This is a genomic window from Roseateles sp. GW821-FHT02E12 (genome assembly GCF_059421665.1).
Genome location: NZ_JBWKVK010000001.1, coordinates 334387 through 389867, shown reverse-complemented (window position 1 = coordinate 389867; position 55481 = coordinate 334387). Strand labels below are relative to the sequence as shown.

Annotated in this window: 50 protein-coding genes and 4 tRNA genes (1 of these 54 running past the window's edge); 23 read left to right on the top strand and 31 right to left on the bottom strand. The window is 69.3% G+C overall.

Translation table 11 applies throughout. The features are described 5' to 3' along the window. Positions 1-34: 34 nt before the first annotated feature. Genes AC07V5_RS01790 through AC07V5_RS01775 form a run of 4 tightly spaced genes read left to right on the top strand, consistent with a single transcriptional unit; the run spans position 35 to position 3871 of the window. A complete protein-coding gene (locus AC07V5_RS01790) occupies positions 35-610 on the top strand; it encodes a hypothetical protein (RefSeq protein WP_495113758.1) in 576 nt (191 codons plus the stop codon). Between the two features lie 7 nt (positions 611-617). Next, positions 618-1166: a tRNA-uridine aminocarboxypropyltransferase gene (locus AC07V5_RS01785; protein ID WP_495113757.1), complete on the top strand. Its 549-nt coding sequence runs from the start codon at positions 618-620 to the stop codon at positions 1164-1166. 9 nt (positions 1167-1175) lie between these two features. After that, the gene (locus tag AC07V5_RS01780; RefSeq protein ID WP_495113756.1) at positions 1176-3263 is read left to right on the top strand and encodes a protein-disulfide reductase DsbD family protein; all 2088 of its coding nucleotides are present in this window, start codon (positions 1176-1178) and stop codon (positions 3261-3263) included. After that, the gene (locus AC07V5_RS01775) at positions 3260-3871 is read left to right on the top strand and encodes a redoxin domain-containing protein (RefSeq protein ID WP_495113755.1); all 612 of its coding nucleotides are present in this window, start codon (positions 3260-3262) and stop codon (positions 3869-3871) included. The genes AC07V5_RS01780 and AC07V5_RS01775 overlap by 4 nt, the downstream gene beginning before the upstream one ends. On the opposite strand, the gene AC07V5_RS01770 is transcribed toward AC07V5_RS01775, so the two are convergent. Further along, positions 3868-4779, bottom strand: coding sequence for a glutaminase (locus tag AC07V5_RS01770; RefSeq protein ID WP_495113754.1), 912 nt, complete (start codon positions 4777-4779; stop codon positions 3868-3870). The two genes, AC07V5_RS01775 and AC07V5_RS01770, sit on opposite strands and share 4 nt — an antisense overlap. Positions 4780-4811: 32 nt before the next feature. Between AC07V5_RS01770 and AC07V5_RS01765 the strand changes: the two genes are divergently transcribed. Together AC07V5_RS01765 and AC07V5_RS01760 are read left to right on the top strand one after the other, a co-directional pair. After that, positions 4812-5717, top strand: coding sequence for a class I SAM-dependent methyltransferase (locus tag AC07V5_RS01765; protein ID WP_495113753.1), 906 nt, complete (start codon positions 4812-4814; stop codon positions 5715-5717). A 77-nt stretch (positions 5718-5794) separates the two neighbouring features. Next, positions 5795-6103 carry an EthD family reductase gene (locus AC07V5_RS01760; protein ID WP_495113752.1) on the top strand — a complete coding sequence of 103 codons (309 nt, stop codon included), beginning with the start codon at positions 5795-5797 and terminating at the stop codon, positions 6101-6103. 49 nt (positions 6104-6152) lie between these two features. On the opposite strand, the gene AC07V5_RS01755 is transcribed toward AC07V5_RS01760, so the two are convergent. The 9 genes from AC07V5_RS01755 to AC07V5_RS01715 form a co-directional block, all read right to left on the bottom strand. Next, a complete protein-coding gene (locus tag AC07V5_RS01755) occupies positions 6153-7643 on the bottom strand; it encodes a serine/threonine-protein kinase (protein WP_495113751.1) in 1491 nt (496 codons plus the stop codon). Further along, positions 7636-8508 carry a Tll0287-like domain-containing protein gene (locus AC07V5_RS01750; RefSeq protein WP_495113750.1) on the bottom strand — a complete coding sequence of 291 codons (873 nt, stop codon included), beginning with the start codon at positions 8506-8508 and terminating at the stop codon, positions 7636-7638. Before AC07V5_RS01750 ends, AC07V5_RS01755 begins: the two co-directional genes overlap by 8 nt. Positions 8509-8663: 155 nt before the next feature. Beyond that, positions 8664-9800: a slipin family protein gene (locus AC07V5_RS01745; protein WP_495113749.1), complete on the bottom strand. Its 1137-nt coding sequence runs from the start codon at positions 9798-9800 to the stop codon at positions 8664-8666. A gap of 265 nt (positions 9801-10065) precedes the next feature. Next, a tRNA-Lys gene (locus tag AC07V5_RS01740) sits at positions 10066-10131 on the bottom strand. 191 nt (positions 10132-10322) lie between these two features. Continuing rightward, positions 10323-10883, bottom strand: a complete 561-nt coding sequence (locus AC07V5_RS01735; RefSeq protein WP_495113748.1) for an HNH endonuclease — start codon at positions 10881-10883, stop codon at positions 10323-10325. A 161-nt stretch (positions 10884-11044) separates the two neighbouring features. Next, positions 11045-11120: transfer RNA gene (locus tag AC07V5_RS01730), tRNA-Asp, on the bottom strand. A 106-nt stretch (positions 11121-11226) separates the two neighbouring features. Further along, positions 11227-11301: transfer RNA gene (locus AC07V5_RS01725), tRNA-Glu, on the bottom strand. 10 nt (positions 11302-11311) lie between these two features. Beyond that, a tRNA-Arg gene (locus AC07V5_RS01720) sits at positions 11312-11389 on the bottom strand. Positions 11390-11750: 361 nt separating this feature from the next. Continuing rightward, the gene (locus AC07V5_RS01715) at positions 11751-11930 is read right to left on the bottom strand and encodes a hypothetical protein (protein WP_495113747.1); all 180 of its coding nucleotides are present in this window, start codon (positions 11928-11930) and stop codon (positions 11751-11753) included. 169 nt (positions 11931-12099) lie between these two features. On the opposite strand from AC07V5_RS01715, the gene AC07V5_RS01710 reads away from it, so the two are divergent. The 3 genes from AC07V5_RS01710 to AC07V5_RS01700 all read left to right on the top strand — a co-directional run bounded on the left by AC07V5_RS01710 (position 12100) and on the right by AC07V5_RS01700 (position 14679). Then, positions 12100-12471 (top strand): hypothetical protein, encoded by a 372-nt coding sequence (locus AC07V5_RS01710; RefSeq protein WP_495113746.1) that lies wholly within the window; start codon positions 12100-12102, stop codon positions 12469-12471. A gap of 146 nt (positions 12472-12617) precedes the next feature. After that, positions 12618-13286 (top strand): response regulator, encoded by a 669-nt coding sequence (locus tag AC07V5_RS01705; RefSeq protein WP_495113745.1) that lies wholly within the window; start codon positions 12618-12620, stop codon positions 13284-13286. Further along, the gene (locus AC07V5_RS01700; RefSeq protein ID WP_495113744.1) at positions 13279-14679 is read left to right on the top strand and encodes a sensor histidine kinase; all 1401 of its coding nucleotides are present in this window, start codon (positions 13279-13281) and stop codon (positions 14677-14679) included. Before AC07V5_RS01705 ends, AC07V5_RS01700 begins: the two co-directional genes overlap by 8 nt. On the opposite strand, the gene AC07V5_RS01695 is transcribed toward AC07V5_RS01700, so the two are convergent. Genes AC07V5_RS01695 through AC07V5_RS01680 form a run of 4 tightly spaced genes read right to left on the bottom strand, consistent with a single transcriptional unit; the run spans position 14633 to position 18342 of the window. After that, positions 14633-15226, bottom strand: coding sequence for a 2OG-Fe(II) oxygenase family protein (locus AC07V5_RS01695; RefSeq protein WP_495113743.1), 594 nt, complete (start codon positions 15224-15226; stop codon positions 14633-14635). The genes AC07V5_RS01700 and AC07V5_RS01695 overlap by 47 nt on opposite strands. A gap of 60 nt (positions 15227-15286) precedes the next feature. Beyond that, positions 15287-16051, bottom strand: a complete 765-nt coding sequence (locus AC07V5_RS01690; protein ID WP_495113742.1) for a ParA family protein — start codon at positions 16049-16051, stop codon at positions 15287-15289. 45 nt (positions 16052-16096) lie between these two features. Continuing rightward, complete coding sequence (locus tag AC07V5_RS01685; RefSeq protein ID WP_495113741.1) at positions 16097-16432, bottom strand: antibiotic biosynthesis monooxygenase family protein; 336 nt, start codon at positions 16430-16432, stop codon at positions 16097-16099. Then, entirely contained in the window at positions 16432-18342 is a 1911-nt protein-coding gene (locus AC07V5_RS01680) for a B12-binding domain-containing radical SAM protein (protein ID WP_495113740.1), read from the bottom strand. The genes AC07V5_RS01685 and AC07V5_RS01680 overlap by 1 nt, the downstream gene beginning before the upstream one ends. Positions 18343-18650: 308 nt before the next feature. Between AC07V5_RS01680 and AC07V5_RS01675 the strand changes: the two genes are divergently transcribed. Beyond that, positions 18651-21281 carry an FG-GAP repeat domain-containing protein gene (locus tag AC07V5_RS01675; RefSeq protein ID WP_495113739.1) on the top strand — a complete coding sequence of 877 codons (2631 nt, stop codon included), beginning with the start codon at positions 18651-18653 and terminating at the stop codon, positions 21279-21281. A gap of 36 nt (positions 21282-21317) precedes the next feature. Here AC07V5_RS01675 and AC07V5_RS01670 read toward each other — a convergent pair whose 3' ends face one another. The 5 genes from AC07V5_RS01670 to AC07V5_RS01650 all read right to left on the bottom strand — a co-directional run bounded on the left by AC07V5_RS01670 (position 21318) and on the right by AC07V5_RS01650 (position 27289). Beyond that, a complete protein-coding gene (locus AC07V5_RS01670; RefSeq protein WP_495113738.1) occupies positions 21318-22967 on the bottom strand; it encodes a GMC family oxidoreductase in 1650 nt (549 codons plus the stop codon). A 48-nt stretch (positions 22968-23015) separates the two neighbouring features. Further along, the gene (gene creD / locus AC07V5_RS01665) at positions 23016-24398 is read right to left on the bottom strand and encodes a cell envelope integrity protein CreD (protein WP_495113737.1); all 1383 of its coding nucleotides are present in this window, start codon (positions 24396-24398) and stop codon (positions 23016-23018) included. A gap of 59 nt (positions 24399-24457) precedes the next feature. Beyond that, a complete protein-coding gene (creC, locus tag AC07V5_RS01660; protein WP_495113736.1) occupies positions 24458-25882 on the bottom strand; it encodes a two-component system sensor histidine kinase CreC in 1425 nt (474 codons plus the stop codon). Between the two features lie 3 nt (positions 25883-25885). Then, complete coding sequence (gene creB, locus AC07V5_RS01655; protein WP_495115648.1) at positions 25886-26560, bottom strand: two-component system response regulator CreB; 675 nt, start codon at positions 26558-26560, stop codon at positions 25886-25888. Between the two features lie 87 nt (positions 26561-26647). Further along, entirely contained in the window at positions 26648-27289 is a 642-nt protein-coding gene (locus tag AC07V5_RS01650; RefSeq protein WP_495113735.1) for a MarC family protein, read from the bottom strand. Positions 27290-27502: 213 nt separating this feature from the next. Between AC07V5_RS01650 and AC07V5_RS01645 the strand changes: the two genes are divergently transcribed. Next, positions 27503-28819: a reverse transcriptase family protein gene (locus AC07V5_RS01645; protein WP_495113734.1), complete on the top strand. Its 1317-nt coding sequence runs from the start codon at positions 27503-27505 to the stop codon at positions 28817-28819. On the opposite strand, the gene AC07V5_RS01640 is transcribed toward AC07V5_RS01645, so the two are convergent. Together AC07V5_RS01640 and AC07V5_RS01635 are read right to left on the bottom strand one after the other, a co-directional pair. After that, entirely contained in the window at positions 28782-29573 is a 792-nt protein-coding gene (locus AC07V5_RS01640) for a helical backbone metal receptor (protein WP_495113733.1), read from the bottom strand. The genes AC07V5_RS01645 and AC07V5_RS01640 overlap by 38 nt on opposite strands. Next, the gene (locus AC07V5_RS01635; RefSeq protein WP_495113732.1) at positions 29570-30466 is read right to left on the bottom strand and encodes a hypothetical protein; all 897 of its coding nucleotides are present in this window, start codon (positions 30464-30466) and stop codon (positions 29570-29572) included. Before AC07V5_RS01635 ends, AC07V5_RS01640 begins: the two co-directional genes overlap by 4 nt. Before the next feature lie 236 nt (positions 30467-30702). Here AC07V5_RS01635 and rbp point away from each other — a divergent pair, with 236 nt between their 5' ends. Continuing rightward, positions 30703-31251 (top strand): RNA-binding regulator, encoded by a 549-nt coding sequence (gene rbp, locus AC07V5_RS01630; RefSeq protein ID WP_495113731.1) that lies wholly within the window; start codon positions 30703-30705, stop codon positions 31249-31251. 76 nt (positions 31252-31327) lie between these two features. On the opposite strand, the gene AC07V5_RS01625 is transcribed toward rbp, so the two are convergent. Continuing rightward, positions 31328-33634 carry a carbohydrate binding family 9 domain-containing protein gene (locus AC07V5_RS01625; protein ID WP_495113730.1) on the bottom strand — a complete coding sequence of 769 codons (2307 nt, stop codon included), beginning with the start codon at positions 33632-33634 and terminating at the stop codon, positions 31328-31330. 200 nt (positions 33635-33834) lie between these two features. Next, positions 33835-34362, bottom strand: a complete 528-nt coding sequence (locus AC07V5_RS01620) for an ECF-type sigma factor (RefSeq protein WP_495113729.1) — start codon at positions 34360-34362, stop codon at positions 33835-33837. Between the two features lie 23 nt (positions 34363-34385). Between AC07V5_RS01620 and AC07V5_RS01615 the strand changes: the two genes are divergently transcribed. After that, complete coding sequence (locus AC07V5_RS01615) at positions 34386-36632, top strand: serine/threonine-protein kinase (RefSeq protein WP_495113728.1); 2247 nt, start codon at positions 34386-34388, stop codon at positions 36630-36632. A 108-nt stretch (positions 36633-36740) separates the two neighbouring features. Then, entirely contained in the window at positions 36741-37457 is a 717-nt protein-coding gene (locus AC07V5_RS01610; RefSeq protein ID WP_495113727.1) for a hypothetical protein, read from the top strand. Here AC07V5_RS01610 and AC07V5_RS01605 read toward each other — a convergent pair. From AC07V5_RS01605 to AC07V5_RS01590, 4 genes are read right to left on the bottom strand one after another with little or no spacing between them, the layout of a single operon-like run. Then, a complete protein-coding gene (locus AC07V5_RS01605) occupies positions 37406-38179 on the bottom strand; it encodes an SDR family oxidoreductase (RefSeq protein ID WP_495113726.1) in 774 nt (257 codons plus the stop codon). The genes AC07V5_RS01610 and AC07V5_RS01605 overlap by 52 nt on opposite strands. Further along, positions 38176-38823, bottom strand: coding sequence for an LPS export ABC transporter periplasmic protein LptC (gene lptC, locus AC07V5_RS01600; protein ID WP_495115647.1), 648 nt, complete (start codon positions 38821-38823; stop codon positions 38176-38178). The genes AC07V5_RS01605 and lptC overlap by 4 nt, the downstream gene beginning before the upstream one ends. A gap of 5 nt (positions 38824-38828) precedes the next feature. Further along, a complete protein-coding gene (locus AC07V5_RS01595; RefSeq protein ID WP_495113725.1) occupies positions 38829-39404 on the bottom strand; it encodes a KdsC family phosphatase in 576 nt (191 codons plus the stop codon). Then, on the bottom strand, positions 39404-40390 hold the full coding sequence (locus AC07V5_RS01590; protein WP_495113724.1) for a KpsF/GutQ family sugar-phosphate isomerase: 987 nt from the start codon (positions 40388-40390) through the stop codon (positions 39404-39406). The genes AC07V5_RS01595 and AC07V5_RS01590 overlap by 1 nt, the downstream gene beginning before the upstream one ends. Before the next feature lie 25 nt (positions 40391-40415). Here AC07V5_RS01590 and AC07V5_RS01585 point away from each other — a divergent pair, with 25 nt between their 5' ends. After that, positions 40416-41084, top strand: coding sequence for a phosphatase PAP2 family protein (locus AC07V5_RS01585; RefSeq protein ID WP_495113723.1), 669 nt, complete (start codon positions 40416-40418; stop codon positions 41082-41084). Here AC07V5_RS01585 and AC07V5_RS01580 read toward each other — a convergent pair. Next, positions 41062-41775, bottom strand: coding sequence for an Hcp family type VI secretion system effector (locus AC07V5_RS01580; protein ID WP_495113722.1), 714 nt, complete (start codon positions 41773-41775; stop codon positions 41062-41064). The two genes, AC07V5_RS01585 and AC07V5_RS01580, sit on opposite strands and share 23 nt — an antisense overlap. 161 nt (positions 41776-41936) lie before the next feature. Here AC07V5_RS01580 and AC07V5_RS01575 point away from each other — a divergent pair, with 161 nt between their 5' ends. From AC07V5_RS01575 to AC07V5_RS01560, 4 genes are all read left to right on the top strand, one after another. Further along, entirely contained in the window at positions 41937-43715 is a 1779-nt protein-coding gene (locus AC07V5_RS01575) for an FAD-dependent oxidoreductase (RefSeq protein WP_495113721.1), read from the top strand. A gap of 79 nt (positions 43716-43794) precedes the next feature. Next, positions 43795-45630 (top strand): 2-oxoacid:acceptor oxidoreductase subunit alpha, encoded by a 1836-nt coding sequence (locus AC07V5_RS01570; protein WP_495113720.1) that lies wholly within the window; start codon positions 43795-43797, stop codon positions 45628-45630. Continuing rightward, on the top strand, positions 45627-46679 hold the full coding sequence (locus AC07V5_RS01565) for a 2-oxoacid:ferredoxin oxidoreductase subunit beta (RefSeq protein WP_495113719.1): 1053 nt from the start codon (positions 45627-45629) through the stop codon (positions 46677-46679). Before AC07V5_RS01570 ends, AC07V5_RS01565 begins: the two co-directional genes overlap by 4 nt. Before the next feature lie 87 nt (positions 46680-46766). Then, complete coding sequence (locus AC07V5_RS01560) at positions 46767-47252, top strand: hypothetical protein (protein WP_495113718.1); 486 nt, start codon at positions 46767-46769, stop codon at positions 47250-47252. Positions 47253-47254: 2 nt separating this feature from the next. Here the strand turns inward: AC07V5_RS01560 and AC07V5_RS01555 are convergent, their stop codons facing one another. Beyond that, positions 47255-47869 carry a hemerythrin domain-containing protein gene (locus tag AC07V5_RS01555; protein ID WP_495113717.1) on the bottom strand — a complete coding sequence of 205 codons (615 nt, stop codon included), beginning with the start codon at positions 47867-47869 and terminating at the stop codon, positions 47255-47257. Positions 47870-47993: 124 nt separating this feature from the next. Here AC07V5_RS01555 and tkt point away from each other — a divergent pair, with 124 nt between their 5' ends. The 4 genes from tkt (at position 47994) to AC07V5_RS01535 (ending at position 54309) form a co-directional block, all read left to right on the top strand. After that, positions 47994-50021, top strand: coding sequence for a transketolase (gene tkt / locus AC07V5_RS01550; RefSeq protein WP_495113716.1), 2028 nt, complete (start codon positions 47994-47996; stop codon positions 50019-50021). Further along, a complete protein-coding gene (locus AC07V5_RS01545) occupies positions 50018-51052 on the top strand; it encodes a hypothetical protein (protein ID WP_495113715.1) in 1035 nt (344 codons plus the stop codon). The genes tkt and AC07V5_RS01545 overlap by 4 nt, the downstream gene beginning before the upstream one ends. Before the next feature lie 81 nt (positions 51053-51133). Continuing rightward, complete coding sequence (gap, locus tag AC07V5_RS01540; protein WP_495113714.1) at positions 51134-52132, top strand: type I glyceraldehyde-3-phosphate dehydrogenase; 999 nt, start codon at positions 51134-51136, stop codon at positions 52130-52132. Positions 52133-52263: 131 nt separating this feature from the next. After that, on the top strand, positions 52264-54309 hold the full coding sequence (locus AC07V5_RS01535) for a S8 family serine peptidase (RefSeq protein WP_495113713.1): 2046 nt from the start codon (positions 52264-52266) through the stop codon (positions 54307-54309). On the opposite strand, the gene AC07V5_RS01530 is transcribed toward AC07V5_RS01535, so the two are convergent. Both AC07V5_RS01530 and AC07V5_RS01525 read right to left on the bottom strand, forming a co-directional pair. Then, a complete protein-coding gene (locus AC07V5_RS01530; protein ID WP_495113712.1) occupies positions 54292-54972 on the bottom strand; it encodes a hypothetical protein in 681 nt (226 codons plus the stop codon). The genes AC07V5_RS01535 and AC07V5_RS01530 overlap by 18 nt on opposite strands. Beyond that, positions 54969-55481 carry the 3' portion of a biotin--[acetyl-CoA-carboxylase] ligase gene (locus tag AC07V5_RS01525; protein WP_495113711.1) on the bottom strand. The gene runs 207 nt beyond the window's last position, so 513 of the gene's 720 nt are visible here — the last part of the coding sequence; the start codon falls outside the window, past its right edge; its stop codon occupies positions 54969-54971. The genes AC07V5_RS01530 and AC07V5_RS01525 overlap by 4 nt, the downstream gene beginning before the upstream one ends.

The following is a 55481-nucleotide window of genomic DNA, read 5'->3' as shown; positions in this document are numbered from 1 at the left end:
TCCGGAGCACCGGCTGCACCGAGAATGCGCCCCCATGAAAGCCGCCCGCCGTTCCATCGCCTTTTTTTCAGGGCTCCTGCTCTATTGCTTCGGCGCCGGTGCCGCCATGAAGTACGCCAGTACCGGCCTGCCGCGCCAGGTCTATGTGACGCTGGGGGGGCGCAATAGTCTGCAGGTGATGCTGGGCGAGGCGGTCGCCATCGCGGTGCTGCTCTTCATCGTCGCCGCCATCTGGGGCTATCTGACGCTGCGCCCGCAGCGCCGCCGCCACCGGCCGTACATCGCCTGGATGATGTCGGGCGTCGGCGCGGCCTGGGCGGGCTGGCTGATCTTCGGCGCCTTCAGCTTCGCGCTGAAGCCGCGGGCCTACTCGGCTCCCTTGCAGAGCATGCTGCTGTCGTCCAACGCGGCGCCGCTGTTCGGGGCGCTGAACATCTTCGCCGTCGTCGGCGGTGTCTGGCTGGCCGGCCGTTGGGCCAAGAAGCGCCAGGTGGGCCTGCCCAGCACGCGCTCGCGCCGCCGGTCTGAAGAGGACTCCGTGCAGGATGCCGGTACCGACACCACCGTGTCGACCGTCGGCCCCCACACCGTCTCCCCGCCCGGGCACTGAGCCTGTCATGCCGCGCGCGGTCTGCCCGCGCTGCGAGCGCCCGGCGCTTACCTGCCTGTGCGCCACGCTGCCAGCCCCGCTGGCCCACCGCACGGAGCTGCTGATCCTGCAGCACCCGGCCGAGGCCGGCCATGCGAAGAACACCGCGGCGTTTCTGACACTGGGCCTGCAGTCCGCGCGGCTGCTGCGCGGCGAAGTCTTCGACGCCACGCTGGCGGTCTCCGGCACCGCGCTGCTCTACCCCGGCGATGGCGAATCAGCTGCGCCGGCTGACGTGAAGCGCCTGATCCTGCTCGACGGCAACTGGCGCCAGAGCCGCCGCCTGCTGGCCGCCAACCCCTGGCTGGCCGCGCTGCCGCAGCTGGCCCTGCCCGAGCAGCCATCGCGCTACGCCATCCGCCGGGCCCACCGGCCCGGCCAGCTGTCGACGCTGGAGGCCGGCCTGCACTCGCTGGCGCTGCTGGAAGGCGGGCCGGAGCGTTTCGAGCCGCTGTGGGCCGCCTTTGAAGCCTTCATCCAGGCCGGCCTTTACAGAAGGGCAATGGGTTTGACCTAGGATTTCGGGATGCCTTCGTTCCTGCGCCCTGTTTTCCTGGCCCTGCTGGCCGCCCCTGTGCTTGTATTGGCCGCCCCGCCCGAGGCTGCCACCGAGCATGTGCAGGCCCGCCTGGTGTCCAGCCAGGCGACGGTCGCACCGGGCCAACGCTTCACGGTGGCGCTGGAACAGAACATCAAGTCGCACTGGCACACCTACTGGCTCAACCCGGGCGATTCCGGCCAAGCCACCACCATTGCCTGGGCCGGTGCCGAAGCCGGCGCCATCCAGTGGCCGACACCTTCCGTGCAGGCCATCGGCCCCATCGTCAACTACGGCTACGAGGGCCGCCCGGCCCTGCTCGTTGACCTGACGGTGCCGGCCGATGCCAAGCCCGGCGGCCGCTTCAAGCCGACGGCCGAGGTGCGCTGGCTGGTCTGCAAGGACGTCTGCATCCCCGAGCAGGTGAGCCTGGGCCTGGACCTGCCCGTGGCGTCGGCAGCCCAGGCCGGCGCCGATGCGGCCCAGATCGAGGAATGGCGCGGCGCCATTCCCAAGCCGGCGCCCTTTGCCGTGCAGCTGAAGGCCGCGCCCCAGGGGGTGAGGCTCAGTGGCCCGGCCACTGGCGTCACCAAGGCCTATTTCTTTGCCGACACCTGGGGCGCCGTGGCCCACAGCGCGCCGCAGGCCCTGAAGGCCGAAGGCAGCGGCTGGGCGCTCGACATCCCCGCCGGCGACGAACCCGTGCCAGCGGCCAAGCCGCTGTCCGGCGTCATCGTGCTGACGACGGCAGCGGGCGAGCAGGCCTGGACCGTGTCGGTGCCCATGCCCGAAGGCGCCGGCAAAGGCCCCGGCCCGGCGGATCTGAGCGCGCCGGCCACCGAAGCCGCCGCGCCCACACCCGCACCCGAGAGCGACCTCGGCTTGCTGCCGGCCCTGGCCCTGGCGCTGGTGGGCGGCCTGATCCTGAACCTGATGCCCTGCGTCTTCCCGGTGCTGTCCATCAAGGCGCTGGCGTTGGTGAACAAGGGCAACCACAAGGCCGAGGGGCTGGCCTACACGGCCGGCGTGCTGGCCAGCTTCGCGGCGCTGGCGGCCGTGCTGATCGCGTTGCGCGCCGGTGGCCAGCAGGTGGGCTGGGGCTTCCAGTTCCATTCGCCAGTGTTCGTGCTGGTGGTGGCCTATGTGCTGTTCCTCGTGGGCTTGAGCCTGTCGGGGCTGTTCGAGATCGGCGGCAGCTTCACCGGCATCGGCTCGGGCCTGGCGGCGCGCCAGGGGCTGGCCGGCAGCTTCTTCACCGGCGTGCTGGCGGCTGTCGTCGCCACGCCCTGCACGGCGCCCTTCATGGGTGCGGCGCTGGCCTTCGCGCTGGCGCAGCCCGCGGCCGTGCTGCTGGCCGTCTTCCTGGCGCTGGGGCTGGGTCTGTCGCTGCCCTTCCTGATCCTCGCCTTCTGGCCGGCGGCGCAGCGCTGGCTGCCGCGCCCGGGCATGTGGATGGACACCTTCAAGCAGGCGCTGGCCTTCCCCATGTACGCCGCCGTCGTGTGGCTGCTGTGGGTGCTGGCGCAGCAGGCCGGCGCCGACGGTGTGGCCCTGGCCCTGGGGGGCCTGGTGCTGATGGCTTTCGGCCTGTGGTGGCGGCGCGTCAGCGGCGCCAGCCTGGTGGGCACGGGTGCGGCGCTGGCCGGCGTGGTGCTGGCCCTCGGCCTGGGCACGGCGATCAAGCCCGTGGCGAGCGAGGTGCGGGCTGGTGAGTCTGCGGTCGAGGCCTACAGCGCCGAGCGCGTGGCCGAACTGCGCGGGCAGAACAAGCCGGTGTTCGTGAACCTGACGGCGTCGTGGTGCATCTCCTGCCTCGTCAACGAACGCGTGGCCTTGTCGCGCGCCGACGTGAAGGCCGCGTTTGCCCAGTCCGGCGTCGTGTACCTGAAGGGCGACTGGACCCGCGAGGACCCCAAGATCACCGCCGTCCTCAAGGCCCATGGCCGCTCGGGCGTGCCGCTCTACCTCTTCTACGCACCCGGCGCCGCCGAGGCCCAGGTGCTGCCGCAGATCCTCACCCCTGGCCTCGTCATCGAGGCGGTTTCCTCCCCTGCAACCTCCCGGAGTTCGACATGATGAATCTGCTTCGCCGCTCTCTCATCGCCGCAGCCGTCGCCGCCCCCGTGCTGGCGCTGGCCACCACCGTGGTGGACGCGCCCGCGCCGGCTTTCACGGCCACCGCGGCCGATGGCAAGACGGTCAACCTGGCCGACTACAAGGGCAAGACCGTCGTGCTGGAGTGGACCAACCACGACTGCCCCTACGTCAAGAAGCATTACGGCAGCAGCAACATGCAGAGCCAGCAGAAGGCCGCCGCCGCCCAGGGTGTCGTCTGGCTGCAGGTCATCTCCTCGGCACCCGGCCAGCAAGGTTTTGTGGATGGTGCGACGGCGCAAAAGCTCAACGCTGACCGTGGCGCCGCGCCCGCCGCGACGCTGCTGGACCCCAAGGGCGAACTGGGCAAGCTCTACGGCGCGCAGACGACGCCGCACATGTACGTCATCAAGGGCGACGGCACGCTGGCCTACAAAGGCGGCATCGACAGCCTCGCAACGCCCGACAAGGCCGACATCGCCAAGGCCGAGCCCTACGTGACCGAGGCCCTGGCCGCCGTGGCTGCGGGCCGCAAGGTCGAGAAGGCGTCGACGCGGCCCTATGGGTGCAGCGTCAAGTACGCGAGCTAGAACACCGACAGCCCGGTCTTCGCCACAAACAGCTCCAGCGCCTGGCGCCCCAGCCAGGAGTTGCCCGTGCCGTCCAGCGCGGGCGACCAGACGCACAGGCTGAGCCGGTCCGGCACCACGGCGACGATGCCGCCGCCCACGCCGCTCTTGCAGGGCAGCCCGATGCGGAAGGCGAACTCGCCGGCCGCGTCGTAGGTGCCGCAGGTCAGCATCAGCGCGTTGACGCGCCGGGCCTGGGGCTCGCTGATCACCGTCGTGCCGTCCAGCGGATGCCGCCCGTCGCGGCACAGATAGCCGGCCGCGCGCGCCACCTGCTCGCAGTTCATCGCGATGGCGCACTGGTTGAAGTAGACGTCCAGCACGGTGGCCGTGTCGTTGTCCAGCGTGCCGAAGCCCTTCATGAAGTTGGCCAGCGCCGTGTTGCGAAAGCCCGTGTCTGCTTCGGAATGCGCCACCTCGGCGTCGATGTGGACGGGTTCGCCGGACAGGCTGCTCAGCAAGGCCAGCATCTCGGCCTTGGCGTTGCCGCGGCTCACCAGCCGGTCTGCCACCGCGATGGCGCCGGCATTGATGAAGGGGTTGCGCGGGATGCCGCGTTCCGTCTCCAGTTGCACCAGCGAATTGAACGGGCTGCCCGAGGGCTCGCGGCCGATGCGCTCCCACAGCGCTTCGTCCAGCGCGCGGATGGCCAGCGTCAGCGAGAACACCTTGGACATGCTCTGGATGGAGAACAGCGTCGCGCTGTCGCCGGCCGCGGCCGTCTCGCCCGCGCAGGTGCGCAGCGCGATGCCGAACTGCAGCGGCGACACGCGGGCCAGCGCCGGGATGTAGCTGGCCACCTTGCCGCCGCCACCCAGGCGTGGGCGCAACTCGGTGTTGATCTCGTCGAGGATGAGCTGGAAATTCATGAACGGGATTCTGGACTTCAGAATGCCGCCCCATGCAAGCCCTGCTCGACGCCATCGCCACGCTGGCCTTTCCCACCGATGCCCAGCGCCTCTTCCACGGCCGTGGCGGCCTCTTCCCTGGCTGCGAGCACCTGACGCTGGACGCCTACCCGCCCGCCTTGCTGCTGACCAGCTTCGAGCCGCTGGCCGACGATGCGCTTGCCGCCATCGGCGCGGCGATCACGGCGCGCTGGCCCGAGGCGCCCTGGGTCTTCCAATGCCGCCAAGAGGGCGGCCGTGTCGAGACGCGCCTGATGGCTGGCTCCCTGCCCGAGCCGCACGTCGTCACCGAGGCGGGCGCGCGCTACCTCGTCCACCTGCTGCGCGGCCAGAACCACGGCCTCTTTCTGGACATGGCGGAAGGCCGGCGCTGGGTGCGCGAGCACGTCACGCCGGGTGCCAAGGTGCTGAATCTGTTCGCCTACACCTGCGCCTTCTCGGTCGTGGCGCTGCAGGCCGGCGCGGCCGAGGTCGTCAACGTGGACATGGCTTCGGGGGCGCTGGCCACGGGCCGGGCCAACCATGAACTCAACTGTGTGAAAACGGGCGCCAAATTCCTAGCCCACGACATCTTCAACTCCTGGGGCAAGCTGACCCGTGGCGGGCCCTACGACCTCGTCATCTGCGACCCGCCGAGCTTCCAGAAGGGCAGTTTTGTCGCGACCAAGGACTACGCGCGGGTGGCGCGGCGGCTGCCGGATTTGCTGGAGCCCGGTGGGCTGGCGCTGCTGTGCCTGAACACGCCCAAGCTGGGCCTGGATTTCCTGCGCGGCGTGATGGCGGAGCAGGCCCCCGAGCTCGAGTACGTCGAGCAGGTGGCCAACCCGGCGGCGTTTGCCGATGCCGATGCAGACAGGGCGCTGAAGGTGCTGGTGTACCGGGCCGCATCGGCACGTTGACAGCACATCCCTGCGTCACTACCTTCGTCGCCTTGCACGCGAGCAGCCGCTTGGCGTGAACCACCCGGAGACACGCCATGGCCAAGCTGTTCGCGATCTACCAGCAACCGGCCGACCCGGCCGCGTTTGACCGCTACTACTTCGGCACCCATGTGCCGCTCGCCAAGACCATCCCGGGCCTGTTGAGCTACGAGGTCACGCGCGGCGATGTGATGGGCATGGCGGGCAAGCATGGCGTCTACCTGGTGGCCATCCTGGGCTTCGAGTCCATGGCCGCCATCGGTGCGGCGATGGCTTCGCCGCAGGGCCAGGCCACCGCGGCCGACCTCGCCAACTTTGCGTCGGCTGGGGTGGACGTGATGATGGCCGAGACGGCCATGGTCTGAGCTTCGCGCAGCGCCTCAGACGCCGGCCACGGGGCGTGGCCCGCCCTCGTCAGTGCAGGCGCCCGAGTTCCGCCAGCAACTTCGCCCGCGCCGCCGGGTCGTTGACCGACTCCGCCAGCCGGTTGAAGAACACCGCCCGGCTGTCCGTGCCGGTGGCGGCGCGCTTGACCAGCACCTTGGCGATGGGCCCGACATGCTGGGCCAGCAGCGCCTGGGCCTTGTCGATGACCGCCTCGTTCAGCGGGCCGCCGATGAGGGTGCCGCCGGCCGAGCCGGCCGTCGCGCCCTTGGAGCCGCCGGCAGACGGCGAGCCGGCCGTGCCACCCGCCGTTCGGTGGTGGTGGCCGCCCGTCACGAGGCTGGCCTGGCCCAGGAAGGCGTCGCGGGCGCGGGGGTCGCTGACCTGCTCGGCCAGCTTGTTGTAGAGCTCGTTGATGTCCTGGCACTCGCGCGCGGCGCGGCGCACCAGCACGCTGGCGAGCGGGCCGACATGCTTGGCCAGCGTCAGCTCGGCCTGGGTGAGCTGGGCCTTGTCCCAGTGCGAGGGCGTCGGGGCGCTGGCGGTGCCGGCCGTGGAGCCGGGCACCGGTGTGCCGGACAGCGACTGCGGTGCATGGGTGGGCGTGGCCAGCGGCGGCTGGGCGGGGCGGGCGCGCGCCGGGGCCAGCATCACGGTCTTTTCCCAGCCGGTGTCGTCGATGCTCTGGCCGATGCCGTCGGTCAGGGCCTGCTTGAATTCCTCGGCCGTCGCGTAGCGGTCCTCGGGCCGTTTGGCCAGCGCGCGGGCAATGATGGCGTCGAACCAGCCCGGGCGCTCGGCACCCTCGATCATCGACGGCGGCTGGGGCATCTCGTTGACGACCTTGTACATCAGCGCTTCGGTCGTGCCGGCGAAGGGCGCGCGGCCGGTGAGCAGCTGATAGAGCACGACGCCGGCGCCGTAGATGTCCACGCGCCGGTCCATGGGCTTGCCGAGGAACTGCTCGGGCGCCATGTGGCTGGGCGTGCCCACCATGTAGTGGGTCTGTGTGAGGTTGGTGCTCTCGATGCGCGCGATGCCGAAGTCGGCCACCTTCAGGCGGCCCACCGTCGTCATGATGATGTTGGCGGGCTTGATGTCGCGGTGCCAGACACCCTTCTCGTGCGCGTGGCCCAGGGCATCGAGCAGCTGGCTCATGATGCCGGGGATGTCGGTGTCGGTGAAGCGCACCTTGGCGCCCAGGTAGCTGGCGAGCGAGCGGCCCTCGACGAACTCCATCGCGATGTAGGCCACGTTCTCGTCGCGGCCGAAGTCGTAGACGGCGACGATGCCGGGGTGCGTGAGCCGGCCGGCGGCCTGGGCCTCGTTGCGGAAACGCGAGGCCGGCGCGCCGGGGCTGTCGTCGTCCGCGTCGAGCTGGGTACGGATGGTCTTCAGCGCGACGGTGCGCTGGATGTCGGGGTCGAAGCCCTTGTAGACGACGCCCATCGCGCCTTCACCGAGGACCTCGGTGATGCGGTACTTGCCGAGCTTTTGCGGATGTTTGGCCGGATCAGGCATCGAGGAGCTTCATGGCCTGCACGACGCTGGCGCGCATGCGAGAGAAGGAGTCGGACAGCGTGGCGATCTCGTCCTTGCCGCTGGACTGGAACTCGGGGGCGTCCAGCTCGCCCTGGCTGACGCGGTCGGCCAGCGCCGACAGGCGGGTGACGGGGCGCACGACCAGCATCCACACCATCAGGTTCAGCACGACACCGACGGCGACGAAGACGCCGATCAGCGAGGTGATGAAGACCTTGAAGGTCTGGTCGGCACGCTGCAGCGGCACGCCCAGCGGCACGGACACGACCTGCGCGCCGATGACTTCGTTGAGGTTCCAGCCGAAGCCGTTGGCCGGGCCGTACTTGGCGACCATGGTGGCCGGCGCGGCCTCGACGCTGCTGTGGCAGGCCAGGCAGGCGGGGTCGGTGATGCGCAGCGGGCGGGCGATGTAGAGCGACGGGCCGGCGGGGGTGTCGCGCGTGCCGACGGTTTCCTTCAGGTCGGCCGAGGAGCGGAACTGGCCGACGATGTCGACCTCCCAGCTTGTCGCGCGGTCACGCGGGTTGGTGGGGTTCAGCGTCGCTTCCTTGTAGGCGAACTCGGGGTGCTTGGACAGCAGCGTGTTCAGCACCTCGGTGGCGGCATAGCTGGGCACCGTCTGCGGCAGGAACTCGTTGGCCATCTGCGAAACCAGCAGCGGCTTGACCTGGGTGTTGGTGTAGGCGCGCACGGCCAGGGCCTTCTCCATCAGCATGCGCGCACTCTCGACAACCTCCTGCTGGGCGTTGTTCTGCAGCAGGTTGCGGGCGATGTAGCCGCTGAGCGCGATGCCCAGGCTCATCACGAGCAGGTAGACGAGATTGAATTTGGCGAGCAGTTTCATGGTGAATTTTCCCCCGAGGGCAGCAATGGTAGTGCGCTGATATGGCTGAGTGACCGCGTGCTTGCTCGCGGTTCCCGGTGAATTCCGCACAAAAAAAGGGCGCCCGACCGAAGTCGGGCGCCCTGAAGCGGCTTTTGCGGTGGCGGGCCCTGCACTCAACGCAGCTTCACCAGCCCGTTGAGCACCTGGTCCAGACCTCCGAACACGGAGATCTTGTCGATGCGCTCGGCCACGCGTTCCAGCGTTTCCAGCTCCTTCAGGCGCAGGGCGACGGGGTTGTCCTCCATCACCTTGGCCGTGTTGAGCAGGGAGCGCGTTGCCGCGGTTTCCTCGCGGCGGCGGATCACGTTGGCCTCGGCAGCCTTGCCGGCCTCCACCACCTGGGCGAGGATGGTCTTCATCTCGCCCGGCAGCACGATGTCCTTCACGCCCACACCGTCCAGCTGCAGGCCGTAGCCTGCGAGCTTCGCGGTGACCTGGGCGGTCACGACTTCATCGATGACCGACTTGTTCTCCAGCAGCTCATCCAGCGTGCGCGTGCCGACGGCGGCGCGCAGGCCGAACTGCAGCTCGCGGTAGAGGTGGTCGGCCGGCTTGGCCAATTGCTCGAACGCGCGCAGCACATCGACATAGCGCCAGTTGGCGGAGAGGTTGAGCCGCAGCGAGACCTTGTCGCGGGTCAGGATTTCCTGGCCCGTCACCTCCAGGGCCTGCAGGCGCAGGTCCACCAGCTCCACCGACACGTTGCGGTTGAACTTCCAGAAGGCGTAGACGCCCGCCGTCAGCAGCCGCTCTACCTTGCCGTCCACGCGCAGCAGGCCAGCGCCGGTTTCCGGCACCTCGACCTGCAGCACGCCGGCGAGTCCGGTCACCGCGCGCGGGCGCAGTTGCGGCTGCGCCAGGCGCGCAGCCACGGCCGCGGGCAGCTCGGCGGACGCACGCAGGTCGATCACCTCGACCTGCACGTCCACCAGGCCGCGCCAGTACAGGCGCCGCGTGGCGGGCGGCAGCACTTCGACCAACACGCCGTTCTCGGTGCGCAGGCCCGCCTCGTGCTCGCCGAGTTCGACGCGCAGGAACTCCGCCGCGACGACCGCAGGCTCCTTGGCCAGCAGGTAGTCGGTCAGCGGGTGGACGAAGGCCGGCTGGCTGATCGCGAAGATCTCGACCTTCAGCTCGTCCAGGCCGGCGAACAGCCAGTGCGTGCCCGGCTGCAGCACGCGCTCGAAATCGCCGTTGCGCAGCAGGATGCCGCGCTCGTTCTTCTTCACAGTCACGCGCTTGATCGTCATGGTGTTCTCCTTGTGGTGACGCGTGTTGATGGGATGGGGGTGCCGTTACAGCAACCCGTGCGGACGCCGGATGCCAGGGCCTGGCGCCACGGTGCGCGTTGAACGTCTCCTCCCTGAAGGCGTTTGCAGCTAGCCGTGGTTGCAGGACCCCGCTTGCCCGGTGCACGAGCGCGGGCCGCTGATGCGCGGTCCGGCCAAGGCCGGGGCGCACGTTCGGCGGGGTGGTCTTGCGACCGATGGTTCCTGGATGGGAAATCCAAGGTTTTGGAGCGGGATTCGAACCCGCGTCAGACGAATTAAGAATTCGTTGCTCTACCCGACTGAGCTATCCAGTGGTGGTGAAGCCGGGAATCGAACCCAGCCCTTGCGGGACACCTTGTCCTCACCCGTATCAACCGATTCCGGCATGGCGGCATACGCCGTGGCAACGGGCGAACCCGGCCACGGCGCACCGGCGGGGTATCAGAACCCCGACCTGTGAGCCTTTGCCTTCTTCGGCAGATTCATGAGCGCCTGGGCTTGTCAGCTCAGGCGCGATCCCTTCGGCAGGCGCGCGGCCAGCCAGTCGTGCACGTCGGCGCGGATGTGGCGGCCCTTGAGGATGAAGTCCTCGAAGCGGCTGGGCACAAACGGCGCAAACAGCAGCGGCATGCGGGCCTCGTCTGGCGTGCGGTCGGCCTTCAGCATGTTGCAGCTTCGGCAGGCGGCGACCGCGTTCATCCAGCTCAAGGCGCCACCGCGGCTTTCGGGCTTGATGTGGTCCACGGTCAGCACACGCGCGTCGAACACCTCGCCGCAATAGGCGCAGGTGCAGCGGTCGCGCTTGACCACCTTGAGCTTGCTGAACGTGGGCGTCAGATCAAAGAGGTTGATCCTCGACGCGCCGCGCAGCGCCAGGATGGGCGGCACTTCCAGCATCGACTGACGGCCGGTGACGGTGTTGAAACCGCCGCGCAGCACGGCGAGCGGCGCTTCGCCCGCGGACCAGACCACCGAGTCGGTGGCCACATAGCCGGCGGCTTCCTCGATCGAGATCCAGGCCTGGGGGAGGCCGGTGATGTCCAACTGCAAAACGTCGTGCATGGTGACCTCCTTTCAGTCTGGGCACGGTGGATGAAACGTGGCGCGCGGTTGCCGAAGTACGTGCGACACGCTGTGGTGAATGGCGTAGTGTGGTGCCAAGGGGCAGAAATCGTGCCTGACCTGCCGGTTTCAGTCGGCATACGGCATGGATGCAACAGACATGGCGCCGCCAGCGGGCTTCGATCCCGCGACCTCCGGTTCGACAGACCGGCGCTCTCCCAACTGAGCTATGGCAGCACTAGACAAGCAATGGTTGTCGGTAACGGGTTCCGACGCCGCCCAATCGTTGCGGCCGGTTTGCGCCTTCGAAGCGTGAGCTCGACGAAGGCTTCAGGTTGAACGGTGGTGCCCCGTGCGGGAGTTGAACCCGCCTCTTCGGCTTGAAGGGCCGAGGACCTCACCGGAAGTCCAACGGGGCATCAGTTGATTGGCGCCTCGTGAACGATTCGAACGTCCGACCGCCGGCTTCGTAGGCCGGTGCTCTCACTCCGCTGAGCTAACGAGGCATGAAAAAGACCATCTCGGCTGTGTCCACACGCGACGCGGCTGGTTTGCGCAAACCAGGATTGCGTCGCTGCACGCGACAGGCGGCCGCCCGAGCGCACATGCACACCGGGCCGGCCGATGCTTGTGCGTGGGCACACCCGAGATGGGGCAGGGCAGCCGAGAGCGAGTCTCGGCGCCTGCCGGTTTTGAGTGCAGCGCCAAACCAAGCCGGCGCGGCACTCGATGCGAGTTGTTAAAGAGCTTGCCGCTGCGCGAACGCCGCGGCGATCCGAAGATCGTTTGCTGCCGAGGCAGCGGAAAAACAAAAGGCCCGGTTCCTTGGCAGGAGACCGGGCCTCAAATGAGCGTGGAAGGGTGGCGCTAGCCGAGTCCTTCTCCCGATGTGTTGGTGTCATCACTCTCACGACCAGAGTCGTGTGCATGGGCGACCGATGCGGACATGCCTGCGCGCTTCAAACCCTGCGCCGGCATCGGCAGCACGGCATCGCACCGGCTCAGGGAGCCGGCGAAGTCGATGATGGTGACGAGATGGCGGTTCATGGCAGTGCGCGAAAGCGGTTCGGTCGTCGGTTGGGGTTGATCGGAAAAGGCCAGATGCCTTGAGCGAATCCGTGTATTGTGAAAACTGTTCACGTCGCGGTCAAGCGCGGCGCAGCACCTAGAATGCATGTGAAGTGTTTTAACAACACTCCACCCAGCCCCTGCCACTGTGTCCAGCCCCGCCACCATCCGCCGGCTCAACGCCCTCGCGCTCTTCCAGACCTTCGCCGAGGAGCGCATCAACGCGGGCGATCCGCCCAAGGGCCTGGAGGCTGCCTGGGCTGCGCGCATCGGCGTCAGCGGTGCGACCTGGTCCATGGCCAAGAGCGGCGCCCGGCCCCTCGGCGACAAGCTGGCGCGCCAGATCGAGCACCACTGCGACAAGCCCGCCGGCTGGATCGACGAGGAACGCGAGCCCACGGGCCTGACGCCTGCCGAACAACAGTTCCTGGCGCTGGCGCTGAAGGTCCATCGCGGCACGAACAGTGACGGGCGCAAGAAGCTCAGGCAGTGGCTGAAGGAGTTTGGCGGCCGCGCTTGACGCCTTGGTTCGGCGCGCGCGCTTCGTGACAGGCCTGTCGGCCCCGTGACTAATGCCCCTGTCGCCGCCACCCTTGCCGCGGCCTGTCGGGTTGTGACAGCCATGCGTCAGCACACCCGGCGCTCTCGGGCCATACTGCCGACACCATGCGTATCCTGCTCGTCGAAGACGACGAACACCTCGTCGAAACCACCGCCCGCGCGCTGCGCTCCCAAGGCTGGGTCGTGGACTGCACCGCCCGTGGCGAGCCCGTGCCGCGCTCGCTGCGCGAGGACGCCTACGACCTGCTCATCCTCGATATCGGCCTGGCCGGTATCGACGGCTTCGAGACGCTGCGCCGCGTGCGCAGTGAAGGGATCGCCGTGCCGGTGCTGATCCTGACCGCCCGCGACGCCGTCGAAGACCGCGTGCGTGGCCTGGAGGGCGGCGCCGACGACTACCTCGTCAAGCCCTTTGCGCTGACCGAACTCGTCGCCCGGGCCCGCGCCCTGGTGCGGCGCAGCCAGGCGCGCACCAGCAACCAGCTGCAGCTGGCCCGCCTGCGTATCGACCAGGAAGCGCGCCGCGCCTACATCGAGGACGAACCGCTGGCCCTGTCCGCGCGCGAATGGGATGTGCTGGGCTTCCTGATGGCGCGCGCCGGCAAGGTCGTGCCCAAGGAGCACATCGCACTGGCCAGCAATGCCTGGGACCAGGGCGTCAGCGACAACGCCATCGAGGTCTGCCTGTCGCGCCTGCGGGCCAAGATCGAGCCCGGCGGCGTGCAGCTGCGCACCGTGCGCGGCCTCGGGTACCTGCTCGAAGAAATTGGCTGAAGCGCCACGCTCCAGCCTGCAGCGGCGGCTGTTCGGCTGGCTGATGCTGCCGCTGCTGGTGGCGCTGCCGCTGTTGGGCATGGCGCTGTACGAGCAGGTGCAGCACAGCGCGCAGGGCTGGTTGGATGAAGGCCTGGAGGACACCGCGCTGACGCTGGCCGGGCAGATCGACCTGCGCAGCGGCGAGCCGCGCATCGACATCAGCGCCACCATGGACCGCGCGCTGCGCTTCGACCGCCAGGACGATGTGTTCTACCTCGTGCGCTCACCGCGCGGCGAGGTGATGCAGGGCGATGCCGGCCTGGCCGAGCTGCAGCCGCTGCCCGCGCCCCAGGTGGCCGGCGGCGCCTGGTATGGCGACGTCCGGCTGCGCGACCGCTCGCTGCGCCTCGTGCAGCTGGGCCGCGATTGCGGCTCCGGCGCCTGCCAGGTGTTGGTGGCCGAAACCCTGCACAAGCGCGACGCGCTGCAGCGCCAGATCGGCAGCCTTGTCGCCCTCAGTGGCCTGGGCCTCGTGCTGCTGCTGGCGCTGGCCGGCTGGTGGGCCATCCGCCAGGGCTTGGCGCCGCTGACCGGCCTGAGCGCCGAGCTGGAGCACCGCGACCTGCACCGGCTGACGCCGCTGGAGGCCAGCCTGCCGCGCGAGCTGGTGCCACTGCAGGCGGCCTTCAACCGCCTGTTCGAGCGCCTCAACCGCGCGGCCGGCGCCCAACGCGAGTTCCTGGCCGATGCGGCCCACCAGCTGCGCACGCCGTTGACCTCGCTGCAGACCGAGATCGAGCTGGCGATGCTGGAGCCGCATGACCAGCGCGTGGACCCGATGCTGGAGAGGCTGCGCCAGCGCGTCGTGCGCAGTGCCCGCCTGGCCCAGCAGCTGCTGTCGCTGGCGCGCGCCGAGGACCGCAGCGTCGACGTCGGCAATGCGCTGGACCTGCGCGACATCGCCACCGAGAGCGGCCAGGACTGGGCCCACCGCACGCTGCCCTCGGGCGTGGATCTCGGCTTCGAGCTGGCCGAGGCGCCAGCGCTGGGCCACGCCTTCCTGCTGCGCGAGCTGCTGGAGAACCTCATCCACAACGCCGTCAGCTATGCCGGCGCCGGCGCGCGCATCACCGTGCGCTGCGGCAGCGGGCCTGGCGGCCCGTGGCTGGAGGTGGAAGACAACGGCCCGGGCATCCCGGCGGCCGAGCGCCCGGCGGCCATGCAGCGCTTTCGGCGCGGTGGCACCGCCACGGGCACGGGCAGCGGCCTGGGCCTGGCCATCGCGGCAGACATCGCCAACCGCCACGGCGGCCGGCTGGAGCTGCTGGACGCCCACGCCGCAGGCCCGGGCCTGCGGGCGCGCCTCAGCCTGCCGCCGGTTCCGGGTGCGGGTTCAGCGCCAGTTGCTTGAACAGGTTCATCGCGACGACGACGCGCCGCCCCGGCGTGGCCGGCACCTCGTGCATGGCGATGCCGGGGAACATGATCAAGGTGGCCGGCCGCGGGTGGTAGGCGCTGGTCTTGGAGAAGACGAGGGGCGCGCAGCCGGCTTCCGCCTCCAGGTAGACGACGCAGCTCAGGTCGGCCGGCCAGTGGTTGTGCGGCGCCGTGTAGTCGGCCTCTTCATAGATGGCGCCCCAGCAGTGCGTGACGAGCAGGTCCAGCCCCAGCGGGTCTAGGTCGCCCGACCAGGCCTTGGGCGCCGCGGCCTTGGCGATCTCGACGACGCTGGCGCACAGCGGCATCAGCTTGTCGTTGAGCATGTGGCTCTTCCATGGGCTCATGTAGGCCGCCTTCACATTCGACTCGGGCGACTGCGGATGGCTGAGGCGCAACTCGTCGATGGCCTCGCGCGCGAGCTGCAACCGGGCCGCAATCGGGGCCAGCTCGGCAATGATGACGGGCAGCTCGGTCTGGACGCTGGCGCCAACGATGCGTACGGAGTCAGAAAGGCTCATGCCGCGATTCTGGCCGCTGGCACGCACTTGCCAAGGCCGGCCAAAGCCTGAAAAAACCCGTCAGCCCAGCGCTTCGTACAGCGCCTGCATCTCCTGCGTCAGCTTGTGGCGGGCGTCGAGATGGATCATGGGCCGGCTCAGCTCGTGCGACTCCTTGACCTTCACGCTGCTCGACAGATACGGCTGCAGCACCGGCAGGCCCTCGTCTAGCAGCTCCTGCACCACGCGCTGCGGCAGCGAGGCCCGTGCTTGGAACTGGTTGACGACGATGCCCTCGACCGACAGCTCGGGCGCGTGGTCGGCGCGGATCTCTTCCACCGCCTCGAGCAGGCCGTAGAGCGCGCGCCGCGAGAAGTCGTCGCAGTCGAAGGGGATCAGGCAGCCCTGGGACGCGATAAGCGCCGAGCGCGTGTAGAAGTTCAGCGCGGGTGGCGTGTCGATCCAGATCTCGTCGTACTGGTCGTCCAGCAGCTGCAGCGCGTTGCGCAGCTTGTAGATCTTGTAGCGGCTCTCCAACTTGCTGTGCAACTCGTCCAGCTCGGCCGACGCCGGCATCACGTGCAGGTTCTCCCACGGGCTTTCGACGATGAAGGCGGTCGTGTCGACCTCGCGCACGCTGAACTTCAGCGTCTCGGCAAAGAACGCGGCCGAGCCGACGTGCCCTTCATCGGCCGCGTCGCCGAGCAGATAGCGCGTCGTGTTGCCCTGGCAGTCCAGGTCGATGACCAGCACCCGCTGGCCCGAGGCAGCTGCAATCGCCGCCAGGTTGCTGGTGATCGTGGACTTGCCCACGCCACCCTTCTGGTTGAACACGACTCGCCGCATCGCCGCCTCCGTTGCTGGAAGTAGCGATTGTGCACTGCACAAAAGTCAGTTGACGGTGATGGGCTGCGGGTTGAGCGGGTGCGCGATGCCGCCGTCGCCATAGGTGCGCACCACTTCGGCGATGACGACCTGGTAGCCCTTTAGCCACCGCGCCTGGGCCTGTTTGGCCTCGCGGTGGTCGGGGTGGCTCATCAGCTGCTGCAGCGCCTCCATCGAGTCCCAGTAGTAGACGTTGGAGATCAACCCGGTGGCGGTGCTCTCCCAGGCTTCCTCGCCGAGATAGCCGGGAATGCCGCGGGCCAGCGCGGCGATGCGCTCGTCGAGCGCGAAGAAGTCGGCGTCGTAGTCGCCCTTGGCGAAGGTGAAGGTGGAGGTGTACATCAGCGGATTGTCGAGAGCGCCTGCTCGACGAAACGCCGAGGCACGGTGGTTTTGGGTACGCGCACGGGGAACCAGCTGCGGATGTCGCTGTCGACGCCGATGCCGTGCATGAAGTTGTAGAGGCCTTTCTTCAGCCCCTGGCCGAGGCCGTCGTGGTCCGTCGGCGTGGGGTCGATGAAGGCGATGTCGTTCTTGGCGAAACGGCCGTCGGCGGGCAGCGGCTGCAGCGTGACGCCGTATTCCGCCGGGTTCAGGCCGACGGGCGAGTGCACCGTGCAGGCGAATCGGTGGAAGAAGCCGCTGTGGATGCAGCCGTTCTCGAACAGCTGGCGCACGTACTCCAGCGCGTCCACAGTGTCCTGCGTCGTCTGCGTCGGGAAGCCGTACATCAGGTAGGCATGCACCAGGACGCCGGCGTCGGCAAACGCCTTGGTCACGCGCGCCACCTGCTCGACCGAGACGCCCTTCTTCATCAGCTTCAGCAGCCGGTCCGACGCCACCTCCAGCCCGCCCGAGATCGCGATGCAGCCGCTGTCGGCCAACAACTGCGCCAGCTCGGGTGTGAAGGTCTTTTCGAAGCGGATGTTGCCCCACCACGAGATGGCCACGCCGCGGCGGATCAGCTCCTCGGCCAGCGCCTTCAGCGCCTTGGGCGGCGCTGCCTCATCGACGAAGTGGAAGCCCGTCTGGCCCGTCTCCTTGACGATGGCCTCGATGCGGTCCACCAGCACCTCGGCGCTCGCCGCCTCGTAGCGCGAGATGTAGTCCAGGCTGACGTCGCAGAAGCTGCACTTCTTCCAGTAGCAGCCGTGGGCCACCGTCAGCTTGTTCCAGCGGCCGTCGCTCCAGAGCCGGTTCATCGGGTTGAGCATGTCCAGCAGCGACAGGTACCGGTCCAGCGGCAGGCCGTCCCAGGTCGGCGTGCCGACGTCGTCGAAGGGAATGTCGGGCTCGACAAAGTTGGTGTACCTGACCTGATCGCCGTCGCGCCAGAAGGTGCGCACGAGGCGCGTCTTCGACCGCTTGCCGGCGACGTGCTCCAGCAGCGCCAGCAGGGGCCGCTCGCCGGCATCCAGCGTCGCGTAGTCGACGAAGTCGAACAGCCGCGGTTCGGCCAGCTCGCGCAGCTCGGTGTTCACATAGCCGCCGCCCAGCACGATGGCGACGCCCGGCCGCGCGGCCTTGATCGTCTGCGCGATGCGCAACGCCGCGTAGACGGAGCCTGGGAAGGGCACGGACAGCAGTACGACGTCGGGCTGGTGCTGCTCCAGCGCGGCCAGCGTCAGCGCGTGCAGCGTGCGGTCGACCAGATTGGGCGGGGCGGCCAGGGCCTGGGCCAGCGGGTCGAAGTGGGCCTGCGCCGCGGCGAGGGATTCGGCGTAGCGGACGAACTCGAAGCGTTCGTCCACGGCGTCGCGCAGCACGTCGGCAAGGTCGTTCAGGAACAGCGTGGCCAGGTGGCGAGCGCGGTCCTGCAGGCCCAGGGCGCCGAACGCCCAGGCCAGCGGATCGCCGCCGTCCTCGTCGACATAGGCGTCCAACGACGCGAAGCGCGCACCCTCGGGCAGGAAGGAGCGGGTGTTGATGCGGTGCGCCACCGTCGGATCGCGCCCCTGCAGGAAGGCGATGACGCGCGGCGCGGTGGCGGCAATGATGTCGAACTCGGCGGCAAACCAGGCCGTCTGCGGTGTGCGCTTGGCCTCCGGCAGGGCCAGCACGGCTTCATGCAGCTGGGCCAGGCCAACTGGCGTGAACAGCTCCAGCACCAGCGCCAGCGCCAGGTCCACCTGCTGAGCGTCAATGCCGCGCGAGCGCAGGAAGCCGGTCAGGTAGGCGGTGGACGGGTAGGGCGTGTTCAGCTGCGTCATCGGCGGGATGACGGCGAGCACGCGGGGCGACGGGGATGGCATGGCCGCGATTGTCGCGGGCCTTGATTGGCGTTGGCATCTCCACGGCGCGAGCGGGGTGGGGCGGCCCCATGGGCAGGCGGCCGACGGCTCTCTTGCCAGGCTGCTCGATGGATACTGCCGTCCTAAATCGCCAACAAAGCGGTAGGGGGGCGTTTGTGCGTGTTTTGAGATCGATTCAAATCCTCTCCTGGAGTGTGCTGGCGCTACTGTCGGCCTGCGGAGGGGGGCAGCAGGCCGGTGAACTGGCGATGCCTACGGCGACTGAGCAGCGAGCGGTAGGTGCTGCAATGGCGCAGCCCGGGCCAGGAATGGCGACGCTGCTGGAGCAGCCGGGCAAGGCAGCGGCTGCGGGTTCGTCTGTGGCTTCGACGCGCCTGGCCAAAGCACAGGCCGCGCAAGCAGACGCGGGCGCCACGGTTCGGCACCCGGACCTGATCTGGTTCAACGCCAAGACCGGCCATACCGTCAGCTGGACCATGGACGGCCTGCGCGGCGTCGCGAGCCAATCGTTGTTCCAGTCACCGGACTGGCGCCTCACCTTCGTGGCCGACCTGAACGGCGACGGCCAGGATGACTACGTGTGGGAGAACGCCACGGCAGGCAAGATCGCCGTCTGGATCATGAACGGGCCGACGCTCTTCGATGTGAGCGAGATCAGCGTGCTGCTCCAGGAGCGCGGCTGGAAGGTCACCCATGTCGCCGATTTCAACGGCGACGACCGCGACGACCTGCTGCTGCGCAACGAGGCCACGGGGCAAACCGTGATGTGGTTGATGAACGGCGCCCAGGTGCAGGAGAGCACCGTCCTGCTGACGGACACCGAGTCCCGCGTGCTCGTCGCGTCCGATCTGGACGGTGACGGCATGGCGGATCTGCTGTGGGACAACCGCCGGGAAGACAACGTCTACAGCACGGTCTGGTGGATGAAGGGGAGCAAAGGGCAGTTCTCCGCCAAGGTGCTGAGTTGGAAGGTCCGTTTCTTTGGGTCGGCGGCGGCCGTAACGGGTGGCCCGGGCAAGGATCTGATCCTGGGCAGCGACTCGTCGTTTCTGGCGCGTGTGCTCCAGGTATCGCCGCAGATGGCTCTGGGCGGGGGCTGGGCAGTCACCTCGGAGAAGTACCTGCCCGTGGGCGGCATCGACGTGGTGGCCGCTGCAGATTTGAGCGGGGCCGGTCGCGCTGCGTTGATCTGGCGTGACAGGGACAGCGGGTTGAGCTACGCGGCGGAGTACGTGCCGGGGGCGGAGTACAGCTGGCGCACGCACTGGCTCACTGTCGACCCTGACTGGCAGTTTGAGCAGGCTGTGGATCTTGATGGGGATGGCCGAACCGATCTGGTCTGGCGCAACGCGCGCACCGGCCAGTTCTCTGCGGCGCTGATGGACGGCATCTATCCCAAGGCGGAGTCCGGCCTGATGACCGATCCGGATTGGCGGGTGATCGGTGTGCGCGTGGCCGGCAAGCCGCCGCTGGCCCGCCTCCAGGTTCCAACCACTGGCCTCGTGGGTGAAGCGCTGACGCTCGACGGCAGCGGCAGCCAGTCGCGCAACGGTGCGGTGGTGAAGTTTGTCTGGACCGTGCTGTCACGGCCGGAAGGCAGCGTGGCTTCCCTGAGCGATGCGAGCGCAGCCCAGCCTCGTTTCACGCCGGACCGACCCGGGACCTACAAGTTCCAGCTCGTGGCCCAGGCGGGTGGGCAATCCAGCAAGGCCGCGGCCGCGGTCTCGACCATCGGGATCAAAGGCGCGGCCGCCGGACCCTTGACGATCGAGCCGATCACTCGGGCCGTCAATGCGCAGACCTACCTCAATTTCCCATTCCAGCTCGTCGATGGACTGGTGGCCGGCCAGTCGGTCTATGTCGAAGTCCCCAGCGCATTCGGCATCCTTGATGCGGACGGGGCCGAGCTGTATCCCAAGGGACGCTTCAAGATCGAACGCCAAGGGCGACTGGTGCGTGTGAAGCTGCTCGATCGGCCCACGCGATGGCCCGCTGGCAGTTGGCCCTTTCCAGAGGGGTTCAGGCTGGAGGTGCGCAATCCGGCGGTGCCTGGCGTCTATGCCTTCAAGGTGGCTACGGATACGAATCCAGAGGGTGTGAGCGTGCCGGTCCGTATCGCTGCCGCCGACACTCAGCCGTCGGCCTCCGCGGTGTTCAGCGATGCAGCGACTATCGGCTCAGGCACCACCGCGCTCGGTCTGGACGTGTCCAGCCCCGCGGGTCTGCCTGTGGGGTCCCGTCTGTTCGTGGGTACCAATGGCCTGGAGACGCGTGGTGCGCGCCTCGCCTCGAACACCGGCGCCGTCGAACTGGAAACGCAGCCCGGCTTGCTCATCTTCACCGTTCGCACCCCTGCTGCGGCTGGCCCGGGCGGGCGGCTGACGGCTGAAGATTTGCGTGTGGATGGCCTGGGCAAGCCGCTCTGCGCCGAAGCGGAAGCGACCGTGTTGAGTGTCTGGAGCACCGAGGACACGGCGCACCTCCGCACCCAAGGGCCCTTGCCTGTCGGCGGAAGCAGTCGCATCGAGAGTGCCATCGCGACGGCCGGGGCCTACTCGGACAAAGGCAACCTCAGTTGGTCACTGAGCTTTGTTGCCCCACGCGGCCTGCCAGCCGGGGCAAAGGTGCTGATCAAGTTGCCTCTGCACCTGGATGTCTTCAATGAATTTGGGCGCGGCACGAATTCAGACATCAAGCCTGACTACGAGCGGCGCTGCATTTTTTATCCGTACGGCGACACGGGCTATCGCAGCGTCGAGATTCCGGCGGGTGCAGCCGTGGCGCCCGGCGGTCGTTTCGACTCGCGGAACTACGGGCCCTTCTTGCTGTCCGCCTACCCCTCCTTCGCGCCTCGGCCAGGCAGCTCCTACGACATCGAGGTCTACACCACCGAGGACGGCCAGCCCGTCAACGTGACTCTGGTGGTGCCGCCGCGCTGAGGGCAGGGCGCGCGCAGGTACCCTTTCGGTACCTGCTCAACCCACCAGCCATCCTGCCAACTTCTCCGCGATCATCAACGTCGGCGAGTTGGTGTTTCCGCTCGTGATCGTCGGCATCACGCTCGCGTCGGCGATACGCAACCCCGCCACGCCGCGCACGCGCAGGCGTGAGTCGACCACCGCGTCGTTGTCGTCCTTGCGGCCCATCTTGCAGGTGCCCACGGGGTGGAAGATGGTCGTCGCGATGTCGCCCGCCAGGCGCGCCAGTTCCTCGTCGGTCTGGTACTGCGGCCCCGGTTTGTATTCCTCGGGCTTGAAGCCGGCCAGCGCCGGCTGGGACACGATGCGCCGCGTCAGCTTCAGGCTCTCGGCGGCCACGCGGCGGTCTTCCTCGGTGGACAGGTAGTTGGGCCGGATGGCCGGCGCCACCGTCGCGTCGGGTGAGGTCGCGTAGACCGTGCCGCGGCTGGTCGGGTTCAGGTTGCACACGCTGGCCGTGAAGGCGTTGAAGCCGTGCAGCGGTTCGCCGAAGGCGTCCAGCGACAGCGGCTGCACGTGGTACTCCAGGTCGGGCCAGACCTTGTCGGGGCTGCTGCGCGTGAAGGCGCCGAGCTGGCTGGGCGCCATGCTCATCGGGCCGCTGCGGCGCAGTGCGTACTCCAGGCCGATCATGGCCTTGCCCAGCAGCGATGCGGCGCGGGTGTTCAGCGTCTTGGCGCCTTGCACCTTGTAGACGGCGCGGATCTGCAGGTGGTCCTGCAGGTTGGCGCCCACGCCGGGCAGGTCGTGCTCCACCGGCACTCCCAGGCCTTGCAGCAGCGCCGCTGGGCCGAGGCCGGACAGTTGCAGGATCTGCGGCGAACCGATGGCGCCAGCGCACAGGATGACCTCGCCGCCCACGTTCAGCCAGGGCCGCTCCACGCCACGCGGCGTCAGCACCTCCACGCCGCCGCAGCGCAGGCCGCTGTCGTCACGCAGCAGGCGCAGCTTGCGCACCTGGGCGCCCGTCCACAGCTCGAAGTTGGGCCGGCCGAATGTCGTCGGCCGCAGGAAAGCCTTGGCCGTGTTCCAGCGCAGGCCCTTCTTCTGGTTCACTTCGAAATAACCCACGCCCTCGTTGGTGCCGGCGTTGAAGTCGCTCGTGGCCGGGATGCCGGCCTGGGTGGCGGCGGCGGCAAAGGCGTCGAGGATGGGCCAGCGCAGGCGCTGCTGCTCGACGCGCCATTCGCCCTTGTGGCCATGCGTGGCGGCAAAGCCCTCGGGGGCCGTCTTGGGGTTGTCCAGCCGCCAGTGGTTCTCGTGGCGGCGGAAGGCGCGCAACACCCGCCCCCAGCTCCAGGTCTCGTCGCCGGTCACGTCGGCCCAGTGCTCGTAGTCGCGGCTCTGGCCGCGCATGTAGATCATGCCGTTGATGCTGGAGCTGCCGCCCAGCACCTTGCCGCGCGGGTAGCGCAGGCTGCGGCCGTTGAGGCCGGCCTCGGCCTCGGTGTTGAAGCACCAGTCGGTGCGCGGGTTGCCGATGCAGTAGAGGTAGCCGACGGGGATGTGGATCCAGTGGTAGTCGTCCTTGCCACCGGCCTCGATGAGCAGCACACGCTTCTGCGGATCGGCGGTGAGCCGGTTCGCCAGCAGGCAGCCGGCGGTGCCGGCACCCACGATGATGTAGTCGAAACCTTGTTGGGACATTGGCGCTAACGGGGCATGCAAGGAGGGAGATGCAACCCCTAGCGTAATTCACGCCTCGCTTGGCGCGCCGCCCAGGCGATACCAGTCCAGCTTGCGCGTCAGCGTCATGACAGCGGCCAGCACCGCGAACAGCAGCACGGCGCCGATGACCAGGGCGGTCTGCTCGCGGCTCAGCAACACATAGAGCGCGCCGTACAGCAGCGCGATGCCGCCGCCGAAAGCCGCGCCGCGCAACCAGCCGCCCAGCATGGCCGCGGCGTACTGCGTCAGCACCAGGGCCGCCGCACCGGCCGCGATGAGGTAGGCCGCCACGAAGGGCAGATGCTCCGACAGGCTGAGCAGCAGCAGGAAGAACAGGCTGAGCGCCATGCCGACGAGCAGGTATTGCACGGGGTGCACGCGCCGGCCCGTCAGCAACTCGGTGAGGCCCACGGTGACGAAGGTCAGTGCGATGAACATGAGGCCGTACTTGATGGCGCGGTCGCTCATGACGTAGGGATTCACGGGGTCGATCAGCTCGACGGCCAGGATGTCCAGGCCGCCACCCTTCAAGGCCTTGGCGCTTTCGGCGTAGGGCATTTCCGGTGCGAGGCTGCCCGAGAGGTCGGGCAGCGGGCGCCCAGCCTGCACGTCCGCTACAGCCGTGCTGGCCAGCGACGACACCTGCCAGCGCGCCGAGAAGCCGCTGACGCCGACCTGGTGCTGGATGGGCAGGAACTGGCCCGTGAAGCTGGGGTGTGGCCAGCTCGACTGCAGGTCGACCTGGGTGTCGCCCGCCGCGGGCACGATGGCCAGGCGCTGGCTGCCGACCAGGCTCAGCTTCAGCGACAGGGCCAACGGCTCGTCCGTGCGCAGGTCGGGAAGCGTCGAGTGCAGGCCGCCGCGAAAGGTGGGGTGCGCGCTACCGGGCAACACGCTCAGCGCCCGGCCGTCGCGCTTCATCTCGGCGGTACGGATGCCGCGCGGGTCGCTCAGCGCAAAAACTACCGTGGCGTCGCCACAGCTCAACCGGCCGTTGGTGTGCTCAGCGCGAGGCGCCAAGGCCGACAGGTGCTCCCAGCGGGCCTCCACGTTCATCTGGCTGACGTAGGTGTTCACCTTGAAGAGGCCGCGATGACGCACCTCAGGACTCAGTCCACCGCTGATTCTCAGCGTGTTCGGCGATGCCATCAGCTGGAAGTCGCGGGTCTCGATCGTGTCCTTCTTCTTGTCCACCCCGGGCACCGTCCAGCTTTCTTTGCAGTCGCGCACCAGCAGCGGCCCCGCGAAAGCCTGCGGGCCAGCGAGCGACTGTTCGATGTTCTGCGCGGCCTCGCGCTGGCGTGCCTGGCGCTCACGCGTCAGGCCGCCGATCTCGGCGAGCACGATGCACAGCACGGCAGTGACGACGGCCAGGATGGCCAGCTTGGAGAAGGTGGGGTTGAGCTTCATGCCGCCAGCATCGCCAGCGGTGGTGAGGGCATGACGAGCTGTGTGAAGCCAGCGTGAAGTCAGCGCGGCAGGATCAACGTGACTTTGAGTCCAGGTTCGACGGCCTCGAACGCCAGCCGCCCGCCATGCAGCTCGGCTACGCGCCGTGCAATGGCCAGGCCCAGCCCCGAGCCCTTGACGAGGCTGCCCGGCCGTGCGGTGGAGAAGAAGCGCTTGCCCAACTGGGCGAACGCCGCGGCCGGCACGCCGGGGCCGTGGTCGCGCAGCGTCAGGCGGGCACTGGTCGGCGTCGCGCTGACGGCCAGCTCCAGCGTCGAGCCCACGGGTGCGAAGTCGATGGCGTTGACGAGCAGGTTGCCGAAGGCCAGCTCCAGCAGCGCGGCGTCGGCGTCAACCGCAACGTCCTCGCGTGCTGCCCACGTGACGCGCAGTTCCTTCTGCGCCAACCGCGACGCCTGGCGGTCCAGCTGTGCCTCGGCCCAGTCGGCCAGCACGATCCGCTGGCTCTCCCCCAGGCCCACCTGGGCCTCCAGCTGCGACAGCCCCAGCACCCGCTCCACCAAGGTCTGCAGCCGCGCCGTCTGGTCCAGCACCTGGGCCGCGAAGCGCTGGCGGTCGGCGGCGGGCAGTTCGTCCTGCAGCAGCTCACCGCTGGCGCGCAGCGCGGCCAGCGGGCTCTTGAGTTCATGCGTCAGGGCGCGCACATCGTGTTCGAGTTGCTCGCGGCCTTCCAGGCGGCGGCGCATGTCGTCCATGGCGTGGGCCAGGTCGCCCAGTTCACCGGGCATGGCCGGCGGCGCGATGGCCTGGCCGGCCTGGGCTTGCTGGGCATAGCGGCGCAGCCGCCGCACCGAGGCCACCAGCCACAGCGTCACCGTCACGCCGACGATGAGGCTGGCCGCCAGCAGCGCCGCGCCGGCCCAGAAGACACGGCGCTCGGCGCGGTCGATGATGCGCTGCACGCTGGCCACCGGCTTGGCGACGCTGACGACGCCGAGCTTCACGCCGTCCCTCACCACGGGCGCAGCGACGACGAGCACGGTGCTGCGGTCGTCGACCCCGTAGGCGCGCGACGAGCGGGCGCCGTAGTCGCCGCGCAGCGTTCGCGCCACGTCGCGCCATTGCGAATAGTCCTGGCCCACGGCCGAGGGCTGGCCGGAGTCGAGCACCACGCGGCCGGTAGCGTCCGTCACGTAGATGCGCAGGTCCAGGCTCTGCTTGCGCAGCCCCCAGATGGTCACGTCCACCTCACGCTTGGCATAGCGCCGAAGCTGCCCGGCGAGCCGGCCCTCGGCGTTGACGCCGCCCGCCTGCATCTCGTCCGCGGCCGTCTCGGCCAGCAGGTTGGCCGTGTCCACCATCAGGTCTTCCATGACCTCGCGCACGCTGGGCTTCACCTCGGCCAGGAAGACCTTGAGCAGCAGCACGGCGCTGAGGCCAGCGATCAGGAAGAAGCCGAAGAAGACGCGCAGGCCGAGGCGCACCGGTCAAGGCTCCAATGAATAGCCGAGGCCGCGATGCGTCTTGATCGGGTCGCGCGCCGGTGCGGCCTCGCGCAGCTTGGCGCGCAGCGTCTTGATGTGGGTGTCCACGGTGCGGTCCGTGCTTTCGGCGCTGCTGCCCCAGACGGCGTCCAGCAGCGCGTCGCGGCTGTGGATGCGTTGAGGCGCGCGCAGCAGAAACGTCAGCACGCCGAGCTCCAGCTTGGTGAGGTTGAGCGGCACGCCGTCCAGGCTGACGCGTGCGCCATCGACGGTGAAGCCCAGTGTTGGCGGCGGTGGCGCCTGTGCGCGGCGCAGCAGGGCGCGCACGCGGGCCACCAGCTCGCGCGGGCTGAAGGGCTTGGCGAGGTAGTCGTCGGCGCCCAGCTCCAGGCCCAGCACGCGGTCCATCTCGTCGCTGCGTGCGCTCAGCACGATGACGGGCAGTAGCCGCAGAGAGCCATTGCGCAGTTCGCGGCACAGGTCCAGCCCGTGGCCGTCGGGCAGGCCGATGTCGAGGATGAGCAGATCGGGTAAGGGCGCGGCGCGCAGCCGCTCGCGTGCCTCGGCCAGCCAGGCGCGGTGTTCGACCGTGAAGCCCTCGCGCTCGAGGGCGAACACGACGGTGTCCGCGATGGCGGGGTCGTCCTCCAGCAGCAGGATGGTCGTCAAGCGCTCCAGCCTTGGGTCAGGGCCGCGATCTCGGCGACGAGCGCGGCACTTGACGCCATCCAGATCGGAGTGAGGTTGAACAGAATGCCCATGGCTTCAGCTGATCGACCGCGCGGCCAGCACGGGGAAGAGCTTGATGAGGCCGTCGGCCAGCAGTTCCACCGCCAGCGCGGCGAGGATGAGGCCCATCAGCCGCGTCATGATGTTGATGCCGGTCTGGCCCAGCACCTTGGCGATCTTGCTGCTGGCCGAGAAGACGACGAACGTCACCAGCGCCACGACGACGCCGTAGCCGCACAGCACGGCCAGCTCCCACCAGACGCGCGTCTTGTCCGCGTAGATGACCATGGTGGAGATGGTGGCCGGGCCGGTCAGCAGCGGGATGGCCAGCGGCACGACGGCGATGCTGGCGCCCGCGTCGGCCTTGGTGTTGCCCTCCGACACATCCTCCTTGCGCGCCTCGGCCGGCTGGGCGTTGAGCATCTGCAGCGAGCTGATGAGCAGCAGGCAGCCGCCGCCCACCTGGAAGCTGGCCAGCGAGATGCCGAAGAACTCGATGATCTTCAGCCCGAACAGCGCGCTCAGCGCGATGACGATGCCGGCCGTGCTGGCGCTGACGAGGATGGTCTTGCGCCGCTGCGTGCGCGAGAAGGCGGACGTGAAGTGGATGAAGAAGGGCACCACACCGATCGGGTTGACGATGGCCAGCAGCGCGACGAGGGGCTTGTAGATGTCCATGGCCGGTGATTGTGAGTCAGCTCCTATCATCCGCGCGCGGCCGCTGCCCGAGGTCTTTGCCAGCCTTCACGGGCCAGCACTCCGGGGCTACCCCGGGGGTCTTGAATCTCTCGTCCGGCAGGGCGTGAGGCGCGTGGCGCGACAGCGCCAGACAGCTCACGCATCACCCGTCGCTCGGGCAGCGCGCCGCACCTCTTGGGGGAGATGGCACGGGTGGATACAGCCCGCACGATGACGGCACGGGCCCTGGCCCACGCGATGCTTGCAGGCCCTCGCCACGAGGATGCCCTGGCGGCGCGCATGGCCGTCTGCCTGGACGAACGCCCGCCCTGGCTTGCCGCGCTGGCCCAGGCGATGGCGCGCATGCCGGGCGAGGTCTGGCGGCGGCTGGACGTGCAGGCCTTGGGCGAGCGCGTCGAGGCACATGAAGGTTTTGCCGAGGCCTGGGCCAGCGACGTGCGGCCCGAGGTGCGCCGCTGGCTGCTGCGCCCACCCGACGAGTTAGACCCGGCACCGGCCGGGCTGGAACGCCCGCACTGGCCCACCGTCGGCGCGCTGGCCCGCGGCCTCGGCATGACGCCGGCTGGCATGTGGCGGCTGACGCTGCCGGCCGACTGGCAGCGCCGCCGGCCGCTCGCCCAGCAGCACTACCACCAGGTATTGGTCCCCAAGCGGGGTGAGGGTGTCGGCTGGCGGCTGCTGGAAGTGCCCGCGCCGCACCTGCGCGCCGTGCAGCGCCGCCTGCTGACGCAGCTGTTGAACGGGTTGCCGCCCCATGCCGCCGCCTTCGGCTACTCGCCAGGCCGTTCGGTCGTGCAGCACGCGAGCCGGCACGCGGGCCAGGGGCGGGTGCTGCGCTTCGACCTGAGCGACTTCTTCTCGACGGTGCACGCCGCGCGCATCCACGCCCTCTTCAAGACCCTGGGCTACTCGACGGCGGTGGCCCGCTCGCTGACGGCGCTGTGCAACACGTCAACGCCCGCGGCCTGGCTGCGCTCGGAGACGCGGCTGGCGTGGCCGCAGCGCCAGCGCTTGCGCGACGCCCACCTGCCCCAGGGCGCGCCGACGTCGCCGGCCCTGGCCAACCTCTGCGCCTTTGCGTTGGACGCGCGCCTGAGCGGCCTGGCCGAGAGCTTCGGTGCGCTTTACAGCCGCTATGCCGATGACCTCGTCATCTCCGGTCCGGCGTCCCTGCCGGTCCAGGGCATCTCGGCCTGGGTCGCCGCCATTGCGGCGGACGAGGGCTTCGTCATCAACCCGCGCAAAACGCGCAGCCTGGGCGTCGCGCAGCGCCAGGCGGTCTGCGGCATCGTCGTCAACCAGTGGCCGAATCTGCCGCGCGACGAGTTCGACCGGTTGAAGGCGACGCTGCACCGCTGTGTCGTCGACGGGCCAGCCGGCCAGAACCGTGACGGCCATGCCGACTGGCGCGCCCATCTGCAGGGCCGCGTCGCGTGGGTGGCTCAGCTCAATGCCGTCAAGGCCGAAAAACTCAAGAAGCTGCTCGATCGCATCGACTGGTCTCGCTGAGCTGGCGCAGGTAGTCCAGCCCGGCCGCGCCGCGGCTGCCCCACCAGCTCAGCAGTTCGCCGTCGACCAGTTGCACTTGTGCCTGCGGGCACAGCGCCTGCGCCTCGGCCAGGTGTTCGGCGCCGAAGCGGTAGGGCTCGGAGCTCAGCAGCACGCGGTCGATGTCGCCCAGCCAGGGCTCGGTGCCGGCCAGCGCCGGGTAGCGGCCGGCGCCGTGCGCTCCGCCGAGCACGTCCGGCAAGGTGCCCCATCCGATCTCGGCGAGCAGCGTGGAGATATAGGTATCGCGGGCCACCGTCATCCAGGGCTCGCGCCAGATCAGGTAGAGCACGTTCTCGGGACGGCGAGCTTCGCCGCGGCAGCGGGCCAGCGCGGCGCTGAACTCGGCCGACAGCGCCGCGGCGCGCTCGTTGACGCCAGGCTCACCGGCAAAGGCCGCGCGCAGCTGCTCGAACAAGGCCAGGTTGTCCTCGGGCCGGCTCGGATGGGTCACGATGACTTCGGGCACGAATTCCCGTAGCGCCTCGGCCGTCTCCAAGCGGTTCTCATCGATGTTGACGACGACGTGCGTGGGCGCGAGCTTCTTCAGCTTGGCTAGGTTCACATCCTTGGTACCGCCCACCTTGGGCACGGCCGCGACGGTTTCGGCCGGGTGGATGCAGAAGCCCGTGCGGGCGACCAGGCACGGCCCCAGCCCCAGCGCCACCAGCGTCTCGGTCGCGCTGGGCACCAGTGATGCGATCCGCGGCCTCATTCCGGTTCGGCCACCGCCAGATAGACCGCGCAGCAGCCGCGCAGCCAGACCAGCGTCGGCAGCACCAGCGCGATGGCGAAGACGACGCCGCCGCCGACCAGTGCGGCCAGGCCGAGCGACCCACCCTGCAGTGGTACGCCGCTGGCGCCCAGGCCGCGCGGGCCCAGCCCCATGATGCCGGCCAGCAACTGGCCGGCCGGCAGCTCGACGCCGGCACCCAGGATGGCCAGGCCCGCCATCAACCGGCCGCCGCTGACGACGACGAAGCTGACCGCGGCCGTGGCCAGCGCGGCCAACAGGTAGACGGCGGCCATCAGCAGCGCCGTCTCGGGCAGGCCGTGGCGTACGCGCTCGCGCAGGAACGCCAGCACGCCGGTGCTGCGCCGCCCGGCCCAGACCGCCGGCCCGGCCAGCGGCCCGACGAGGACGACCAGCGCAAAGCTGATGCCACCCAGCACCAGCACGGCGAGGGGCAGCACGACGGCCAGCAGCGGCGCGCCGACGACGGGCCAGCGCGTCGCCCACAGCAGGCCGGCCAGCACCAGCACGGCCACGCCGGCCAAGGCCAGGCAGGCCAGCAAGGCCAGCAGCACGCGATGGGCGCTTCGCAGTGCGTCCGCGAACGCGTCCTGGGGGTCGCGCACCGGCAGGCCGCGGGCCTGGTCCATCAGCATCAGGCCGGTGGCATTGACGCTGAAAAAGGCGACAGCCAGCGCCAGGCCCATCCAGACGGCGCTCAGCACGCCCTGCTCGCGCACCAGGGCGGACTGGGCCATGGCCAGCAGCAGGCCGGCGAAGCAAAAACCTGCAAGCAAGGCATAAAGGGCGCGCAGATTGCGCAGCGCATCGACGCTGGCGAGCACGCGGGAGAGGGGGGTGAGCAGGTTGGGCATCATGGATTTGGGCTCGGGCGGCGATGGTATCGATGACGAAACGGTGATGCCCGCGTACCGCCAGGGTTTGTGCTAGCTCTGAAAAACAACACTTGCCGGAGTGGCGTTCCGCAATCGCCGCACCCCGCCACCATAATCAATTGCCTGTGTCTGGACGCCGCACCTTCGCTTGAATGGTTCACGATGGGTTGAAGCTCCACATGGTTTTTTGGTTTTGAGAAGAGAAGGGCTTCCCCATGGGAAACAAGCTTTACGTGGGCAACCTCGCCTACAGCGTGCGTGACGAATCGTTGCAAGAGTCGTTCGGTCAATTCGGTACTGTGACCTCTGCAAAGGTCATGATGGATCGCGAAACGGGCCGCTCCAAGGGCTTCGGTTTCGTCGAAATGGGCTCTGACGCTGAAGCGCAGGCCGCCATCAACGGCATGAATGGCCAGGCCCTCGAAGGCCGCGCCATCGTCGTGAATGAGGCTCGTCCTCGTGAAGAGCGTCCGGGCGGCTTCGGCGGCGGCGGTGGCCGTTCCGGCGGCGGCGGCTTCGGTGGTGGCGGCGGCTACGGCGGCGGCGGCGGTGGCCGTTCCGGCGGTGGCGGCGGCTACGGCGGTGGTGGCGGTGGCTACGGCGGCGGTGGTGGTGGCGGCTACGGCGGTGGCGGCGGTGGCCGTTCCGGCGGTGGCGGCGGCTACGGCGGTGGTGGCGGTGGCCGCTCCGGCGGTGGCGGCGGCTACGGCGGTGGCGGCAGCGGTGGTGGCTACGGCGGCGGTGGCCGTTCGGGCGGCTACTGATCCCCAAGCCTCTCCGTGAGGACTGAGCAAAGCGCCTTCGGGCGCTTTGTTCGTTTCTGACGCCCCTTTTTCAGGGTCAGTAGCCCAGCGTCGCCTTTGCGAAAACCTCGTTGGCGCGCACGCCGCCCGGCTGCTCGCGGGCGCGGTTCAGCCCCAGGCTGACCACTCGGGCAAGGCCCACGCGGTGCTGGAACATCAGCGACAGCACGCGTCCGGTGTCGTCCAGCACGGCCAGGCTCAGGCCCGGCTCGGCGCGGCGGCTGAAGCGGGTCTGCTGATGGATCAGCCGCAGCGAGTCGCGCGGGCTCAGGTGCAGCACGACCAGGCTCTGGGCGCTGCGGTCCGTGAAGGCGCGGCGTCCGTCGGGCGCATCGACCCAGCCCAGGCCCAGGCGCTGCTCCAACTCCAACCAGAGGCCCGCCGGCAGCGGCATGCGCATCTGCGCCTGCAACTGGCCCTGCACGCCCAACCCCACGCGGTCGGCGTCGACATCCAGGCGGCGGCCCCATTCGATCTCGGCGTTCACGTAGTTCAACAACTCGCCAGGGTTGGATTCCATGCCGAGCAGCAGCGTGCGCGTCGCGTGCAACTGGCCTCCGCTCCTGGCGCGATGGCTGTCCAGGCCGACGTGACCCCAGACGCCGGTATTGCGCGCCGCAGCGAACCAGAAGCCCGGCTGCACCAGGCGGTCGACGACCTGGCCGGCCCCGACGCCCAGCAGCGGGTCGGCCAGCGTGCGTGTCTCTTGCACCTTCAGCTGAACCTCGTGGTCGTGCATGTCGATGCCGGCGAACTCGCGCGGCCCCAGGCGCAGATAGCCGAAAGCCGACGCGCGGCGGATGCCGCTCTGGCTGACGAAGCCGTTGTCGTTGGCGAAGCGGGCGCTGATCTCCTCGACGTTGACGTTGGCGACCCAGTCCGCATCGCGGTGGCGCCAGCCCAGCCAGGCACGATGGCCGCGCTCGCGGTTCACGTGCAACACCTGGCCGTCGGCGTCCAACCCCAGCGTCGTGCTGGAGAGCAGCAGGTGGCCGCGCCACTGGTCGTTGTCGCCGGCCCGCCAGACACCGTCGCTGCCAATGACTTGCGTGGTTAGCCCTTCGCCAAAGTCGCGCAGCGACACGAGGCCGGCCAGGCCCAATTGACCCTGCGTGCCGAACTGCATGCGGCCCCGCGCGAAGCTGGCCTCGGAGCCGCGCGGCTGGGTGCCGCTGCGCGTTGCGAAGGCGCCGGCGCGAAGCACCGGGCCGCCGCCGGCGTCGCGCAGATGCAGGGCGGTGGCCTCGGCGCCGGCACCGCGCCAGGTGGCACGCAGGCCCCAGTCGGGGTCGGTGATGGCGCGCGTGTAGAAGGCGGCGAGGCTGCGGTTCTCGCCCGACTCATCGGGTTGCGTCGGGCCGACGACGTCGGAGCTTTCGAGGAAGAAGGGGCGCTTCTCCGGCACGCTGAGCGCGAAGCGCGTGTTGCCGGCGAGCTGGGGTGCATCGAGCTCGACCTGGGAGAAGTCGGGGTTCAGCGTTGCATCCAGCACCCAGTCGGCGCGCGGCCGCCACTTGAACTCGGCGCCCAGCGAGGCCTTGCGCGAGCGGCGTGTGCCGTCGGCGTCGCTGCTGTCGCGCGTCGAGCGCAGCGTCAGCTCTGGGCGGAAGGCGATGAAGCTGCGCTCGCGCACCTGTTCGACGAGGTCGCCCAGGCCGTCCAGCGGCTGCAGTTCGGCGATGAAGCTCAGCGCGTCCTTGGTCAAGGCCGGCGCGCTGACATTGAGCGTGCGGTCCTCGCGCGGGATGTTGCGCGCGACCATGACGCGCCAGGGCGCGCCATCCGCATGCGGGAAGCGCAGCGCCGCGAGCGGCCAGCGCAGCTCGATGCTGTAGCCATCGGGCAGCAGCGTCGTTGCAGCCTCCACGTCGAAGTCGGGCGCCGAGTCCTCGGTGTCTTCCTCGGCCGCGAACAGGCCATCCTCGACGGCGCCGGCCGCGCTGACGCGCACGTACTGCGCGGTGCGGCGGTGGCCCACGGGGTCGATGAAGACGGCGATGAAGTCCTGGTCGGCCTTGACTTGGTCGCGTCGGGCCAGCGGCGCGCGGATGCGGCCGGGCTCGGGGTCCCAGGCGCGGATGCCGAAGACGAGTGCGTCGTCGGTGACGACGACCTGCACCGTCGTGCGCCAGTGCGCCGGCTGTTTGTCGGCGGGCAGGAACTGCGCGAAGCGCTCGTAGATGGAGGCGCGCTGCCAGGCCGCTTCATCGAGGCGGCCATCAATGGTGGGCGCAGCGTCGCCCGGCGCGAGGCGCAGCGCGGTGGGCTGGGGATGCAGGGCCGAGTGCCCCCAGGCGGGCAGGGCCAGGGCGAACAAGCCCAGGCCGAGGGAGCGAAAAATCATGGGAGTCGTCCGAGGTCGACCAGTCGAGATGACGGTCGCGGGAGTCATGGGGCGTGCGCGAGGCGCAGGCAGGCTTGTGACGCTGCAGTCAGGTGCAGCGTGCGGGCGTTAGCAGGGGTGCAGAACCTTGGCCATGATGTCCTCCTCAGCCGCGTCGGTGGCAGCTCTCGGGTCGAAGGCGCGCAGTGTAGCCAGCGATTTCAGAGGCTGCCAAGGCGTGACTTCAGCCACGCGCGCGCGACCACCCAATCGCGCTTGACCGTCGCCGGCGAACAGCTCAGGCCTTCAGCGATCTCTTCGATCTCCAGCCCGCCGAAGTAGCGCATCTCGACGACGCGCGCGGCGCGCTCGTCGAGCAGCGCAAACTCCTCCAGCGCGCGGTGCAGGTCCAGCAGCTCCAGCGGCGCGGCGGCGGCATCGTCTTCCACCCAATCGGCGGCCGACAGCGTCACCAGCTCCGCGCTGCGCTTGTCTGCCGCGCGGGCCAACGCGTGGTCGACCAGGATGCGCCGCATCATCGTGGCCGCCATCGCAAGGAAGTGGCTGCGGCTCTGCCATTCGCTCAGGCGCTGCGCCGCGAGGCGCTCGTAGGCTTCGTGCGTCAGCGACGTGGCCGACAGGGTGTGCCCCGGCCGCTCGTGGCGCAGCCGGCCGCGCGCCAGCGAGCGCAGTTCGGCGTAGAGCTCGGCGAACAGCGCGTCGGTGTTTGCATCCTTGCGGGCGTCCATGGGGCGCGAGGATAGTGCCGTTGATGGATGCTGCTGCTCGCTGGATGCAAGTACGTGCGTTGTTCGAGCAGGCGCTGGAGCAGCCGGCCGCCGAGCGCGAGGCCTGGCTGGCCACGCAGGACGTGGATGCGGCGCTGCGCGACGAGGCGCGTGCACTGCTCGCGCAGTCCACCGGCCCCGGCGACTGGCCGCCGTTGCCCGCCTGGGCGGCCCCCGCGCCGGCTCGATTGGGCGCCTGGCAGCTGGTGGAGCGCATCGGCGCGGGCGGCATGGGCGAGGTCTGGCGCGCGCAGCGGGCCGACGGGCGTTTCGACGCCCAGGCGGCCGTCAAGCTGCTGCGCCCGGGCCTGGACGCGAGCGCCTTCGCGCAGCGCTTTGCCCAGGAGCAGCAAGTGCTGGCGCAGATGCAGCATCCGCACATCGCGAGGCTGCTGGATGCCGGCGTCAGCCCCGAGGGGCGGCCGTACCTGGTCATGGAGTTCGTGACCGGCCGCGCCATCGACGAAGTCGCCGAGGGCCTGCCTGAACGTGCCCGCATCGAGCTCTTCCTGCAGCTCGCCGAGGCCGTGGCCCATGCACACCGCAAGCTGGTCGTGCACCGCGACATCAAGCCCGGCAACGTGATGGTGGACGACGACAACCAGGTCAAGCTGCTGGACTTCGGCATCGCCAAGGCGCTGGACCCGACCAGCTACGGCGCGCTGGACGCCACCGTGTTCGAGCAGCGCCCCTTCACGCCCGCCTATGCCAGCCCCGAGCAGATCAAGGGCGAAGTCATCACCACGGGCACCGACATCTATTCCCTCGGCGTGTTGCTCTACCGCCTGCTGACGGGCCAGCCGCCCTATGGCCGCGCAGCCAGCACGCCCGCCGAGCAGAGCCAGGCCGTGCTGAATGAAGCCCCGGCTGCACCCGCGCTGGCGCCCGATCTCGCCAACATCCTGCTCAAGGCCCTGGCCAAGCCGGTGGACGAGCGCTACGCCAGCGTCGACGCCTTCGCGGCCGACCTGCGCCGCTACCTCGGCGGCTACCCGGTCAGCGCGCGGGCGCCGGGGCGGGTCGAGCGCGCGGCCAAGTTCGTGCGCCGCAACCCGCTGACGACGGGCCTGGTGAGCCTGTCGCTGGTGTCGGTGCTGGGCGGCGCCAGTGCTGCGCTGTGGCAAGCGAAGAAGGCCGAGCAGCGGCTGGCCAGCGTCAAGCAGATCACCCGCGAGGCGGTGTTCCGCTTCGGCGACGCCGTCACCTACGTTCCCGGTGGCATGGCCATCAAGGCCGAGCTGCTGCAGCAGATGGTGGGCACGCTGGACAGCCTGGCCAACCTCAGCGCCGACGACGCCGAGCTGCGCGCCAGCGCCGCCATGGCCTATGCGCGGCTGGCCGACATCGAGTTCAACGACACCAGTTCCAGCCTGAAGCGTGGCGAGCAGGCCCAGGCCCATGCCGCACGCGCGCTGGAGCTCGGCCGCTCGGTGGTGGACCAGCGCCTGGCTGACACCGACTTCATCATCTGGTTCGTGCGTGCGGTGGAGTCCTCTGCGCGGGCCGAGCGCGTGCAGGGGCGGGCGGCGGCGGGCCTGGCGCTGCTGGAGCCGGTGCTGCCACTGCTGAACCGCGCGGTCACCGCCTTGCCCAAGGCGCAGGCCGAGGACCGCCGTGCGCTGCAGGTCGAGCACGCCCGCGCGCTGCACCTGCGCAGCCAGTTCTTCTTCAAGCCTGGCGGCCAGCATCTGAACCGTCCCCAGGACGCCATTGCCGACCAGGCCCGCGCCCGTGACGAGTTGAAGGTGCTGGAAGCCGAGGCCCACCATGCCGAGATCGTCTACCTGCAGGGCTCGGTGGACGGTGCCGAGGCGCTGGTGCGCGACGCGCTGAACGAGACCGACGCGGCCGTGGCGCTCGGCCGCCAGGCCCTGGCGGCACGCGACACGGTGCTGCGCGAGCTGCCGGACGATGTCGAGTACCGCGACGCCCTGGTCACCGAGGCCATCAACCTTGGCAAGATCCTGCTGCATGCCGGCGACGCGGCCGGGTCGCTGGCCGCCAGCACGCGGGGCTGGACGATGAACGAGACCCTGCAGCGCGAGCACGCGGCCAATCCGGCCAACGCCTGGGTCGCACGCCGCTCGGCGCTGGCGCCCCACCATGCCCGCGCACTGCTGGCGGCCGGCCGCACGGTCGAGGCGCTGGCCGTCGTGGAGCAAGGCTTGGCCGCTGCGTCCACGCCCGAGCAGCGCGAAACGCTGCTGGCGCTGAAGACGCTGGCGCGCTGACCCCCCGGCCTGCGGGGGGCGGCGCGTGAGCCGTAGCGGCACCGCAGCCCGCGTAAACCGAAGAGGCCCACCGCTGCGGTGGCCCCGCCACCTGCTTCGGAGACCCCCATGACCCGTGCCCTGCTGATCGCCCTCGCTGTGCTGACCGCACCCGCCGTCCAAGCCAACCCGGTGACCTACCACTTCGAGGCGTCGGCCTGGCAGACCTGGATGGAAAACTCAGGCCACGGCTTTGCCACCTACGCCGCTCCGCAGCACGCGGCCACGCTCGACTTCACGCTGGCCGCCCCGCTGGCGGCCAACCTCGGTCAAGGGAATGCGCCCCTGCTCATCACGAACCTGTTGCAGAGCTGGTCTTTCGATGGCGGCCAGGCCGCGACCCACGTCGACAGCAGCACGGCGGCGGCCTATTTTTCGCTGTACGTCTGGACGGGCGCCAGCGGCCAGATCCTGCGCAGCAACTTCTACATCAACAACGCGCCCATCAACGTGCCGGGTCTGCCTGCCGGCCACGCCAGCGATGCCCTGCTCTACGTGGACTCGGGCTACATCGATCCGCAGTACGGCGGCCCGGGCTTTTATCTGCAAGAGCGCGTGAACTACGCGGACCTCGTGCGCTGCCAATCGATCTACTGCTACGGCGGCTCGGAGGGCGGCTCTACCTACTCGGGTGGCGTATGGAGTGCTGCCGTGCAGCAAGGCGGCGCCGCCGGGCAGAACTCTGTGCCTGAGCCTGCCTCTCTGGCACTCTGCCTGGCGGGCCTGCTGGCCGCCTACTCGCCCGCCCGCTTCTTGCGTGCCCGCCCGCTCAGCGCGCGGTCATAGAGCCAGTTGGGCAGCAGCCGCAGCACCTTGGCCAGCACGCCCATCTGCCACGGGATGACGCGGTAGCTGACCTGGGCGCGGATGCTGCGCACGGCCTGGTCGGCGAAGTCCTCGGCCTGCATCAGGAAGGGCATGGAGTAGCGGTTGCCCCGCGTCAGCGGCGTGTCGATATAGCCTGGCAGGAGGGTAACCACGCGCACACCGAAGGGCCGGCACTCGCCGCGCAGGCTCTCGCAGTAGGCGACGACGGCGGACTTGCTGGCGCTGTAGGCGCCATGCCCCGGCAGGCCGCGGATGGCGGCAACGCTGGCCACGCCCACCAGCGTGCCGGAGCGGCGCTCGTTCATCGCCGCGACGAAGGGGTGGAAGGTGGCGGCCAGGCCGACGTTGTTGGTCTCGAAGGTGCGGCGCATCACTTCGAGGTCGTCGAAGTGGGCCGTGTCCATGCCGATGCTGATGCCGGCGTTGGCGATGACGACGTCCGGCAGGCCTTGCGCGGCGATGCATTCGCGGCCGATGCGGGCCATCGCGTCGAGGTCGGCCACGTCGGCGCCGTAGATCTTGAAGCGGGCCGCGTCGAGCTTCTGCTCGGCCGCCCAGCGCTCCACCTCGGCAGTGCGGCGCGCAACGAGGGCCAGCCGGGCGCCGTCGCGGTAGTAGCGCAGCGCCAGGGCCTGGCCGATGCCGCTGGAGGCGCCGGTGATGAAGACCAGCTCAGTCATCTGCCGCCCTTCGACACGATCTGCCCTTGCGCCTTGCCCGTGAAGCTGACCTGGCCGGTCAGGTGCCGGTACTCGAAGTTCTGCGCGTTCAGCGTCGAGCCACCCTGGCGGATGGTGACCGGCAGGTGGGAGCGCAGGATCTCGGCGTTGGACAGGGCCTGCAGGAACTCGCCACGCACTTCGAGCTGGGCCGGTGTGTTCTCGCCGGCGCCCGGCGCCAGGCGGCGCAGGTGCACGCTGCCGATGAGCTGCATGTCACTGCCGTCGCCATTGCTGATGGCCCGCTTGGCCTCGGCGATGGCCAGGCTGCCGTCCGGCGCGATGGCGCGCACGCGGGCCTGGTCGATCTCGACGGTGTCGGTGTCGGGGTAGTGGCGCAGCTCGGCGCCGGAGATCTGCACATGCAGCCGGCCATCGGCGCCGATGCGCTGGATCTCGAAGTTGGCCATGCGGTAGTCGGGCAGGTGGCGCGGCGGCGCGATCTCGCCCGGTGCGTCCAGCATCGGCGTGTTCTTCACCAGCCACCAGGTGCCGCTGGCCAGCAAGGCCATCAGCAGCAACGGCAGGTAGTTGGAGACCAGCGTCTGCGCGCGCCACAGCCAGGGGCGCAGCTTTTGCCGGCGCGGTGCGGGCGCGGGCAGCACCGCGCTCAAGGCTTGCCCCCGTCCAGCGTCGCGTGGTGGGCGTTCAGCAGGCGCTCGTAGTGGCCGCTGGCCATCAGCAGGATGTCGCAGTACTCGCGCGCCGCGCCGTAGCCGCCCGCCGCGCGGGTGACGTGGTGGGCAATGGCCAGCACCTCGGCGTGGGCACCGGGCGGGGCACAGGCGAAGCCGGCGCGCGTCATCAGCGGCAGGTCGGGCCAGTCGTCGCCCATCACGGCCACCTCGCCCCAGCTCGCGCCGAGTTGAGCCAGCAGAGGTTCGGCGGCGGCGAGCTTGTCGCGGGCGCCGTAGACGGCATGGGCCAGGTCCAGGTCGGCGACGCGACGGCGCACGGCGGGGCTGTCGCGGCCGGTGACGATGACCGGTGTGATGCCCACCTGCTGCAGCGACTTCAGGCCATGGCCGTCCAGCGTGTTGAAGGCCTTGAATTCCTCACCGGCGTCGCTGATGTAGATGCGGCCGTCGGTCAGCACGCCGTCGACGTCGAAGATGGCCAGCTTGATGGCCAGGCCCGTGCCCTGGGCCTTGACGAGAAGTTCGGGGGGGAAGCTCAGCGCCGCCATCAGATCACCTTGGCTCTCATCAGGTCGTTGATGCTGATGGCGCCGAGCAGGTGCTGCTGAGCATCGACGACGAGGACGACGGTGATGCGGGCAGCTTCCATCAGGTCCGCCGCGTCCACCGCCAGGGCCTCGGCACCGACGGTGCGCGGCTTGGCATGGGCCACCTCGGCGGCGGTCAGTGCGCGCAGGTCGCGCCCTTGCTCGACAAGGCGGCGCAGGTCGCCGTCGGTGAAGATGCCCTGCACGCGGTCCTCGGCATCGACGATGACGGCCATGCCCAGGGCCTTGGCGCTCATCTCGCGCATCAGGTCGGTGAAACCGGTGTCGGCCGCCACGCGGGGCAGGGCGTCGCCCGAGCGCATCAGGTCGCGCACATGCGTGAGCAGCTTGCGGCCCAGGGCGCCGCCGGGGTGGGAGCGGGCGAAGTCCTCGGCCTTGAAGCCGCGTGCATCCAGCAGGGCCACGGCCAGCGCATCGCCCAAGGCCATCTGCGCCGTCGTGCTGGCCGTGGGCGCGAGCTGCAGCGGGCAGGCCTCCTCGGCCACGGCGCTGTCGAGCACCACGTCGGCGTGGGCGGCGAGGCTGGATTCGGCGCGCCCCGTCATCGCGATGACGGGAATGCCCAGGCGCTTGAGCACCGGCAGGATGGCGTTGAGCTCGTCGCTCTCGCCGGAGTTGGACAGCGCCAGCACGACGTCGCCGGCCGTCACCATGCCGAGGTCGCCGTGGGCCGCCTCGGCGGGGTGGACGAACAGGGCGGGCGTGCCCGTGGAGGCCAGCGTCGCGGCGATCTTGCGGCCGACGTGGCCGCTCTTGCCCATGCCCATCACGGCCACGCGGCCGCGGCAGGCGAGGGTGAGCTGGATGGCGCGGGCGAAGGCATCGCCGAGGCGGGGCACCAGGTCGGTCAGCGCGCGGGCCTCGACCTGCAGCGCGTCACGGCCGATGCGGATGGCCCGCTCGGCATCGAAGGAAACGGGAGACATCGAGCCAGTGTAGACAATGCGCCCGATGCAAAAACTCCTACCGTTTCGCTGGGTCGCGCTGGCCCTGGCGCTGCTGCTGGCCTGGGACGCCAGCCATCTCGATCTCTGGGCCGTGCGCCAGGTGGGCGACGCCAGCGGCTTCGCGCTGCGGGAGGCCTGGGTCACGCGGGCGCTGATCCACGAGGGCGGCCGCATCGTGTCCTACGTGGCCATGGGCTTCATCGTGCTGCTCAACCTATGGCCCAGGCTGCTGCCGGCGCTCACCCGGCGCGAGCGGACCTGGTGGCTCGTCGTGACCCTGGTCTGCCTGGCCGTCATCTCGCTCATCAAGCGCTTCAGCCTGAGCAGCTGCCCCTGGGACCTGACCGAGTTCGGCGGTGCGGCGCAATATGTGTCGCACTGGGCCTTCGGCGTGAAGGATGGCGGCGGCGGGCATTGCTTCCCGTCGGGCCACGCCAGCGCGGCCTTTGCCTACCTGGCCGGGGGCTGGGCGCTGGCGCGCGCCTATCCGCGGGCCGCACGGGCCTGGCTGGTGGCTGTCGTCGTGCTCGGCGCCATCTACGGCCTGGGGCAGATGGTGCGCGGTGCCCACTACCCCAGCCACACCCTGTGGACGGGCTGGATCTGCTGGGCCGTGACCGTGGCCGCGGCCCAGCTCGGCCCCGGGCGGCTCAAGCGAGCTGGCGCCGCCTGAGCATCAGGGCGCCCAGGCCGCCCAGCAGCAGTGCCACGCTGGCCGGCTCTGGAACGACGCTGATGGCGCCAGCGTCGAAGGCGATGTCGCCGCCGGCGCCGAACAGGCCGTTCAGCACATCAGGGTTGCCGCTGAAGAGGATCTGCGTCGAGTTGCTCTTGATGTCGAAGCGACCCGTGACCCAGGCGTCGAAGCTGCCGTCGGCCTTTTGCGCGCGGTAGCTGAGCGTCACGACCTCGCCTGAGCTCACGGCGGCCTGGCCGAACAGCACATCGCCGCCCCCGCTGCCGATCTGCAGCCGCGTGGCGACCGTGTGCTCGAACTGCATCTTGAAGAACACCTGCTCGCTGCCGCCGGCCACTTTGGCGACGTCCAGCTCCGCGTTGGCGATGTCCTTGCCGGTGGCCAGCGCGATGAAGAGCTTGGGTGTGGAGCTGTCGACGGCCTGGGTCCAGGCCAGGTCGTTGAACGAGGCTTTGCCCACGCCGGCACCGCTGCCGCTGCTGCTGGCGTTGGTCACGCCCCAGGAGAAGCTCAGGACTTCTATCCACTTCTCGTGGTCCTTGACCGTGGACTCGCCGGGAATGTCGGTGAGCTGCAGGTAGTACTTGTTGGCGGCGAAGGCGCTGCTGCAGGCGACCAGGCCCAGTGCGATGGCCGCGATGCGCAGCCTGGATGTGATGGAGGTCATGCTTGTCCTTTCGAGGCGTCGGCCGGAAGCGGTCGGCCGGGCATGCTGCGCCGCGACAAGGTGTTGCAACATCCCCAGCTTGCAAAGGGTTTCCACGTGACCGGGCCGCGGGGTGCAGTCCTAGACTGGCCCGACAAAAAAGGCACCACGGAGGAGACACCGTGCAGCGGACCGATATCTCGGACCCGACCTATTTCCACAAGGTCGTCGATTGCCAATGGGCCTGTCCGGCACACACGCCGGTGCCCGAATACATCCGGCTCATTGCCCAGGGCCGGCATGACGAGGCCTATTGGGTCAACTGGGTCAGCAACGTCTTTCCCGGCGTGCTGGGGCGCACCTGCGACCGACCCTGCGAGCCGGCCTGCCGGCGTGGTCGCGTCGAAGAGAAGCAGGCCGCCAAGCCCGAGCCGGTCGCCATCTGCCGCTTGAAGCGCGTGGCGGCGGACAACAAGAGCGACGGCTTCCGCGCCATGATCCCCAAGCCGGCGGCGCGCAAGAACAAGCGCGTGGCCTGCGTGGGCGCGGGGCCGGCGTCGCTGGCGGTGGCACGTGACCTGGCCCTGGAAGGTTATGCCGTCACCGTGTTCGATGGCGAGGCCAAGCCCGGCGGCTTCATCCGCACGCAGATCCCGCGTTTCCGGCTGCCCGAACGCGTCATCGACGAGGAGTGCGGTTACATCCTCGGCCTGGGGGTCGAGTGGCGGGCCGGGCAGCGCATCGAGTCCATGAAGGCGCTGCTGGGCGAAGGTTTCGACGCTGTCTTCGTCGGCTGCGGCGCCCCGCGCGGGCGCGACCTGCCGCTGCCGGGCCGGCAAGAGGCGGCCGAGCAGATCCACATCGGCATCGACTGGTTGGCCAGCGTCAGCTTCGGCCATGTGACCAGCGTCGCCCCGCGCGTCATCGTGCTGGGCGGCGGCAACACGGCGATGGACTGCTGCCGCTCGGCGCGGCGGCTGGGTGCTTCCTCGGTCACCGTGACCGTTCGCAGCGGCTATGCGCAGATGAAGGCCTCGCCGTGGGAGAAGGAAGACGCCGAACACGAAGGCATCCCCATCCTCGACTTCCATGTGCCGCTGGCTTTCGAGCATGTGGACGGCAAGCTCACGGGCATGCGCTTCAAGAAGGCGCAGACGGGCGAGGAGATCGTCATCCCCTGCGACGAGGTGCTGATCGCCGTCGGCCAGGAGAACAGCTTCCCGTGGATCGAACGGGACTCGGGCATCGCCTTCGACGAGCACGGCCTGCCGGTGCTGGACGCCAAGAGCTTCCAGTCCTCGCTGCCCCATGTCTTCTTCGGCGGCGACGCGGCCTTCGGCCCGAAGAACATCATCACGGCGGTAGCCCACGGCCACGAGGCCGCTGTCAGCATCGACCGCTTGCTGCATGGCGAGCCGGTCGCGCAGCGCCCACAGCCGCACGTCAACCTCGTGTCCCAGAAGATGGGCATCCACGAGTGGAGCTACGACAACGCCATCACCAACGACCTGCGCAGCAAGGTGCCCTGGACGGCTGCCAACATCGCGCTGGCCAGCATCAAGGTCGAGGTGGAGCTGGGCTTCGATGCGGCGAGCGCCTTCAAGGAGGCGCAGCGCTGCCTGAACTGCGATGTGCAGACCGTGTTCGCGCCCAAGCTCTGCATCGAGTGCGACGCCTGCGTGGACATCTGCCCGATGGACAGCATCACCTTCACCGACAACGGCGACGACCTGCGCGAGCGGCTGAAGGCGCCGGCACTGAACCTGGCGCAGGACATCTATGTCGAAGGTGGATTGAAGACCGGCCGCGTGATGGCCAAGGACGAAGATGTCTGCCTGCATTGCGGGCTGTGCGCCGAGCGCTGTCCGACGGGGGCCTGGGACATGCAGAAGTTCCTTCTCGTCACCGCCAAGGCGGGCGCCGCCAGCCGCGATCACGCGACGCGCAAGGAGGTGGCATGACGACAACCCCCACGCGCGCTTCGCGCGCTGCCCCCCGAGGGGGCTCGGCCTCCCTAGGGACGGCCCGTCGGGAGGCCGCATGAGCCGCATCGAAGCCGTCAACGACTTCGTCGTCAAGTTCGCCAACGTCAATGGCTCGGGTTCGGCCTCGGCCAACGAGCTGTTCGCGCGGGCCATCCTGCGCATGGGCGTGCCGGTCAGCCCGCGCAACATCTTCCCGAGCAACATCCAGGGCCTGCCGACCTGGTACGAGGTGCGCGTCTGCGAGGCTGGCTGGCTGGGCCGGCGCGGCGGCGTGGACCTGATGGTGGCCATGAACCCGCAGACCTGGGCGCAGGACCTGGCTGAGATCCAGCCCGGCGGCTACCTGTTCTACGACTCCACCAAGCCGATGCCGGCTAGCGCCTTCCGGCCCGACATCCACGTCATCGGCATGCCCGCCACGGCCATCTGCAACGCGACCTACGACGTGCCGCGCGAGCGCACGCTGTTCAAGAACATCCTCGTGCTGGGGGCGCTGAGTGAGTTGATAGGTATCGCGGCCGAGGTGATCGAGAAGCTGTTTGCCGAGCAGTACAAGGGCAAGGAGAGGCTGCTGGACTCCAACGTGCGCGCCCTGCACGCGGGCCGCGAGTTCGCGCGCGACCATCTTTCGGTGCAGCCCTTCGGCCTGAAGGTGAAGCACGCAGACAAGGTGGGCGACAAGATCTTCATGGAGGGCAATGCGGCGACGGCCCTGGGCTGCGTCTACGGCGGCGCCACCGTCTGCGCCTGGTACCCGATCACGCCGTCGTCGTCCGTCGCCGAAGCCTTCGAGAAGTACGCGGTGAAGTTCCGCACCGACCCCGAGACGGGCGAGAAGCGCTACGCCATCGTGCAGGCCGAGGACGAGATCGCGTCCATCGGCATCATCACTGGCGCGGGCTGGAATGGCGCACGCGCGTTCACGGCCACATCCGGCCCCGGCGTGTCGCTGATGACCGAGTTCCTGGGCCTGGCCTACTTCGCCGAGATCCCCTTCGTCGTCATCGACGTGCAGCGCGGCGGCCCCAGCACCGGCATGCCCACGCGCACGCAGCAGGCCGATCTGCTCAGCAGCGCCTACGCCTCGCACGGCGACACCCAGCACGTGCTGCTGCTGCCCGAGGACCCGCGCGAATGCTTCGAGTTCGCCGCCGACGCACTGGACCTGGCCGAGCGCCTGCAGACGCCCGTCTTCCTGATGAGCGACCTCGACATCGGCATGAACCAGCGCCTGTGCGCCCCGCTCGAATGGAACGATGAGCGCCGCTACGACCGCGGCAAGGTCATGACGGCCGAGCAGCTCGAAGCCGGCACGCCCTTCGCGCGCTACAAGGACGTCGACGGCGACGGCATTCCGTGGCGCACGCTGCCCGGCACGCACGCGAGCAAGGGCGCTTATTTCACGCGCGGCACCACGCGCAACGAAGCCGCCATCTACTCCGAGCGTGGGGAGGATTACATCCGCAACGTCGAACGCCTGCGCGCCAAGTTCGCGACCGCCGCGCGGCTGGTGCCGCAACCGCTGGTGCGCGCCGCCGCGCAGAAGACGCGTGTCGCGGTCCTGTACTTCGGCTCCACGGCGCCGGCCATGGACGAGGCCCTGGCCGCGCTCGCCGAGGCCGGCATCCACATCGACGCGATGCGCTTGCGTGCCTACCCTTTCCCACCCAGCGTGGCGGAGTTCATCGCGGCCCACGACACGGTCTTCGTCGTCGAGCAGAACCGCGATGCGCAGATGCGCCGCATGCTCGTCAACGAGCTGGAGGTGGCGCCCAAGCACCTCATGCCGGTGCTGCACTTCGACGGCACACCCATCACGGCGCGCTTCATCGTCGACGCGATCACGCGCCATGTGCATGCGCTGGCCACGGCCCCGAGGAGCGCCGCATGACCTATCTCGCCAAACCGAAGCTGCACCACCCCAGCCTGACGAAGAACGCCGTCGGCTACACGCGCCGCGATTACGAAGGCAAGGTCTCGACGCTGTGCGCCGGCTGCGGCCACGACTCCATCTCCAGCGCCATCGTGCAGGCCTGCTGGCAGCTGGACATCGAGCCGCATCGCGTCGCCAAGCTCAGCGGCATCGGCTGCTCCAGCAAGACGCCCGACTACTTCCTCGGCGCCAGCCACGGCTTCAACACCGTGCACGGCCGCATGCCCAGTGTGCTGACCGGCGCCTACCTGGCCAACCGCGAGCTGCTCTACCTCGGCGTGTCGGGCGACGGCGACTCCGCCTCCATCGGCCTGGGCCAGTTCGCCCACGCGATGCGCCGCGGCGTTCGCATGGTCTACATCGTCGAGAACAACGGCGTCTACGGCTTGACGAAAGGCCAGTTCAGCGCCACGGCCGACAAGGGCTCGGTCGCCAAAAAGGGCGCGACCAACAACGACGCGGCCATCGACCTCGCCGCGCTGGCGCTGCAGCTGGGCGCCACCTTTGTCGCGCGCAGCTTCTCGGGCGACAAGGCCCAGCTCGTTCCCCTCATCGAGGCGGCCATGCGGCATGGCGGCGCCGCCTTCATCGACGTCATCAGCCCCTGCGTGGCCTTCAACAACCACACCGGCTCGACACGCAGCTATGACCACGTTCGCGAGCACAACGAGGCGCTGAACCGCATCGACTTCATCGACCTCGCTGCCGAGCAGGTCGTCGAGCACTCGCCCGACGTCATCGACGTGCCGCAAGCCGATGGCAGCATGCTGCGGCTTAGAAAGATGGCACCCGACTACGACCCCACCGACCGCCTAAATGCGATGAACGCGATGCAGCTACGCGCCGCGGCCGGCGAGATCGCCACCGGCCTGCTCTACGTCGATGCGGCGGCCAAGGATTGGCACGCTGCCCAGCGCACGGCGGCAGCTGCCTTGAACACGCTTGGTGAAAAAGCACTCTGCCCCGGCTCCGCCGCACTCGCCAAGATCAATGCCGGGCTGAGATGAGGCCCCCACGCTCGCGTTGCTCGCTGCCCCCAAGGGGGCTCTCAGAGGCTCCGGACGGCCGCGCGCCTCTGAGATGATGCGCGGGCCATGCGCCCACACCACCTCACCCTCCTCGCCGCGGTCCTCGTCCTGACCGCCTGTGCCAGCTCCAACCAGGACAAGGTCGCCACCGCCGCGACCACGCCGCTGTCCGACCTCAACGTCGTTCGCGCCGAGATCCCCGAAGTGCTGAAGGCCGCGGCCGCGGCGCCCTATGCCCAGCCGATGGACGCCAGCTGCCCCGGCATCGCGGCCAGCATCCGTGCGCTGGACGAGGTGCTCGGCCCCGATCTCGATGCGCCTCACACTGCCGGGAACCCCGGCCTGCTGGACCGCGGCGAGGACGCTGCCACCGGCGCGCTGCAGCGCACGGCCGAGGGCGTCGTCCCGTTCCGCGGCTGGATCCGCAAGTTGAGCGGCGCCGAGCGCTATGCCCGCCAGGTCAACGCGGCCATCACGGCCGGTGGCGTCCGGCGCGGCTTCCTGCGCGGGCTGGCCGCGGCCAAGGCCTGCACGGCGGCACCGGCCAAGTAAATCTAGGCCGGCCCCAGCGGGGGCCCCCACCCAAGCGGCGCCGGCAGAGCCGCCAGGATGCGCTGCCTCAGCGGCGCATAGGCCTCGTCCACCGGCTGGCCGGCGCGTGGCGCGAGCGGGTCCTGGTGGCTGCCGAAGGCCTCGTCCAGGTCGGCCCAGTCCTCGGGCGACAGCAGGGCCGCCGCGCGCGGCAGGATCTCGGTCTCCTCGCGCCGCATGTGGCGCAGGTAGCGCGCCGTGTAGACCTTGAGCTGCTGCTCGAACTTCTCGCGCCGGGGCTCGCCCATCTGCTCCCAGGCCAGCAGGCTGTGCTGCAGCTCGCGGATGGCGCGTTCGCCCTGGGCGTGGTCCGCATCCAGGTCGTCCAGCACCTCGCGCAGGTCCGGCGCCAGCGCGCGCAGCTTGGGGAACAGCAGCGCGCTTTCCTTGGTGTGGTGCAGGCGCTCGGGGAACTCGTCCACGTAGAACAGCATGGCCCGCAGCGCGCCGAAGTCGGGCGGCGTGCCGACTTGGCGCTGGGCGTCCAGCAGCAGCGGCACGGTGCGCAACATGGCTGCGAGGGCGTCGTGCTCCGCGCGGATGACGCGCACCGCCAGGGGCATGGTCGAGGAGGGCATGGGACCAAGCGTCGCGCTTCGCCGGGCGGCTGGCCTTGCGCTGGATCAAGGCCGCAGGACCTTCGACAAAGTCACCCCCGTAAAATCCCTGGTTTTGCCCTTCCAGCCCAAGAAAGCCCCGGCCATGACAGCATCGACCGCCTCCCCCACCCTCATGGCCAACGCGATCCGCGCCCTCGCGATGGACGCGGTGCAGGCGGCCAACTCCGGCCACCCGGGCGCACCCATGGGCATGGCCGACATCGCCGTCGCGCTGTGGGGCCACCATCTGCAGCACAACCCGGCCAACCCGCACTGGGCCAACCGCGACCGCTTCGTGCTGTCCAACGGCCACGGTTCGATGCTGATCTACGCGCTGCTGCACCTGACGGGCTACGACCTGCCCATCGATGAGCTGCGCAACTTCCGCCAGATGCACAGCAAGACGCCGGGCCACCCCGAAGTGGGCATCACCCCGGGCATCGAGACGACGACCGGCCCGCTGGGCCAGGGCGTGACGAATGCCGTGGGCCTGGCCCTGGCCGAGAAGCTGCTGGCGCGTGACTTCAACCGCGAAGGCCACGAGATCGTCGACCACCACACCTATGTCTTCCTGGGCGACGGCTGCCTGATGGAAGGCATCAGCCACGAGGCCGCGTCGCTCGCCGGCGCCTGGAAGCTGAACAAGCTCGTCGCCATCTACGACGACAACGGCATCTCCATCGACGGCCAGGTTGCTCCCTGGTTCGCCGACGACACCGCCAAGCGCTTCCAGGCCTATGGCTGGAACGTCATCGGCCCGGTGGACGGCCATGAGGTCGACGCCCTCGACGATGCCATCGGCAAGGCCAAGGAGAGCACCGACAAGCCGACGCTGATCATCGCCAAGACGGCCATCGGCAAGGGCTCGCCCAACCGCGCCAACACGGCCAAGGCCCACGGCGAGCCGCTGGGCGCCGAAGAGATCAAGCTGACCCGCGAGGCCCTCGCCTGGGAGCACGAGCCCTTCGCCGTGCCGGCCGAGGTCTATGCCGCCTGGGACGCCAAGGAACGTGGCGACAAGCTCGAAAGCGACTGGGACACCCGCTTCGACGCCTACGCCGAAGCCCACCCCGAGCTGGCCGCTGAGTTCCAGCGCCGCATGGCCGGCGTGCTGCCCGCCAACTTCGCGCAAGTCGCCGTGGACGCCGTCGTCAAGGCCCATGCCGAGTCGCAGACCGTTGCCAGCCGCAAGGCCAGCCAACTGGCACTGGAAGCCTTCACGCTCGCCCTGCCCGAACTGCTGGGCGGCAGCGCCGACCTGACCGGCTCCAACCTGACCAACACGTCCAGCACGCCGGCCCTGCGCATTGCTGCTGACGGCACGCCCAACAACGGCCGCCACATCAACTACGGCGTGCGCGAGTTCGGCATGGCCGCCATCATGAACGGCGTGGCCCTGCACGGCGGCTTCATCCCCTACGGCGGCACCTTCCTGACCTTCAGCGACTACAGCCGCAACGCCATCCGCATGGCCGCGCTGATGAAGACGCGCGTCATCCACGTGATGACGCACGACTCCATCGGCCTGGGTGAAGACGGCCCGACCCACCAGTCCGTCGAGCATGTCGCCAGCCTGCGCCTGATCCCGGGCCTGGACGTCTGGCGCCCGGCCGACACGACCGAGACCGTCGTCGCCTGGACCATGGCCATCGGCAACGCGCAGCGCCCCAGCCTGCTGGCCCTGAGCCGCCAGAACCTGACCTACTCGCCCAAGACCAACGTCGACGAGATCGCCAAGGGCGCCTACGTGCTGTTCGACCCCGTCAGCGCCAAGGGCAACAGCAAGGCCGAGGCCGTCATCATCGCCACCGGCTCCGAGGTGCAGCTGGCCATGGCTGCCAAGGCGCTGCTGGCCGACGAAGGCATCAAGGTGCGCGTCGTTTCCATGCCGTCGACCAACGTGTTCGACCGCCAGGACAAGGACTACAAGAAGAGCGTGCTGCCCAAGGGCCTGCCGCGCGTGGCCGTCGAAATGGGCGTCAGCGATTTCTGGTGGAAGTACGGTGTCGACGCCGTCGTCGGCATCGACACCTTCGGTGAATCGGCTCCGGCTGGCGTGCTGTTCAAGCATTTCGGCTTCACGCCTGAGAACGTCGCGGCCACGGTCAAGGCGGTGCTGAAGAAGAAATGAAGCTTGTCTGCGCTACAACCTCCCGGCATCAAAAAAACCGGGGGGAACAGATGCGCAGATGGTTGATTGCCGCTCTATTGGGCACTGCTGCGCATGGCGCCAGTGCCCAGACCGAAGTCCTGCCGCGCAGCGAGGCCCAGCGCCTGGGTTGCCTGGTCAAGCCTGCGAATCCACCGCGGTATCCGGAGCGCGACAAGCTGGACCGTGAGTACGGCGCGATGCGACTGCTGCTGAAGTTCGGCAAACCCAACGCCAAGCCGACGGTCGAGGTGCTGTCCAATTCGGCGCGCGAGGACATGCAGGACCAGGTTTTCGACTACGTGGCTCGCTATCGCCTTCCCTGCCTGCAGCCCGAGGACGGCGTGGTGAGCGCGGTCCAGGACTTCACCTTCCAGAACCACGACCGCGATCCCACGCCCATGCCTGCGGAGCCGGGAGAGCAGACCCCACTCTGCGTCGTGATGCCCAGGCGCGCGATGGACTACAAGATTGGTTGGAGCCGGCCGCAGGCCGAGCATCTGGTCGCGGAGATCACGTTCAAGGGCGATGGCCAGCAACCGCCTGAGGTGAAGTTCACCTACGCGAAGGCTTCCGCCAGCCTCGAGCAGACGGTGCGTGCCTGGGTGTCCGAGTACCGCATGCCCTGTCGTACCGCGCAAGACAAGCCGCGCACGATCGAGCAGCGATTCAGCATGTTCCCGGACAACAAGCACCGGTATGGCTTCAAGCGCGATCGCTTCGCGCTGGTGGATTTCCTCGGCATGACGCGGGAGCCCAGGAAGCTGCAGGCGCACTTCGACCTGAAGACCATGGCCTGCCCGTTCAACGTGAGCTTCGTCCTGGGCGGCGGCGGCCTGCCGCATCAAGCAACCGTGGCGGGTCCTGTCGACCCCAACCGGGTCGGCTTCCTGCGTTGGCTTGAGACTTTGCAGTTCGATTTCAAATCCGAAGAGATGGCCAATGACCTCTTCAACAGCCAACTGCAGATCGACGTGCCCTGCGGCACGCTCAACCTCGCTGGCGAGAGCTGAAATCGCGCTGAAACCACGCCGTACCGCGAATCGCCGAGAATGCCGCCCGACGAGAATTCTTAACCTCCTGGAGACTCTCCCATGACCATCAAGATCGGCATCAACGGCTTCGGCCGCATCGGGCGCATGGTGTTCCGTGCCGCCATCGCGAATTTCAAGGACATCGAAGTCGTTGCGATCAACGACTTGCTGGAGCCCGACTACCTGGCCTACATGCTGAAGTACGACAGCGTGCACGGCAGGTTCGATGGTGAGGTCTCGGTGGACGGCAACACCCTCGTCGTCAACGGCAAGCGCATCCGCCTGACCGCGGTGAAGGACCCGTCGGAACTGCAGTGGGCCGCAGTCGGCGCCGACACCGTCATCGAAGCCACGGGCATCTTCCTGGACAAGGCCGGCGGCGAGAAGCACCTGGCCGCAGGCGCCAAGAAAGTCATCTTCTCGGCTCCCTCCAAGGACGAGACGCCGATGTTCGTCTTCGGTGTGAACCACACCAAGTACGCCGGCGAAGCCATCATTTCCAACGCCTCCTGCACGACCAACTGCCTGGCCCCGCTGGCCAAGGTGCTGAACGACAAGTGGGGCATCAAGCGCGGCCTGATGACCACCGTGCACGCCGCCACTGCCACGCAGAAGACCGTCGACGGCCCGAGCAACAAGGACTGGCGCGGCGGCCGCGGCATCCTGGAGAACATCATCCCCAGCAGCACCGGCGCCGCCAAGGCTGTCGGCAAGGTCATCCCCGAGCTGAACAAGAAGCTCACGGGCATGAGCTTCCGCGTGCCGACCAGCGACGTGTCGGTCGTCGACCTGACCGTCGAGCTGCTGAAGGACGCCAGCTATGAAGAGATCTGCGCCGAGTTCAAGGCCCAGAGCGAAGGCGCGCTGAAGGGCGTGCTGGGCTACACCGAGGACAAGGTCGTGGCCACCGACTTCCGTGGCGACGCGCGCACGTCGATCTTCGACGCCGACGCCGGCATCGCGCTGGACAGCACCTTCATCAAGCTCGTGTCCTGGTACGACAACGAGTGGGGTTACTCGAACAAGTGCCTGGAGATGGTGCGCGTCGTCAACGGCTGAGCTGTTTGACACGCCCATGAAGGCCCCGCCCCGGCGGGGCCTTCTGCTTTCTTGCACGCCACATTTGTTTGCGAACGGCTCCCGGGGCCGCGCCTAAACTGGCCGGTCCCGCACCGCTCGAGTCCGCCGTCATGAAGTCCCTGCGTCCGCTGTTGATCGCCACCCTGGCCGCGCTGGCTTGCGTGCCCACCCTGGCCCAGACTGCCGACGCTGAAGCGCGGGTCATCGTGCGCTTCAAGCCGCAGGCCGACAGCGTGCGCGCCAAGGCCATGGCGCTGCGGGCCACACGCGCCGAGGCGCGCGAGGTGGCGCAGACACGCGCAACGGCCCTGGGCCTGCGCACCGGCCACCGCCTGGCGGCCGGCATCAGCCTGGACGAACGCACCCAGGTGATCCTCGCCAAGGGGCTGACGGGCGCCCAGCTCGCCAAGCGGCTCGCGGCGGACGGCGAGGTCGAGCTGGTGGCGGTGGACCAACGCCGCAAGCACACCAAGCTGCCCAACGACCCGCTGTTCGGCGGCGCCGACGTGAACGCGGAATCCACGGTCGGCGGCATCCAGGCCCGCACCATCGACCAGTGGTACTTGAAGAAGCCCAGCAGCACGGCCGGCCAGGTGGTCTCCAGCATCAACGCGCCGGCGGCGTGGGATACGACGACCGGATCGGGCAGCGTCATCGTCGCCGTGCTCGACACCGGCGTGCGCATGGACCACCCCGACCTCGTGGGTCAGTTCGTCAACGGCTACGACATGATCGGCTTCGGCAGCCCCGGGTCGACGGCCACGGCCATCGCCAACGATGGTGGCGGTGCCGATGCCGACCCCTCCGACCCCGGCGACTGGGTGAGCCAGGCCGACATCAACGGCGGCGCGCTGGGCAGCGGCTGCGACAGCAGCGACATCGGCAACAGCTCCTGGCATGGCACGCGTGTGTCGGGCTTGATCGGCGCGCTCAGCAACAACGGCACCGGCATGGCCGGCGTCGGCTGGGGCTTGAAGATCATGCCGATCCGCGTGCTTGGCAAATGCGGCGGCTATGACAGCGACATCATTGCCGGCATGAAGTGGGCGGCCGGCGTTGCCGTGCCGGGCCTGCCGGCCAACGCCAACAAGGCCAAGGTGCTCAACCTCAGCCTGGGCGGCGGCGGCACCTGCGGCACCAGCGGCACCGGCGCCCTCTACCGCGAGGCGATCACGGCCATCAACGCGGCCGGCGCTACCGTCGTCGTCGCTGCCGGCAACTCGGAAGGCCAGGCCGTTGGCCTGCCGGGCAACTGCCCCGGCGTCATCGCGGTGGCGGCGCTGCGCCATGTCGGCACCAAGGTCGGCTTCTCCAGCCTGGGCACCGAGGTGACCATCGCCGCACCGGGCGGCAACTGCATCAACGTCGGTACCGGCCAGGCCTGCCTCTACCCCATGGTCAGCACCACCAACAGCGGCACGACGACGCCGGTGGCCGCCGACGGTGCCTACACCGGCAGCGGGGCCTCGGTGGGCACCAGCTTCTCGGCGCCCATCGTCAGCGGCATCGTCGGCCTGATGGCCTCGGTGCGGCCGGGCCTGACCTCGGTCGAGGCGACACAGATCCTCAAGAGCACGGCGCGGCCCTTCCCGACGACGGGTGGCGGCAGCTCGGCCGACCCCAACCCGCCGCAATGCAAGGCGCCCAGCGCCACCGTGCAGGACGAGTGCTATTGCACGACCAGCACCTGCGGCGCCGGCATGGTGGACGCGGCTGCCGCCGTGGCTGCGGCTGCGGCGCTGAATGGCACGACGGTGGCCATCACGCAAAGCCCCGCCAGCGGCCTGACCGCCGGCCAGACCTTGACCCTGACGGCCGCCGCCACCGGCCTGCCCGCCGGCCGTACGGTCGCGTCGACGGCCTGGGTCGTGGTGGACGGCGGGGGTATCGCCACGGCCTTCGCCTCCGGCGCCGCCACGGCCACCGCGACGATCACGCCGACGGCGGCCGGCAGCTTCACGGTGCGCGCCGACGTGACCGACAGCGCCGGCCTCGTCTACAGCCAGACCGCGACCATCAGCGTCGCGGCGGCGCCCGTCGTCACGCCGCCTGTTGCCAGCGGGGGTGGCGGCGGTGGTGGTGCGGCGAGTGCGGCCTGGCTGGCCGGCCTGCTGTTGGCAGCGCTGGCGCTGCGGCGCTCAGCTGCTCGCGGCTGACGCGGCTGCTGGAGCGGATGAAGCGGCGCTGCAGGCCTTGAAGCCTGCGGCCAAGGCGGCGTCCTTGCTCGCCTTGAGCTTGCCCGCCAGCAGGCCGTCCGCCTGGGCGATGACCAGCGTGTGGCGGTTCAGCGGTGTCTTCAGTGCCAGCACGCGCAGGCCCTTCAGGCCCCGCTTGTCCAGCGCCGCGACCTCGGCGGTTGCCTCGGCCTGGCTCGGGTACTTGCCCAGCACGAAGGCCGGCTGCTCGGCGGGCAGGCCTTCCAGCGGCTCGAAATTGAGGCGCAGCCCTTTGTAGGTGGCTTCCTTGCGAGCGCGGAATTCGGGGTCGGCGAGCTTGATGGTGGCCACCACCCACACGCCCGGCTGCTCGCTGCTGCGCACCTGGGCTTCGGCGCCGAGGCCGCGCAAGGCAGCCTGTGCGCCGGCCAGGGCCGCGTCGCCTTCCAGCGGGCCGAGTTCCAGGCAGCTGCGCTGGGCCAGGGCCACGGCGGCGCTGGCGGCCAGCGGCTGGATGCGCTCCGGGTGCGCTTGAGCCGCCAGGCGCTGCGGCTCGCGGCCGCCGTCGGCCGGCAGGCCGGTCACGGCGTCCAGCCAGCCGCGTGACCAGACGAAGAAGAGGGCGTTCACCGCCAGCAGCACCAGCACGATCACGCGCATCACGGGGAGGTCTCCAATCTGAGGCTCAGTTCACCGCCGCTCATCGGCAGCACGCCGGCGGCGGTTTCCAGCAGCAGTTCACCACGCGCGGACACGCCGCGCGCCGTGCCGAGTTGGTCACCCACGCGCACGCGCTGGCCCGCAGCCAGGTCGCGCCGCGCGAACGCAGCCTGCCAGGGCGCGAAGCCCAAGGTCTCGAAATCGGCCAGCATGCCGCACAGCGCGGGGGCCAAGCGGTCCAGCGTGGCGGTCGCGGTGGCGCCCGGGGTCAGCGTCTGCAGGGCTGCGTGGCCGCTGGCGAAGGCGCTGCGGTCGGCGTCTTCGGGCAGGGGTTGCAGGTTCAGGCCGATGCCGATGACGACGCCGCGCTGCTCGGCTGGCAGCGGCACGGTCTCGATGAGGATGCCGCCGAGCTTGGCGCCATCCAGGAAGAGATCGTTGGGCCACTTGAGCTGGATGCGCTGGCCGGTCGGGTCGAGCGTGTCAGCGACGGTGCAGCCGACAGCGAGCGA

Coding starts and splice junctions, on each gene's coding strand:
- creD (WP_495113737.1), bottom strand. CDS start 24,398: ATGAAGCTCAACCCCACCTTCTCCAAGCTGGCCATCCTGGCCGTCGTC.
- AC07V5_RS01715 (WP_495113747.1), bottom strand. CDS start 11,930: ATGAACCGCCATCTCGTCACCATCATCGACTTCGCCGGCTCCCTGAGC.
- AC07V5_RS01650 (WP_495113735.1), bottom strand. CDS start 27,289: ATGGACATCTACAAGCCCCTCGTCGCGCTGCTGGCCATCGTCAACCCG.
- AC07V5_RS01695 (WP_495113743.1), bottom strand. CDS start 15,226: ATGAGCCTTTCTGACTCCGTACGCATCGTTGGCGCCAGCGTCCAGACC.
- AC07V5_RS01620 (WP_495113729.1), bottom strand. CDS start 34,362: ATGGACGCCCGCAAGGATGCAAACACCGACGCGCTGTTCGCCGAGCTC.
- AC07V5_RS01565 (WP_495113719.1), top strand. CDS start 45,627: ATGACCTATCTCGCCAAACCGAAGCTGCACCACCCCAGCCTGACGAAG.
- AC07V5_RS01635 (WP_495113732.1), bottom strand. CDS start 30,466: ATGCCCAACCTGCTCACCCCCCTCTCCCGCGTGCTCGCCAGCGTCGAT.
- AC07V5_RS01590 (WP_495113724.1), bottom strand. CDS start 40,390: ATGTCTCCCGTTTCCTTCGATGCCGAGCGGGCCATCCGCATCGGCCGT.
- AC07V5_RS01760 (WP_495113752.1), top strand. CDS start 5,795: ATGGCCAAGCTGTTCGCGATCTACCAGCAACCGGCCGACCCGGCCGCG.
- AC07V5_RS01755 (WP_495113751.1), bottom strand. CDS start 7,643: ATGCCTGATCCGGCCAAACATCCGCAAAAGCTCGGCAAGTACCGCATC.
- AC07V5_RS01615 (WP_495113728.1), top strand. CDS start 34,386: ATGGATGCTGCTGCTCGCTGGATGCAAGTACGTGCGTTGTTCGAGCAG.
- AC07V5_RS01675 (WP_495113739.1), top strand. CDS start 18,651: ATGGCGACGCTGCTGGAGCAGCCGGGCAAGGCAGCGGCTGCGGGTTCG.
- AC07V5_RS01790 (WP_495113758.1), top strand. CDS start 35: ATGAAAGCCGCCCGCCGTTCCATCGCCTTTTTTTCAGGGCTCCTGCTC.
- AC07V5_RS01735 (WP_495113748.1), bottom strand. CDS start 10,883: ATGCACGACGTTTTGCAGTTGGACATCACCGGCCTCCCCCAGGCCTGG.
- AC07V5_RS01785 (WP_495113757.1), top strand. CDS start 618: ATGCCGCGCGCGGTCTGCCCGCGCTGCGAGCGCCCGGCGCTTACCTGC.
- AC07V5_RS01560 (WP_495113718.1), top strand. CDS start 46,767: ATGCGCCCACACCACCTCACCCTCCTCGCCGCGGTCCTCGTCCTGACC.
- AC07V5_RS01685 (WP_495113741.1), bottom strand. CDS start 16,432: ATGTACACCTCCACCTTCACCTTCGCCAAGGGCGACTACGACGCCGAC.
- AC07V5_RS01585 (WP_495113723.1), top strand. CDS start 40,416: ATGCAAAAACTCCTACCGTTTCGCTGGGTCGCGCTGGCCCTGGCGCTG.
- AC07V5_RS01780 (WP_495113756.1), top strand. CDS start 1,176: ATGCCTTCGTTCCTGCGCCCTGTTTTCCTGGCCCTGCTGGCCGCCCCT.
- AC07V5_RS01750 (WP_495113750.1), bottom strand. CDS start 8,508: ATGAAACTGCTCGCCAAATTCAATCTCGTCTACCTGCTCGTGATGAGC.
- AC07V5_RS01595 (WP_495113725.1), bottom strand. CDS start 39,404: ATGGCGGCGCTGAGCTTCCCCCCCGAACTTCTCGTCAAGGCCCAGGGC.
- tkt (WP_495113716.1), top strand. CDS start 47,994: ATGACAGCATCGACCGCCTCCCCCACCCTCATGGCCAACGCGATCCGC.
- AC07V5_RS01570 (WP_495113720.1), top strand. CDS start 43,795: ATGAGCCGCATCGAAGCCGTCAACGACTTCGTCGTCAAGTTCGCCAAC.
- AC07V5_RS01765 (WP_495113753.1), top strand. CDS start 4,812: ATGCAAGCCCTGCTCGACGCCATCGCCACGCTGGCCTTTCCCACCGAT.
- AC07V5_RS01580 (WP_495113722.1), bottom strand. CDS start 41,775: ATGACCTCCATCACATCCAGGCTGCGCATCGCGGCCATCGCACTGGGC.
- AC07V5_RS01670 (WP_495113738.1), bottom strand. CDS start 22,967: ATGTCCCAACAAGGTTTCGACTACATCATCGTGGGTGCCGGCACCGCC.
- AC07V5_RS01745 (WP_495113749.1), bottom strand. CDS start 9,800: ATGACGATCAAGCGCGTGACTGTGAAGAAGAACGAGCGCGGCATCCTG.
- AC07V5_RS01680 (WP_495113740.1), bottom strand. CDS start 18,342: ATGCCATCCCCGTCGCCCCGCGTGCTCGCCGTCATCCCGCCGATGACG.
- AC07V5_RS01770 (WP_495113754.1), bottom strand. CDS start 4,779: ATGAATTTCCAGCTCATCCTCGACGAGATCAACACCGAGTTGCGCCCA.
- AC07V5_RS01690 (WP_495113742.1), bottom strand. CDS start 16,051: ATGCGGCGAGTCGTGTTCAACCAGAAGGGTGGCGTGGGCAAGTCCACG.
- AC07V5_RS01555 (WP_495113717.1), bottom strand. CDS start 47,869: ATGCCCTCCTCGACCATGCCCCTGGCGGTGCGCGTCATCCGCGCGGAG.
- AC07V5_RS01605 (WP_495113726.1), bottom strand. CDS start 38,179: ATGACTGAGCTGGTCTTCATCACCGGCGCCTCCAGCGGCATCGGCCAG.
- AC07V5_RS01705 (WP_495113745.1), top strand. CDS start 12,618: ATGCGTATCCTGCTCGTCGAAGACGACGAACACCTCGTCGAAACCACC.
- AC07V5_RS01625 (WP_495113730.1), bottom strand. CDS start 33,634: ATGATTTTTCGCTCCCTCGGCCTGGGCTTGTTCGCCCTGGCCCTGCCC.
- AC07V5_RS01775 (WP_495113755.1), top strand. CDS start 3,260: ATGATGAATCTGCTTCGCCGCTCTCTCATCGCCGCAGCCGTCGCCGCC.
- AC07V5_RS01545 (WP_495113715.1), top strand. CDS start 50,018: ATGAAGCTTGTCTGCGCTACAACCTCCCGGCATCAAAAAAACCGGGGG.
- AC07V5_RS01535 (WP_495113713.1), top strand. CDS start 52,264: ATGAAGTCCCTGCGTCCGCTGTTGATCGCCACCCTGGCCGCGCTGGCT.
- AC07V5_RS01610 (WP_495113727.1), top strand. CDS start 36,741: ATGACCCGTGCCCTGCTGATCGCCCTCGCTGTGCTGACCGCACCCGCC.
- AC07V5_RS01640 (WP_495113733.1), bottom strand. CDS start 29,573: ATGAGGCCGCGGATCGCATCACTGGTGCCCAGCGCGACCGAGACGCTG.
- rbp (WP_495113731.1), top strand. CDS start 30,703: ATGGGAAACAAGCTTTACGTGGGCAACCTCGCCTACAGCGTGCGTGAC.
- gap (WP_495113714.1), top strand. CDS start 51,134: ATGACCATCAAGATCGGCATCAACGGCTTCGGCCGCATCGGGCGCATG.